The sequence below is a fragment of the Actinacidiphila sp. bgisy167 genome (assembly GCF_057707665.1).
In genome coordinates, this window is sequence record NZ_JBYIQP010000006.1 from 55,561 (window position 1) to 110,442 (window position 54,882).

At 73.3% G+C, this 54,882-nt stretch carries 54 protein-coding genes and 7 tRNA genes (2 of these 61 cut by a window edge); 42 read left to right on the plus strand and 19 right to left on the minus strand.

Translation table 11 applies throughout. The annotated features are described in order from the left end of the window. Together cobA and AC3ET4_RS03860 are read left to right on the plus strand one after the other, a co-directional pair. Positions 1–923, plus strand: the 3' portion of a protein-coding gene (gene cobA, locus AC3ET4_RS03855) for a uroporphyrinogen-III C-methyltransferase (protein ID WP_431945848.1). The gene continues 325 nt to the left of window position 1, outside the view; 923 of the gene's 1,248 nt are visible here — the last part of the coding sequence; its start codon lies beyond the left edge, outside the window; its stop codon occupies positions 921–923. A 45-nt stretch (positions 924–968) separates the two neighbouring features. Beyond that, positions 969–1,787: a TrmH family RNA methyltransferase gene (locus AC3ET4_RS03860; protein WP_431945850.1), complete on the plus strand. Its 819-nt coding sequence runs from the start codon at positions 969–971 to the stop codon at positions 1,785–1,787. 1 nt (position 1,788) lies between these two features. On the opposite strand, the gene AC3ET4_RS03865 is transcribed toward AC3ET4_RS03860, so the two are convergent. Together AC3ET4_RS03865 and AC3ET4_RS03870 are read right to left on the minus strand one after the other, a co-directional pair. Beyond that, positions 1,789–2,913 (minus strand): acyl-CoA dehydrogenase family protein, encoded by a 1,125-nt coding sequence (locus AC3ET4_RS03865; protein WP_431945852.1) that lies wholly within the window; start codon positions 2,911–2,913, stop codon positions 1,789–1,791. Further along, positions 2,910–4,100, minus strand: coding sequence for an acyl-CoA dehydrogenase family protein (locus tag AC3ET4_RS03870; RefSeq protein WP_431945854.1), 1,191 nt, complete (start codon positions 4,098–4,100; stop codon positions 2,910–2,912). The genes AC3ET4_RS03865 and AC3ET4_RS03870 overlap by 4 nt, the downstream gene beginning before the upstream one ends. 182 nt (positions 4,101–4,282) lie before the next feature. Here AC3ET4_RS03870 and AC3ET4_RS03875 point away from each other — a divergent pair, with 182 nt between their 5' ends. Both AC3ET4_RS03875 and AC3ET4_RS03880 read left to right on the plus strand, forming a co-directional pair. Continuing rightward, on the plus strand, positions 4,283–4,936 hold the full coding sequence (locus AC3ET4_RS03875) for an RNA polymerase sigma factor (protein ID WP_431945856.1): 654 nt from the start codon (positions 4,283–4,285) through the stop codon (positions 4,934–4,936). After that, the gene (locus AC3ET4_RS03880; protein WP_431945858.1) at positions 4,933–5,985 is read left to right on the plus strand and encodes a CU044_5270 family protein; all 1,053 of its coding nucleotides are present in this window, start codon (positions 4,933–4,935) and stop codon (positions 5,983–5,985) included. Before AC3ET4_RS03875 ends, AC3ET4_RS03880 begins: the two co-directional genes overlap by 4 nt. A 331-nt stretch (positions 5,986–6,316) precedes the next feature. Here the strand turns inward: AC3ET4_RS03880 and AC3ET4_RS03885 are convergent, their stop codons facing one another. Further along, positions 6,317–7,540 carry a serine/threonine-protein kinase gene (locus AC3ET4_RS03885; protein WP_431946036.1) on the minus strand — a complete coding sequence of 408 codons (1,224 nt, stop codon included), beginning with the start codon at positions 7,538–7,540 and terminating at the stop codon, positions 6,317–6,319. A gap of 209 nt (positions 7,541–7,749) precedes the next feature. Between AC3ET4_RS03885 and AC3ET4_RS03890 the strand changes: the two genes are divergently transcribed. The 4 genes from AC3ET4_RS03890 (at position 7,750) to AC3ET4_RS03905 (ending at position 9,927) form a co-directional block, all read left to right on the plus strand. Beyond that, entirely contained in the window at positions 7,750–7,992 is a 243-nt protein-coding gene (locus AC3ET4_RS03890) for a hypothetical protein (protein WP_431945860.1), read from the plus strand. A gap of 265 nt (positions 7,993–8,257) precedes the next feature. After that, positions 8,258–8,461 (plus strand): hypothetical protein, encoded by a 204-nt coding sequence (locus tag AC3ET4_RS03895; RefSeq protein ID WP_431945862.1) that lies wholly within the window; start codon positions 8,258–8,260, stop codon positions 8,459–8,461. Between the two features lie 202 nt (positions 8,462–8,663). Then, positions 8,664–9,644, plus strand: coding sequence for a phosphotransferase (locus AC3ET4_RS03900; RefSeq protein ID WP_431945864.1), 981 nt, complete (start codon positions 8,664–8,666; stop codon positions 9,642–9,644). Between the two features lie 7 nt (positions 9,645–9,651). Then, on the plus strand, positions 9,652–9,927 hold the full coding sequence (locus AC3ET4_RS03905) for a TFIIB-type zinc ribbon-containing protein (RefSeq protein WP_431945866.1): 276 nt from the start codon (positions 9,652–9,654) through the stop codon (positions 9,925–9,927). A 40-nt stretch (positions 9,928–9,967) separates the two neighbouring features. Here the strand turns inward: AC3ET4_RS03905 and AC3ET4_RS03910 are convergent. The 5 genes from AC3ET4_RS03910 to AC3ET4_RS03930 all read right to left on the minus strand — a co-directional run bounded on the left by AC3ET4_RS03910 (position 9,968) and on the right by AC3ET4_RS03930 (position 10,433). Further along, positions 9,968–10,042, minus strand: a tRNA-Val gene (locus tag AC3ET4_RS03910). A gap of 26 nt (positions 10,043–10,068) precedes the next feature. Further along, positions 10,069–10,140, minus strand: a tRNA-Val gene (locus AC3ET4_RS03915). A gap of 47 nt (positions 10,141–10,187) precedes the next feature. Then, positions 10,188–10,259 (minus strand) — tRNA-Val (locus AC3ET4_RS03920). A gap of 4 nt (positions 10,260–10,263) precedes the next feature. Continuing rightward, positions 10,264–10,334: transfer RNA gene (locus tag AC3ET4_RS03925), tRNA-Cys, on the minus strand. A 26-nt stretch (positions 10,335–10,360) separates the two neighbouring features. After that, positions 10,361–10,433: transfer RNA gene (locus tag AC3ET4_RS03930), tRNA-Gly, on the minus strand. Positions 10,434–10,635: 202 nt separating this feature from the next. On the opposite strand from AC3ET4_RS03930, the gene AC3ET4_RS03935 reads away from it, so the two are divergent. The 3 genes from AC3ET4_RS03935 to AC3ET4_RS03945 all read left to right on the plus strand — a co-directional run bounded on the left by AC3ET4_RS03935 (position 10,636) and on the right by AC3ET4_RS03945 (position 13,465). Further along, positions 10,636–11,703: a chorismate-binding protein gene (locus AC3ET4_RS03935; RefSeq protein ID WP_431945868.1), complete on the plus strand. Its 1,068-nt coding sequence runs from the start codon at positions 10,636–10,638 to the stop codon at positions 11,701–11,703. Next, positions 11,690–12,553: an aminotransferase class IV gene (locus AC3ET4_RS03940; RefSeq protein ID WP_431945870.1), complete on the plus strand. Its 864-nt coding sequence runs from the start codon at positions 11,690–11,692 to the stop codon at positions 12,551–12,553. Before AC3ET4_RS03935 ends, AC3ET4_RS03940 begins: the two co-directional genes overlap by 14 nt. 66 nt (positions 12,554–12,619) lie before the next feature. Beyond that, a complete protein-coding gene (locus tag AC3ET4_RS03945; RefSeq protein WP_431945872.1) occupies positions 12,620–13,465 on the plus strand; it encodes a GNAT family N-acetyltransferase in 846 nt (281 codons plus the stop codon). Between the two features lie 743 nt (positions 13,466–14,208). On the opposite strand, the gene AC3ET4_RS03950 is transcribed toward AC3ET4_RS03945, so the two are convergent. Next, entirely contained in the window at positions 14,209–14,715 is a 507-nt protein-coding gene (locus AC3ET4_RS03950) for a DsbA family protein (protein WP_431945874.1), read from the minus strand. Between the two features lie 126 nt (positions 14,716–14,841). On the opposite strand from AC3ET4_RS03950, the gene AC3ET4_RS03955 reads away from it, so the two are divergent. Further along, on the plus strand, positions 14,842–15,291 hold the full coding sequence (locus AC3ET4_RS03955) for a hypothetical protein (RefSeq protein ID WP_431945876.1): 450 nt from the start codon (positions 14,842–14,844) through the stop codon (positions 15,289–15,291). Positions 15,292–15,434: 143 nt separating this feature from the next. Next, entirely contained in the window at positions 15,435–15,569 is a 135-nt protein-coding gene (locus tag AC3ET4_RS03960; RefSeq protein WP_431945878.1) for a hypothetical protein, read from the plus strand. Here AC3ET4_RS03960 and AC3ET4_RS03965 read toward each other — a convergent pair. After that, positions 15,548–16,135 carry a CGNR zinc finger domain-containing protein gene (locus AC3ET4_RS03965; RefSeq protein ID WP_431945880.1) on the minus strand — a complete coding sequence of 196 codons (588 nt, stop codon included), beginning with the start codon at positions 16,133–16,135 and terminating at the stop codon, positions 15,548–15,550. The genes AC3ET4_RS03960 and AC3ET4_RS03965 overlap by 22 nt on opposite strands. Before the next feature lie 156 nt (positions 16,136–16,291). Beyond that, entirely contained in the window at positions 16,292–16,705 is a 414-nt protein-coding gene (locus tag AC3ET4_RS03970; RefSeq protein ID WP_003959770.1) for an SsgA family sporulation/cell division regulator, read from the minus strand. 190 nt (positions 16,706–16,895) lie between these two features. Here AC3ET4_RS03970 and AC3ET4_RS03975 point away from each other — a divergent pair, with 190 nt between their 5' ends. Next, positions 16,896–17,378, plus strand: a complete 483-nt coding sequence (locus AC3ET4_RS03975; RefSeq protein WP_431945913.1) for a TIGR02611 family protein — start codon at positions 16,896–16,898, stop codon at positions 17,376–17,378. Between the two features lie 168 nt (positions 17,379–17,546). Continuing rightward, positions 17,547–17,618: transfer RNA gene (locus AC3ET4_RS03980), tRNA-Val, on the plus strand. Between the two features lie 70 nt (positions 17,619–17,688). On the opposite strand, the gene AC3ET4_RS03985 is transcribed toward AC3ET4_RS03980, so the two are convergent. Further along, a complete protein-coding gene (locus AC3ET4_RS03985; protein WP_431945915.1) occupies positions 17,689–19,545 on the minus strand; it encodes an NAD-binding protein in 1,857 nt (618 codons plus the stop codon). A gap of 291 nt (positions 19,546–19,836) precedes the next feature. On the opposite strand from AC3ET4_RS03985, the gene AC3ET4_RS03990 reads away from it, so the two are divergent. The 3 genes from AC3ET4_RS03990 (at position 19,837) to AC3ET4_RS04000 (ending at position 22,832) form a co-directional block, all read left to right on the plus strand. Further along, positions 19,837–21,192: a molybdopterin-dependent oxidoreductase gene (locus tag AC3ET4_RS03990; protein WP_431945917.1), complete on the plus strand. Its 1,356-nt coding sequence runs from the start codon at positions 19,837–19,839 to the stop codon at positions 21,190–21,192. 2 nt (positions 21,193–21,194) lie between these two features. After that, entirely contained in the window at positions 21,195–21,695 is a 501-nt protein-coding gene (locus AC3ET4_RS03995; protein ID WP_431946038.1) for a hypothetical protein, read from the plus strand. 84 nt (positions 21,696–21,779) lie between these two features. Next, the gene (locus AC3ET4_RS04000) at positions 21,780–22,832 is read left to right on the plus strand and encodes an NAD-dependent epimerase/dehydratase family protein (protein WP_431945919.1); all 1,053 of its coding nucleotides are present in this window, start codon (positions 21,780–21,782) and stop codon (positions 22,830–22,832) included. Positions 22,833–22,903: 71 nt separating this feature from the next. On the opposite strand, the gene AC3ET4_RS04005 is transcribed toward AC3ET4_RS04000, so the two are convergent. Together AC3ET4_RS04005 and AC3ET4_RS04010 are read right to left on the minus strand one after the other, a co-directional pair. Then, complete coding sequence (locus tag AC3ET4_RS04005) at positions 22,904–24,016, minus strand: sensor histidine kinase (protein WP_431945921.1); 1,113 nt, start codon at positions 24,014–24,016, stop codon at positions 22,904–22,906. After that, on the minus strand, positions 24,006–24,725 hold the full coding sequence (locus tag AC3ET4_RS04010) for a response regulator transcription factor (RefSeq protein ID WP_431945923.1): 720 nt from the start codon (positions 24,723–24,725) through the stop codon (positions 24,006–24,008). The genes AC3ET4_RS04005 and AC3ET4_RS04010 overlap by 11 nt, the downstream gene beginning before the upstream one ends. A gap of 115 nt (positions 24,726–24,840) precedes the next feature. Between AC3ET4_RS04010 and AC3ET4_RS04015 the strand changes: the two genes are divergently transcribed. Genes AC3ET4_RS04015 through AC3ET4_RS04030 form a run of 4 tightly spaced genes read left to right on the plus strand, consistent with a single transcriptional unit; the run spans position 24,841 to position 28,590 of the window. Next, a complete protein-coding gene (locus AC3ET4_RS04015; RefSeq protein WP_431945925.1) occupies positions 24,841–25,590 on the plus strand; it encodes a glycosyltransferase family 2 protein in 750 nt (249 codons plus the stop codon). After that, the gene (locus tag AC3ET4_RS04020) at positions 25,587–26,243 is read left to right on the plus strand and encodes a TIGR04282 family arsenosugar biosynthesis glycosyltransferase (RefSeq protein WP_431945926.1); all 657 of its coding nucleotides are present in this window, start codon (positions 25,587–25,589) and stop codon (positions 26,241–26,243) included. The genes AC3ET4_RS04015 and AC3ET4_RS04020 overlap by 4 nt, the downstream gene beginning before the upstream one ends. Next, entirely contained in the window at positions 26,240–27,139 is a 900-nt protein-coding gene (locus AC3ET4_RS04025) for a class I SAM-dependent methyltransferase (RefSeq protein WP_431945928.1), read from the plus strand. Before AC3ET4_RS04020 ends, AC3ET4_RS04025 begins: the two co-directional genes overlap by 4 nt. Then, positions 27,136–28,590, plus strand: coding sequence for a glycosyltransferase 87 family protein (locus AC3ET4_RS04030; protein ID WP_431945930.1), 1,455 nt, complete (start codon positions 27,136–27,138; stop codon positions 28,588–28,590). Before AC3ET4_RS04025 ends, AC3ET4_RS04030 begins: the two co-directional genes overlap by 4 nt. 87 nt (positions 28,591–28,677) lie before the next feature. On the opposite strand, the gene AC3ET4_RS04035 is transcribed toward AC3ET4_RS04030, so the two are convergent. Next, positions 28,678–31,074 (minus strand): SCO7613 C-terminal domain-containing membrane protein, encoded by a 2,397-nt coding sequence (locus AC3ET4_RS04035; protein ID WP_431945932.1) that lies wholly within the window; start codon positions 31,072–31,074, stop codon positions 28,678–28,680. Between the two features lie 80 nt (positions 31,075–31,154). Here AC3ET4_RS04035 and AC3ET4_RS04040 point away from each other — a divergent pair, with 80 nt between their 5' ends. Both AC3ET4_RS04040 and AC3ET4_RS04045 read left to right on the plus strand, forming a co-directional pair. Continuing rightward, a complete protein-coding gene (locus AC3ET4_RS04040) occupies positions 31,155–31,631 on the plus strand; it encodes an SRPBCC family protein (RefSeq protein ID WP_431945934.1) in 477 nt (158 codons plus the stop codon). Positions 31,632–31,669: 38 nt separating this feature from the next. Then, positions 31,670–31,741: transfer RNA gene (locus AC3ET4_RS04045), tRNA-Val, on the plus strand. Positions 31,742–31,885: 144 nt separating this feature from the next. On the opposite strand, the gene AC3ET4_RS04050 is transcribed toward AC3ET4_RS04045, so the two are convergent. Further along, positions 31,886–32,626: an exonuclease domain-containing protein gene (locus tag AC3ET4_RS04050; RefSeq protein WP_431945936.1), complete on the minus strand. Its 741-nt coding sequence runs from the start codon at positions 32,624–32,626 to the stop codon at positions 31,886–31,888. A gap of 170 nt (positions 32,627–32,796) precedes the next feature. Here AC3ET4_RS04050 and AC3ET4_RS04055 point away from each other — a divergent pair, with 170 nt between their 5' ends. From AC3ET4_RS04055 to thrS, 3 genes are all read left to right on the plus strand, one after another. Further along, positions 32,797–33,363, plus strand: coding sequence for a DUF4365 domain-containing protein (locus AC3ET4_RS04055; protein WP_431945937.1), 567 nt, complete (start codon positions 32,797–32,799; stop codon positions 33,361–33,363). Beyond that, on the plus strand, positions 33,363–34,553 hold the full coding sequence (locus tag AC3ET4_RS04060) for a hypothetical protein (protein WP_431945939.1): 1,191 nt from the start codon (positions 33,363–33,365) through the stop codon (positions 34,551–34,553). Before AC3ET4_RS04055 ends, AC3ET4_RS04060 begins: the two co-directional genes overlap by 1 nt. Before the next feature lie 161 nt (positions 34,554–34,714). Next, positions 34,715–36,697 (plus strand): threonine--tRNA ligase, encoded by a 1,983-nt coding sequence (gene thrS, locus AC3ET4_RS04065; RefSeq protein ID WP_431945941.1) that lies wholly within the window; start codon positions 34,715–34,717, stop codon positions 36,695–36,697. 28 nt (positions 36,698–36,725) lie between these two features. On the opposite strand, the gene AC3ET4_RS04070 is transcribed toward thrS, so the two are convergent. Further along, a complete protein-coding gene (locus AC3ET4_RS04070; protein WP_431945943.1) occupies positions 36,726–37,403 on the minus strand; it encodes a potassium channel family protein in 678 nt (225 codons plus the stop codon). 65 nt (positions 37,404–37,468) lie between these two features. On the opposite strand from AC3ET4_RS04070, the gene AC3ET4_RS04075 reads away from it, so the two are divergent. Continuing rightward, the gene (locus tag AC3ET4_RS04075) at positions 37,469–38,029 is read left to right on the plus strand and encodes an HIT family protein (RefSeq protein WP_431945945.1); all 561 of its coding nucleotides are present in this window, start codon (positions 37,469–37,471) and stop codon (positions 38,027–38,029) included. A 141-nt stretch (positions 38,030–38,170) separates the two neighbouring features. Here AC3ET4_RS04075 and AC3ET4_RS04080 read toward each other — a convergent pair whose 3' ends face one another. Next, positions 38,171–39,814, minus strand: a complete 1,644-nt coding sequence (locus AC3ET4_RS04080; RefSeq protein WP_431945946.1) for a hypothetical protein — start codon at positions 39,812–39,814, stop codon at positions 38,171–38,173. A 190-nt stretch (positions 39,815–40,004) separates the two neighbouring features. After that, positions 40,005–42,209 carry an elongation factor G-like protein EF-G2 gene (locus tag AC3ET4_RS04085; protein WP_431945948.1) on the minus strand — a complete coding sequence of 735 codons (2,205 nt, stop codon included), beginning with the start codon at positions 42,207–42,209 and terminating at the stop codon, positions 40,005–40,007. A gap of 245 nt (positions 42,210–42,454) precedes the next feature. Here AC3ET4_RS04085 and pgsA point away from each other — a divergent pair, with 245 nt between their 5' ends. The 14 genes from pgsA to AC3ET4_RS04155 form a co-directional block, all read left to right on the plus strand. Continuing rightward, positions 42,455–43,114: a phosphatidylinositol phosphate synthase gene (pgsA, locus tag AC3ET4_RS04090; protein WP_431945950.1), complete on the plus strand. Its 660-nt coding sequence runs from the start codon at positions 42,455–42,457 to the stop codon at positions 43,112–43,114. Further along, on the plus strand, positions 43,111–44,094 hold the full coding sequence (locus tag AC3ET4_RS04095) for a phosphatidylinositol mannoside acyltransferase (RefSeq protein ID WP_431945952.1): 984 nt from the start codon (positions 43,111–43,113) through the stop codon (positions 44,092–44,094). The genes pgsA and AC3ET4_RS04095 overlap by 4 nt, the downstream gene beginning before the upstream one ends. After that, positions 44,091–45,269 (plus strand): glycosyltransferase family 4 protein, encoded by a 1,179-nt coding sequence (locus AC3ET4_RS04100; RefSeq protein ID WP_431945954.1) that lies wholly within the window; start codon positions 44,091–44,093, stop codon positions 45,267–45,269. Before AC3ET4_RS04095 ends, AC3ET4_RS04100 begins: the two co-directional genes overlap by 4 nt. 257 nt (positions 45,270–45,526) lie before the next feature. Further along, positions 45,527–46,075 carry a LemA family protein gene (locus tag AC3ET4_RS04105; RefSeq protein ID WP_431945956.1) on the plus strand — a complete coding sequence of 183 codons (549 nt, stop codon included), beginning with the start codon at positions 45,527–45,529 and terminating at the stop codon, positions 46,073–46,075. A 184-nt stretch (positions 46,076–46,259) separates the two neighbouring features. Further along, positions 46,260–47,174, plus strand: coding sequence for a pyridoxal 5'-phosphate synthase lyase subunit PdxS (pdxS, locus tag AC3ET4_RS04110; RefSeq protein WP_431945958.1), 915 nt, complete (start codon positions 46,260–46,262; stop codon positions 47,172–47,174). A gap of 92 nt (positions 47,175–47,266) precedes the next feature. Continuing rightward, the gene (pdxT, locus tag AC3ET4_RS04115) at positions 47,267–47,866 is read left to right on the plus strand and encodes a pyridoxal 5'-phosphate synthase glutaminase subunit PdxT (protein ID WP_431945960.1); all 600 of its coding nucleotides are present in this window, start codon (positions 47,267–47,269) and stop codon (positions 47,864–47,866) included. A 61-nt stretch (positions 47,867–47,927) separates the two neighbouring features. After that, positions 47,928–48,680: a YebC/PmpR family DNA-binding transcriptional regulator gene (locus AC3ET4_RS04120; RefSeq protein ID WP_431945962.1), complete on the plus strand. Its 753-nt coding sequence runs from the start codon at positions 47,928–47,930 to the stop codon at positions 48,678–48,680. Between the two features lie 136 nt (positions 48,681–48,816). Beyond that, a complete protein-coding gene (gene ruvC / locus AC3ET4_RS04125) occupies positions 48,817–49,347 on the plus strand; it encodes a crossover junction endodeoxyribonuclease RuvC (protein WP_431945964.1) in 531 nt (176 codons plus the stop codon). Further along, on the plus strand, positions 49,344–49,961 hold the full coding sequence (gene ruvA, locus AC3ET4_RS04130) for a Holliday junction branch migration protein RuvA (RefSeq protein WP_431945966.1): 618 nt from the start codon (positions 49,344–49,346) through the stop codon (positions 49,959–49,961). The genes ruvC and ruvA overlap by 4 nt, the downstream gene beginning before the upstream one ends. Before the next feature lie 31 nt (positions 49,962–49,992). Beyond that, on the plus strand, positions 49,993–51,057 hold the full coding sequence (gene ruvB / locus AC3ET4_RS04135; protein ID WP_431945968.1) for a Holliday junction branch migration DNA helicase RuvB: 1,065 nt from the start codon (positions 49,993–49,995) through the stop codon (positions 51,055–51,057). A 162-nt stretch (positions 51,058–51,219) separates the two neighbouring features. Beyond that, positions 51,220–51,642 (plus strand): preprotein translocase subunit YajC, encoded by a 423-nt coding sequence (gene yajC / locus AC3ET4_RS04140; RefSeq protein WP_431945970.1) that lies wholly within the window; start codon positions 51,220–51,222, stop codon positions 51,640–51,642. Positions 51,643–51,745: 103 nt separating this feature from the next. Then, complete coding sequence (gene secD / locus AC3ET4_RS04145) at positions 51,746–53,500, plus strand: protein translocase subunit SecD (protein WP_431945972.1); 1,755 nt, start codon at positions 51,746–51,748, stop codon at positions 53,498–53,500. Continuing rightward, positions 53,500–54,651, plus strand: coding sequence for a protein translocase subunit SecF (gene secF, locus AC3ET4_RS04150; protein WP_431945974.1), 1,152 nt, complete (start codon positions 53,500–53,502; stop codon positions 54,649–54,651). The genes secD and secF overlap by 1 nt, the downstream gene beginning before the upstream one ends. 52 nt (positions 54,652–54,703) lie before the next feature. Further along, positions 54,704–54,882, plus strand: the 5' end (the start) of a protein-coding gene (locus tag AC3ET4_RS04155) for an adenine phosphoribosyltransferase (RefSeq protein ID WP_431945976.1). 382 nt of this gene lie beyond the right edge of the window; only the first 179 of its 561 coding nucleotides appear in the window; the start codon lies at positions 54,704–54,706; its stop codon lies beyond the right edge, outside the window.

Genomic DNA, 54,882 nt, shown 5'->3' on the forward strand with positions numbered 1-54,882 from the left:
GCGTGCGCAGCGACGACGCCGACGCGGCGACCGCGTGGACCCCGGCGACCGGCCGTACCGAGGGTGTGACGGTCGCCGTCCTGACCGGCCGGGACCCTCGGCGTTCGGCGGCCGTGCGGGACGCGATCGTGGAGGGCCTGCGCGACGGCTCCCTCGCGGCGCCGCAGCACCGGGGCAGGACTGCGGGCGTGGCCCTGGTCGGCGGCGGGCCGGGCGACCCGGACCTGATCACCGTGCGCGGGCGCCGGCTCCTCGCGGAGGCGGACGTCGTCATCGCCGACCGCCTCGGCCCGCGCGACCTGCTCGACGAACTGCCCCCGCACGTCGAGGTGATCGACGCGGCGAAGATCCCCTACGGCCGGGCGATGGCGCAGGAGGCGATCAACGCGGCGCTGATCGAGCACGCGAAGGCCGGCAAGGCGGTCGTGCGGCTCAAGGGCGGGGACCCCTACGTCTTCGGACGCGGCATGGAGGAGGCGCAGGCGCTGGCGGAGGCGGGTATCGCGTGCACCGTCGTGCCGGGCATCTCCAGTTCCATCAGCGTCCCGGCCGCCGCCGGCATCCCGGTCACGCACCGGGGAGTGGCCCACGAGTTCACCGTCGTCAGCGGCCATGTGGCTCCGGACGACCCGCGGTCGCTGGTGGACTGGGCGGCGCTCGCCCGGCTGCGCGGCACCTTGGTGCTGCTGATGGCCGTGGAGCGGATCGGCCCGATCGCGACGGCGCTCGTGGAGCACGGCCGGGGCGGCGACACCCCCGTCGCGGTGATCCAGGAGGGTACGACCGCGGCGCAGCGCCGCGTCGACGCGACCCTCGCGACCGTGGGGGAGCGGGTGGTGGCGGAGGGAATCCGGCCGCCCGCGGTGATCGTCGTCGGCGAGGTCGTCGCCGTGGGCGACCGCGCGGCCGACGGGGAGCAGTGACAAAGGTGCCGGCGGCACCGCACTTCGGACAAGGCAGTATCACCTGTGGCTGAGCTCATCACCATCGAGGATCCCGACGACCCGCGCCTTCGGGACTACACCTCCCTCACCGACGTCGAACTGCGCCGGCGCCGCGAGCCCGCGGAAGGGCTGTTCATCGCGGAGGGCGAGAAGGTCATCCGGCGCGCCGGCCAGGCCGGTTACCGGATGCGCTCCATGCTGCTGTCGGCCAAGTGGGCCGACGTCATGCGGGACGTCATCGACGAGGCCGAGGCGCCCGTCTACGTGGTCGGCCCGCAACTCGCCGAGCGGGTCACCGGCTACCACGTGCACCGCGGCGCCCTCGCCTCGATGCAGCGCAAGCCGCTGCCCGACGCCGGGGACCTGTTGGGCGGGGCGCGGCGGATCGTCGTCATGGAGTCGGTCAACGACCACACCAACATCGGCGCCATCTTCCGCAGCGCCGCCGCCCTCGGCATGGACGCCGTCCTGCTCTCCCGGGACTGCGCCGACCCTCTGTACCGCAGGTCGGTCAAGGTCTCCATGGGCGCCGTCTTCTCCGTCCCCTACGCCCGGCTGGCCGCCTGGCCCCGCGACCTGGAGACAGTGCGTGAGGCGGGCTTCCGGCTGCTCGCGCTGACCCCTCACGAGCAGGCCACCGACATCGACGCGGCCGCCCCGCACCGGCTGGAGCGCGTGGCGCTGATGCTCGGCGCCGAGGGCGACGGCCTGTCGAAGCGGGCGCTGGCCGCGGCCGACGAGTGGGTCCGCATCCCCATGGCGCACGGGGTGGACTCCCTGAACGTGGGGGCGGCCGCCGCCGTCGCGTTCTACGCGGTGGCGTCCGGTCGCCCCCGGGACTGACTCAGCCCGCCGCGGCCGGCAGGTCCACCAGCGCGGCGAGGGCCGCCCGATGGCGACCGGGCGTGCCCAGGGCGATCTCGTCGGCCTTGGCCCGCTTCAGGCGCAGGTGGGCGGGGTGTTCCCAGGTCATGCCGATGCCTCCGTGCAGTTGGACGCACTCCTCGGCGGCCCGCACGGCGACCGGCGCGCAGTACGCCTGCGCCACGGCCACCGCGACCGGGGCGTCCGCTCTGTCGCCCGCGAGAGCGTCGGCGGCGTTGCGCGCGGCGGCTCGGGCCTGGACGACCTCCAGCCACAGGTCCGCGAGCCGGTGCCCCAGGGCCTGGAAGGAACCCACGGGGCGGCCGAACTGGCGGCGTTCCTTCAGGTAGGCCACCGTCTCGTCCAGGCACCACTGGGCCAGGCCCACCTGCTCCGACGCCAGCAGCCCCGCCCCCGTCAGCAGGGCCCGTTCCACGGCCGCCGCGGCAGTCCCCGGTCCGGCGAGCCGGCGGGCCGCCGCCCCGTCGAAGGAGACGTCCGCGATCGGCCGGGTCAGATCGAGCGGCACCGGAGCGGAGCGGGCCGTCCCGGGCGCGTCCGTACGGATCTCGTACAGCCCGGGCCCGTCCGGACCGGTCGCCGGCACGACCAGCACGTCCGCGGCGGTCGCGTCGGCGACGCTGGTCACACGCCCGACGAGGACGCCGTCCGCGTCGGCCCGCACCCCCCGGAAGACGTCCGCCCCCGGCGCCGAGGACAGGGGCACGGCGAGGGCGGCGGTCTGCTCGCCCTCAGCGAGCCGTGCCACGAGGGCCTCGGACGCAGCGCCGCCGGCCACCGGCAGGGCGGCCGTGGCCAGCACGGTGCTGCCCAGGAAGGGCACGGGCGCCACGAACGTCCCCAGCTCCTCCAGCACGACCGCGGCCTCCCGCGCGGAGCCGCCCTGGCCGCCGAGCTTCTCCGGCACCAGCAGCCCGGCGACCCCCACCTCCCGGGCCAGCGTCCGCCACAGTGCGGTGTCGTACGGCGCGGCGCCCTCGCAGCGCGCCAGGACCTCCGCCGGGTCGCACCGGTCGAGGAGGAGCGCGCGCACAGCGGCACGCAGGTCGTCCTCGACGTCGGAGTAGAGCAGGTCGGCGCTCATCGCGGCAGGTCCTTCCAGGGGACGTCCTTGTCCGTACGGGGTTCGGCGGGCAGGCCGAGGACACGCTCGGAGATGATGTTGCGGAGGATCTCGGAGGTGCCGCCCTCGATCGAGTTGCCCTTGGCCCGCAGATAGCGGTAGCCGGCGTCGCGGCCGTAGAAGTCGACGCTCTCCGGACGGGTCATCGTCCAGTCGCCGTAGCGCAGTCCGTCCTCGCCGAGCAGTTCCACCTCCAGGCCGCTGACGCGCTGGTTCAGCGAGGCGAACGCCAGCTTCATGCCCGAGCCCTCGGGGCCGGGCGCGCCCACCGCGAGCTGCTGGCGCAGCCGTTCTCCGGTGAGCCGGGTGACCTCGGCGTCCACCCACAGCCGAAGCAGCCGGTCGTGCAGATCGGGGGTGCGCAGCTCGGGCCGCTCCCGCCAGGTCGCGGCGACGGTGCCGATCATCCCGCCCTCGCGGGGGAGCGCGCTGCCGCCGATGGCCACCCGTTCGTTCACCAGCGTCGTCCGCGCCACGCTCCAGCCGTCGCCGACCTCGCCGAGGCGATGGGCGTCGGGGATCCGCACGTCCGTCAGGAAGACCTCGTTGAACTCGGCCTCACCCGTGATCTGCCGCAGCGGCCGCACCTCCACGCCCGGGGCCGTCATGTCGCACACGAAGTAGGTGATGCCTTGATGCTTCGGGACGTCCGGGTCGGTGCGCGCGATGAGGATCGCCCAGCGCGCGCTGTGGGCGTTGGACGTCCACACCTTCTGGCCCGTCACCAGCCAGTCGTCCCCGTCCCGCACGGCCCTGGTACGCAGGCCGGCGAGGTCCGAGCCCGCTCCGGGCTCGCTGAACAGCTGGCACCAGACCTCCTCCCCGGTCCACAGGGGGCGCAGAAAGCGGGCCTTCTGCTCCTCGGTGCCGTACCGGAGCACGGTGGGGGCGGCCATCCCGAGGCCGATGCCGATCCGGCGCGGTTCGTTGTGCGGCGCCCCGGCGGCCGCGAGTTCGGCGTCCACGACTCCCTGCAGCGGGCGCGGTGCGCCCAGGCCGCCGAGGCCCTCCGGGTAGTGCACCCACGCCAGACCGGCGTCGAAGCGGGCCCGCAGGAAGTCCAGGCGGTCCGTCGCCGCCGGATGGTGGGAGGCCAGCAGCGCGCGCACGCGCTCGCGCAGCTCCTCCGGTGTGACCGTGATGCGCATGCGTCCCTCCGCGTGTGCGTAGCGCTAAGCAAGCGCTTAGAAATTAACCCGCGGAGTGGCCTCCCGTCACCCCCTGGTGGGTTGTCGAAGGCGTCAGCCGGCGTGTGCTTCCATGGCCCTGACGCCTTCCTGACGGCTGTGTGACAGCGGACACAGGAACTCGGCCGGGGCGGCGGAGGGTAATGAATGTGACGCAAAGAGAACCATCAGAGCCGTCGCGTGGGCGCATCCGAGCAGGAGACCGCGCCGCGTTCGCCGATCTGTACGAACGGAACGCGCGAGCGGTCTACAGTCACGCGCTGCGGTTGACCGGTAGCTGGCCGGAGGCCGAGGATGTCATGTCCGAGACGTTCCTCGCCGCCTGGCGCGCGCGGGAGACCGTGGATCCCGAGGGCGGCTCCCTCACCCCGTGGCTGCTGGGCATCGCCACGTACAAGGCTCACAACGCCAACCGCGGACTGCGGCGGAAGCTCGCCTTCCTGGCACGCAGCCCGGAGCCCCGCCCCGTCGAGGACTTCGCGGAGGAGACGGCCGGCCGGATCGACGACGCCCGCCGCCTGGCGGCCGTGTACGACACGCTGCGCCGGCTGCGCCGCCAGGACAGGGAGGTGATCGCCCTGTGCGTGGCGGCCGGGTTGGATTACCGGGAAGCCGCCGAGGCCCTGGACATCCCGGTCGGCACCGTGCGCTCGAGGCTCTCGCGCGCCCGGAACCGACTGGCCAGGCTGAGTGCCGCACCAGCGCCGGGCGCGAGGGTGGAACCGGACGGCGCCCGCGGAGGGATAGAGAGCGAGGCCGCGTTCGCGGCGCTCTTTCTGCAGGAGGAAACCCCATGAACGCCGATGATCCGCACGGCCCCGGCTCCCCCCGGAGCGCCGCGGAAGAACTGCTGGCGGCCTCGGCCGCCTGGGACCTCTCGCCGAACCGCCACCTCCACCACAAGGAAGTTCTGATGCAACAGATCGACCGGGACGCCATCTCCGACGCCCGGACGCCGATGGCACGGCTCAGCCGTCGGCTCCGTCCGGCGATGGTCCTGCCCGTGGCAGCCGTACTGACCGGCGTGCTGGTCGTCACCGGGTCCGGCGGTGACCACACCTCGGCCCCGCGCCGGTCCTCCGTCGCCGGGCCGGCGAAGGGCAATGGCGCGGCCGTCACCCTCGACCGGATCGCCGCCGCCGCCATGACGCGGGACGTGACGCCGGTGGAGGACGGCCAGTTCGTGTACGTCGCGTTCCTGAGCCGCGAGAACAAGGGCGCCTTGAACAGCCCGGTCCGGCTCGGTGCGCCGGGCAGGCACGAGGTGTGGACCGCCCAGGGCTCCGGCCCCACCACCAGGACCGGCTGGATCCGCGACACGGGCAAGGACGCGGTCATGCCCGGCGAACTGGTCCCCATCGTCAGCACCTCGCCCGTGGGCCCGGGCCTGGACCACGCCACATACAAGTGGCTGGCCTCGCTGCCCACGGACCCCGAGGCCCTGCGCACCCTGCTCTACGCCCAGACCGAGCCCTGGGGCGACCTGTCCAAGGACGAGACCGTCTTCCGGAACATCGGTGAGCTGCTGCGCTCGACGATCATGCCGCCCGCTACCGCCTCCGCGCTGTACAAGGTCGTCGAGAAGATCCCCGGAGTCACCATGGTGCCCGACGCCGCCGATGCGGCAGGACGCCGCGGCATCGGCATCACGCGCGAGGACCCCGGGTCCGCCACGCGCGACGAATGGATCTTCCACAGGAAGACCTTCGCCTACCTCGGCTCGCGGTCCTACATGACCGCGGCCAAGGGCACCGGCGGAACCGATACGTTGTACGGCATCGACGCCGTCATGGCGAGCGGTGTCGTCGACAGCCCTGGCGAGGTGTCCGCCGACACCGCGGGTTGACTTGCCGCCACCGCAAGGACTCCCCGCTCCCTGGAGCGGGGAGTCCTTGCGGCGCGTCGGCCGGGAGCCGGCGGTCGGTCCGCCCGGCCGGCCGGCGCTCCGGTGACGACTCGGCCGGTGACGACCTGGGGCGCACTCGCGTGACGCGGGCCGCCGGAAGCCTCACCCGCGGCCTCGCCCACCGCCCCCAGCGCCACATCGACGAGCACGTCGACCCTTCAGTCCACGACAAAGGCGGCGACCGAGGTCACGCTCGTGGGCAGGGGTGCGCACCGCGCCGTGGTGTGGACGACGTCGGTGGAGGCGTGGGTGTTCGTGCCGGCCGGGGCGCTTACGGCGTGTGGGGTGCCGTCACGCCCGGCAGCAGGCCGAGCCCCCGGCTCGGCCCCTGGCAGCCCTGGGCGGCCGCGATGCCGAGCGCGACGAGGAGGGTCACGGTGACGAAGACGATGAGCCGCTGCCGCAGCAGCCTGCGGTCGGCGCCCAGCGGTCGGCGGCCGGCGGGTGTGCGCGGCACCGGCGTGCGCCCGGACGGGGTCCGGGCCGGGGTGCGCGGTGTGGCGGGCGTACGGGGGGAGACCGGGGTGCGCGGCGGCACGGGTGTGCCCGGCGCCGTCCGCCGCTCTGTCTGCTGCTCCGCGTACGCCTGCGCCCGCGGGCCCGTGGGCCGCTCCGGGCGCGGAGCGGACGCCTTGGGCACGATGTCCCGCCACCCCGGTGCGGCGCCGAGGCCGCGTGCCTCGCGGGCCGCGATCTCGGTGAGCCGCTCGGAGAGCTGGACCGTGCTCGGCCGCTGCTCCGGGTCCTTGGCCAGGCACGCCTGGACCAGCGGGGCCAACGAGTCCGGCACACCGGTGAGGTCCGGCTCCTCGTGCACGACCCGGTAGAGCATGACCTCCGAACTGCCCTGTCCGAAGGGCGAGTCGCCCGTCGCCGCGTAGGCCAGCGTCGCGCCGAAGGCAAAGACGTCGGTGGCCGGGGTCACCGCCGCTCCGCGCACCTGCTCCGGCGCGAGGAAGCCGGGGGAGCCGACGGCCGTTCCCACGTGGGTGAGGGTGCTCGCGCCGGTCGACCAGGCGATGCCGAAGTCGATGATCCGGGGCCCCTTGGGCGACAGCAGGATGTTGGAGGGCTTCAGGTCGCGGTGGACGACCCCGGCCTCGTGGACGGCGACCAGCCCCTCCGCCAGAGCGGCGCCGATGGACGCGGTCTCGGCTGCGGAGAGCGTGCCGTCCCGGACGACCTTGTCGTGCAGCGAGGGCCCGGGAACGTACTGCGTGGCGAACCACGGCCGGTCCGCCTCCAAGTCGGCGGCGACCAGCCGCGCCGTGCAGCCGCCGCGGATGCGTCTCGCCGCCGACACCTCGCGGGCGAAGCGCGAGCGAAACTCCTGGTCCTCGGCGAGTTCGGGGCGGATCACCTTCAGCGCGACCCGCTGGCCGCGCTTGTCGGCACCCAGGTAGACGACGCCCATGCCGCCCGCGCCGAGCCGCCGGTGCAGGCGGAACGAGCCGACGACACGCGGGTCCTCGCGCCGGAGCCGCATCATCGCCATGTCGTCCATCCCCGCTGCCTGCCTGGCCAGTCTGACCCCGACAGCTTACGGACTGACCGCCCGTCGCGGCGCGAGGCCGCGCCCGCGCGAAGCAGCCGATTGTCAGTGCCGGATGGGATCCTGGTAAGCGTGGGGAAGGTTCCGGCCGCTGACGGGGCCGGAAATTCGTCATGCCGTCAACAGTCCATCGGGCAAGGGGGATTGACGCCATGAAGGGTGATCGAGTCGAGATAGTCGTCGACGCCGGCGACACGACGAGGACGTATGAAGTGGTCGCCACCAGGGCCGGCCGCAGGGTCGAGACGGCGGTCCGCCGAGGGGTGGTGGAAGTGAGCGAAGTCACCCGGTCCGGCTCCGTGGTGCGCACCGCGCGCTTCATGGCCACCCGGGTCCTGGCCCTGGTCGAACAGCCTGTGCCCGCGGGCGACGGCGAGGACGAAGAGCGGGCCTGACGGCCGGAGTCCGTGCCCGCCCGGGAGATCCCCTCGGGGATCTCCCGGGCGGGGCGGCCGGGTTCCTCCACCCAGGGGAGTACACGGCGGGTTCGGGAGTCATCCTCGGGGAGGCCAGGGAAGCGGTACGAAGGCATGACGACCGCTGCCCGCGCCGCGCCTAGGCTTGTGGTCAAGCGGCGGGTGGAGCACTCGTCCCCCGAGGTCGATCACCCGCCGCGTCGACCACTGTGCTTGATCACGGACCACGACCCGGGAGGGGGCCATGGCGAACACGGCGAGCCGTACGGTGCGGCCGGCACGCGGCAGCAGGATGGCCGCCTTCGGCATACGCCCTTCGGGCACCCGGCATCCGCTGGTGGCGGTGGCGATGGTGCTGCCGCTCGCGGTGCTGCTCGCGGTGGCCTTCGGAGGCTGGGACGCGGTGGTCACACAGGCGTCGTCCGTAGCCGGTCTGATGGGGCGCTGACAGAGGCCCCGCGGTCCCGGAAGAGCGGTCCGGGTCCGCAGGAACGGTGAACCAACCCCGTGGGGACGGGGGTCCACGGACGGCATGAGTGCCCGGGTACCTTTGGCGGTACCCGGGCATCACACCGTGGCGCCGACGTGGCGCCCGCGGGCAGGCGGCGGGTGCCGCACAGGGGGCCGGTACACGGGCAGTGGGGGAGTGAGTGAGCAGCAGCGGAGCACCGCTGGCGCACGCCCTGGGGGCGGTCGCGGCAGCGGCTTCACGTGTGCCCGGCCAGGCACGGCCCGCCGTGCTCGCCGACCGCCCCGACGCCACCGTCGTCCGCGGGGGCCGTCTCGTCGCCAAGGCGCACGCCCCGGGGACCGACCCCGCCGAACTCGCCCTGCGGCTGCGTGTGGCCGTCCATCCGCTGCTCGACGGCATCCTGCTGCCCCCGGCGCCGCTGCCCGACCACGGCGGAGCGCTGAGCACGGTGCTCCTCGGCCGCACCGTGAGCCTGTGGCCCGTCGGCCGGCCCGTCGACCGCGACGATCCGGACTCCGCGCCCTGGGCGGAGGCCGGTGCTCTCCTGGCCCGGCTGCACACCGTGCCGCCGTCCCGGCTGCCCGGCCCGCCGCCGCGGATGCGCGGCCCGGCCAGGGCGGCCGGCGCGGTCGCCAGGATGCTCGCCGCCGGCCCCGGCGACCCGGCGGTGCTCGCCGCCTGGCACGGCCTGCCGCCCTGGGCGCGCGGCGAGGCGCCGCAGCCGCGGCAGTCGCTGTGCCACGGCGACCTGCACATGGGCCAACTGGTGCGCCACCCGGCGCCCGACGGCCCCTGGCGCCTCATCGACGTCGACGACCTCGGGCTCGGTGAGCCCACCTGGGATCTGGCTCGGCCGGCGATGTGGTTCGCCGCCGGGCTGCTCGACCCCGTCGACTGGGGTCGCTTCCTCGGCGCGTACCGCGCCGGTGGCGGCCCCGCCGTCCCCGCGGACGGCGACCCGTGGCCGCATCTGGACGCGGCGGCGCGGGCGTTGGCGGTCCAGACCGCGGCGACAGCCGTCGCCAAGGCCGCGCAGGAGGGCCGTGCGCTCGACGGGACGGAACAGTCCGTCCTCGAGACGTGCCGCCGAATCGCGGAAGTAGAGTGCAGTTCCACGCCGGGGGACGACGCCCCCCGGCCGGCGCGAGCGAGGAGATGAGCCGACGATGCTCTGTCCCAAGTGTCATGGCCCCATGCAGACGTTCACCCGCAGCGGTGTCCAGATCGAGCAGTGCGGCAACTGCCGGGGGATCTTCCTGGACTACGGGGAGCTCGAGGCGCTGACCCGCATGGAGTCGCAGTACGCCCAGCCCGCCCCGCCGCCCGCCTACCCGCAGGCGTACCCGCAGCAGCACGCCGCTCCGGCCTGGGGAGCCCCGCATGGCGGGCACCACGGCCACCGCAAGCCGCAGAGCTGGGCGCACATGCTCTTCTCGTCGTGACACGACCGAGGGCCGGAGCGAACGCTCCGGCCCTCGGTTCTGGTGGACGATACTGGGATTGAACCAGTGACCTCTTCCGTGTCAGGGAAGCGCTCTCCCGCTGAGCTAATCGTCCTCGGTACTGCTACGGGTGGTGCAGCGTGCGCGATACTGGGATTGAACCAGTGACCTCTTCCGTGTCAGGGAAGCGCTCTCCCGCTGAGCTAATCGCGCTCGGGTCCCCATGACGACGTGCCGGGGAAGGGCCCTCCCGGGCCCAGTGGACGATACTGGGATTGAACCAGTGACCTCTTCCGTGTCAGGGAAGCGCTCTCCCGCTGAGCTAATCGTCCTCAGAGGTGGAGACGGGATTTGAACCCGTGTAGACGGCTTTGCAGGCCGTTGCCTCGCCTCTCGGCCACTCCACCACGCAGGGGCGGTGACCCCCACTTCGAGCGGACGACGAGATTCGAACTCGCGACCCTCACCTTGGCAAGGTGATGCTCTACCAACTGAGCCACGTCCGCAGTGCCTCCCCCGGAGTTCGCGTCCGGGCGGGACCTCCGCCGGGGCGCTTCCGCGTCCCGGCGACGAGTTGAACTCTAGCGGATTACGGCTCAGCGACCAAAACGCGTTTCCGCAGCGTGCCGGGTCGGTGACCAGCACATCTCGCCCGTCGCCACCGACCTAGACTCGCACTCGCCCCTCCGGACCGACCTGGGAAGCCCCGTGCCCGACCTCGAGCCCCTCGCCAGATTCGGCGGCCTCGTCGCCTCCGACCTGCGGGATGTCACCACCGACCCCGCTGCCCTGGACTCCTCCGGCTTCTGGGCGGTGGTCGCCGGCTTCGACGGCGGCACGGTCTGCGCGCGCTTCGGGAACGTACGGCCGGCGCCGGCCGAGCCGGCCCCGCGCCGTCCGTGGAAGGGACCGGCCCGCGGCGACTGGACGTCCTCACTGGACCGCGTCGGCTACACCGCGGGAGTGCGTCGCGTCCGCGAGTACATCGCGGCCGGCGAGGTCTACCAGGCCAACCTGTGCCGGGTGCTCACCGCTGTGCTGCCCGACCCGGAGGCCGACATCGACGCCCTCGCCGCCGTCCTCGCCCGTGGCAACCCCGCCCCGTACGCGGGAATGGTCCGGCTGCCTGCCCACGGCACAGAGGTGGCCAGCGCCTCCCCCGAACTGTTCCTGAGCCGCCGCGGTGCGGTGGTCGAGTCCGGGCCGATCAAGGGCACCGGCCGCACCGAGGCGGACCTGCTGCCCAAGGACCACGCCGAGAACGTCATGATCGTCGACCTGGTACGCAACGACCTCGGGCAGGTCTGCGCCACCGGCACGGTCACGGTCCCCGACCTCTGCGTCGTGGAGAAGCACCCCGGACTCGTCCACCTCGTCTCCACCGTGCGCGGCGAACTGCGCGAGGGCGCCGGCTGGGCCGCGCTCCTGGACGCCGCGTTCCCGCCGGGCTCCGTCACCGGAGCGCCCAAGTCCAGCGCCCTGCGCATCATCGCCGAACTGGAGACGGCCCAGCGCGGCCCGTACTGCGGCGGCATCGGTTGGGTCGACGCCGACCGCGGCACCGGCGAGCTCGCGGTGGGCATCCGCACCTTCTGGATCGACCGCACCGCGCCCGGCGGCCCCGTACTGCGGTTCGGCACCGGCGCCGGGATCACCTGGGGCTCCGATCCGGAGCGGGAGTGGGACGAGACGGAACTGAAGGCCTCCCGGCTGCTGGCGGTAGCGTCGGGTACGTACGACTCGAACGAAGGCGAACGGAACCATGGGGCGAAGTGACACCGTGAGCACGAACACCGCGGGCGCGATCTGGGTCAACGGCGCGCTATGCGAGACCGACGAGGCATCCGTGTCCGTCCTGGACCACGGCCTGACCGTGGGGGACGGCGTCTTCGAGACGCTCAAGGCCGCCGGCGGCACCGCCTTCGCGCTGGACCGCCACCTGCGCCGCCTGGCCCGCTCCGCGCGCGGCCTCGGACTGCCCGAGCCCGACCTGGACGAGGTGCGCCACGCATGCGAGGCCGTCCTCGCCGCCAACCCGGTGCCCCACGGCAGGCTCCGCGTCACCTACACCGGCGGCACCTCCCCGCTCGGCTCCGAGCGCGGCACCACCGGCCCCACCCTGGTGGTCGCCCTCGGCTCCGCGAGCGTCCGCCCCGACACGACGGCCGTCGTCACCGTTCCCTGGACCCGCAACGAGAAGGGCGCCCTCGCGGGACTGAAGACCACCTCGTACGGGGAGAACGTCGTGGCCCTGGCCCGCGCCCACGAGCACGGCGCCTCCGAGGCGCTTTTCGCCAACACGCGGGGACGTCTCTGCGAGGGCACCGGCTCCAACGTCTTCGTCGTCCTCGGGGGCAAGCTGCTCACCCCGCCGCTTGACTCCGGCTGCCTCGCCGGGATCACCCGGGAGCTGGTGATCGAGTGGGCGGGCGCCGAGGAGGCCGATCTCCCGTTCGAGGTGCTCGGGGAGGCGGAGGAGGTCTTCGTGACCTCCTCGCTCCGCGACGTCCAGGGCGTCCACCGGGTCGACGACCGCGAGCTGCCCACGGGGACCCGTCCCGGCCCGGTGACGGCCAAGGCGATGCGGGTCTTCGCGGAGCGCTCAGCGGCACACCCCAACCCCTGAGCCGGGGCGTCGCGCCTCCGTACCCCGCGACCCACGCAGAGCGGCGACTTGGTAGAACTCGACACCATGACGACCACCCTGCGCCCGGCCGAGCCCGAGCAGCGCCGACCCGACGGAGTGCGCGCCCGCCGCTTCCACGTCTGTGTCAACGGACGAGTGGTGGGCGAGACCACCGTGTCCACCGACCCTCGGTTCGGGCCGGAGGTGGGCGGCATCGTCGCGCTGCGGATCGACCAGGCCGAGCAGCGCCGCGGCCGCGGTACGGTCGCGGCCCTCGCCGCCGAGGAGGTGCTGCGGGGCTGGGGCTGCCGTCGCGTCGAGGTCTCGGTGCGGGCGGAGGACTCGGCGGCGCTCCGCCTCATGGACGCGCTGGGGTACGTCGTCCGCAACCGGTCCATGTCCAAGACGCTGCCCGACGTGCCGCCGGCCCTGCCGCCGGACAGTGCCGTGCGGCCGATGACGGAGGCGGAGTACCCGGTGTGGGCGGCCCAGGCGCGGGACGAGTACGCGCTGTCCCACATCCGGCGCGGCGTGCCCGAGGCGCAGGCCCGCGCCAAGGCCGAGGCGGACTTCAGCGCCCTCCTCCCCGAGGGGCCGGCGACGCCGGGCGCGGTGCTGAGGGTGCTGGAGGCCGGCGGGGCGACGGCGGAGGAACGGGAGGCCGTGGGGAACCTGTGGCTGGGGCGCAGGGACGAGTCCACCGGGTACGTCTACAACGTCCGCGTCGCCGAGGCGCACCGCGGGCGGGGCCATGGGCGCACGCTCATGCTCGCGGCGGAGCGGGAGTGCCTGGCGGCGGGATTCGAGCGGCTGGGGCTGAACGTCTTCGCCGGGAACGAGCCGGCGGAAAGGCTCTACGCGGCCCTCGGGTACGAGGTGACACAGGTGCACGCGGCGAAGCCGCTGGTCTGAGTCCCTGGTCGGCCAGGGGGACGTTGTGTGTGGGGCGGCGTCCACACGGAGCGTACGGAGGCTGCCCACGTACCGGTGGCCGGCTGTCCCGCCGTCTCGCGTCCTGGGGGCGCGAGGATGCCGGCTGCGGAGGGGGAGGGTGTGGGGCTGCCCTTCTCTGCGGTGCGGGTGGGTTCGGAGCGGGGGCTCAGGCTCCGGAGCGGATTCCCGCACCCATGGCGTGAGTCTCGTTGCCCCGCGAGGAGAGACGGCCGCTTCCACGCCCACTCGTGGTGGTGGGGGCGTTCGCCGTGACCGGCGTCTGCGGCCGATACGGGGTGCTGTCGGGCGATTGAGGGGGACGGCGGGCCCGCTTTCGCCGACATGGGTGGCGACACAGAGCCCGATGTCACCAGGCGCATCGGGGGCACCCGCAGACGCGGTTCACGGCGGGCACGGCACCCACGCACAGGGGGCGTGGCAACCGGCCATCCGCACCCGCGGACGGCAAAAGAGACCCCGGCCGCCGCAAAGGTCACCCGCGACGGTGCCGGAGCCCCGCCACGCACCACCCGCACACCCCCGGCGAGGGCAGGCCCCACCCCTCCCCTCCGTAGCCCTCGTCTGTGCGCGCCCGGAGGGCGCGAGGGTGGGACAGCCGCGGTACCCGGAGTCGGACGCGCTCCGACGCGATGGGAACGCCGCCCTTCGGCCTTCAGGCGTCGTGCGTCCGGGGCCGCGTCGCCGTACGGCGGCGGCACAGCTCAGCGGCCCAGAGCGCTGTCCGCATAGGTTTCGATGCGGGCGCGCAGGTCCTCCTGAGAGGTGCCGCCGTCCAGGCGTTCGCCGGAGATGACGTAGGTGGGGGTGCCGGTGACGCCGATGGCCTTGCCCTCGGCGTGATCGGCGTCGACGACGAGAAGGTGCCGCCCGTCGACGAGCGCTGTGTCGACCTCTTCCGCGTCGAGGCCCAGCTCGGCCGCGATCTCGACCAGCACTGCCTCGCCCCGCTCGCCCAGTTCCTTCGTGCGGGCGAGGACCGCCTCCGTGTACTCCCAGCCGCGGCCCTGGACGAAGGCCTCCTCCGCGGCCTGGGCGGCGGCGTAGGAGTGCTTGTGCTTCTCCAGGGGGAAGTGCCGCAGTTGGATCTCCAGGGCGTCGCCGTAGCGCTCGCGCAGGGCGCGCAGGTCGGTGAGGGCGGTGGCGCAGTCGGGGCACTGGAGCTCGCACCAGTACTCGAGGACGACGGTGCGGGGAGTCGCTTCGTTCATGGGGTCAGTCTCCCACTGGGGGAGGAGCCGCCCCGGAGATCACCCTGAGGTCGCGTCGGGGTCGTGGCCCGCGGGCGGGGGCCGGGTGCAGGATGGAGCCAGCAGACGATTTCGGAGGAGCTCCGCATGCTGACTTCGACCGTATGTGTCGCGCTGTCCGCGGCGGGCCTGGCGATCGCCCTGCTCGCCGCTTTCCGGCGCAGGTTCCGCAAGGCGACGGTGATCGCGGCGGCAGCCCTGCTGCCCGTCGGCCTGTACATGACGGGCCTGCTGTCGCTGGCCGGCACCGTCGTCCGGGCCGTCGTGGACTGGGCGGCGGACCTGGTGTTCAAGCCGTCCGTGTGGGCGGGGTTCGCGGTGCTGGCCCTGTCCGTGGTGCTGTACGCCCTGGCGCGGGTCTTCGGACGCCGCGGGCGCGTCACGGAGGGCGGCGGCGGGGGCCGGGCGGTCGCTCCGGAGGCGGAGAAGCCGGCGCTGGGGCGGGGGCGGAAACCGGCCTCGAAGACGGCGAAAAACGATCCCGATCTGGCTGAATTCGGTGAGATCGAGGAGATCCTCAAGCGCAGGGGCATCTGAGCGGCGTGTTGCTCGCGGGGGGTGGCGGCGTTGCGTCATCATCGCCCTGGCGGCCTTCAACTACCGCCCCCTGAGCGGTGTTTGGCACGGCCGGGGGCGTACGGTTGTACGGGTTCGCCCCCCTCCTAGCGCACCGTAAGGCCATGCAAGCCGACGCAGACGACGACGAGCCACGCGGTTGCCTGTTCGCGCTCTCCCAGCCGCCGCTGATGCTCTTCCTGACCGTCATCGGCGGTCTGCTCGCCCTCGGCGGGCTCTACGACCTCTGGCCGTTCTGAGCCGGCACGGCGGCGACGGCCTCCCGGCGGCGCGCCCGGTAGGCGGCGACATGGAGCCGGTTGCCGCAGGTGCGGCTGTCGCAGTAGCGACGCGAACGGTTCCGTGAGAGGTCGACGAAGGCGCGCCGGCAGTCCGGGGCGTCGCAGCGGCGCAGCCGCTCCCGCTCCCCGGCGACGAGGAGGAACGCCAGGGCCATGCCGCAGTCGGCGGCCAGGTGGTCGGCGAGGGAGGCGCCCGGGGCGAAGTAGTGGACGTGCCAGTCGTAGCCGTCGTGATCGGTCAGCCGGGGCGTGGTGCCGGCCTCGGCGACGAGGGAGTTGACCAGCGCGGCGGCCTCGCGGGTGGCGGGCGCGGAAAAGACCTGGGCGAAGCGCTGCCGGAGGGCGCGAACCGCGGCAAGGTCCTTTTCGTCCAGCGAGTCGACGTCGCTGATCGCGTTGCGTTCCACGAAGGCGCTCAGTCCCGCGAGGTCGGCCAGATCCTCGCGGCCGTCACTCTCCGGAGTGGTGTTGAGGAGATCCACCACGCAGTCGAGTGCGCACCTGGTGTCATGGTTGATCAGCACGGGATCGCTCTCTCCCTGGCCTGATGGGTCGGGCGTTCCGGTGACTGTAGCGCGAGAGCCGTCGTCGTGGAGCGCGCTGCTCTGCGACGACGGCCCCGGCAGGTCGGGTCCGCGCCGTACCCCCGAGATGCGTACGGCGACGGACGGTCGGTGGACTCAGCTCTCGGCGAGGATGTGCGAGAGCTCGGTGTCCAGGTCGAAATGGCGGTGTTCGGTGCCGGGGGGCACCGCGGCGTCGGTCCGCTTCAGGAACGACTCCAGGGCCCGCGCCGGGGCCTCGAGCAGCGCCTCCCCCTCCGGAGAGCTGAGGGCGATGCACACGACGCCCTGGCCGTGACTGCGGGACGGCCAGACCCGGACGTCGCCGGTGCCGGTGGGCCGGTGCAGACCTTCGGCGAGCAGGTCGCGGGCGAACACCCATTCGACTGTCTCCTCGGCACCGGTGTGGAAGGTGGCGTGCACGGCGTAGGGATCGGCCGTGTCGTACCGCAAGCCCGCGGGTACGGGCAGTGACGATTCGCTCGACACAACGAGGCGCAGGTGCAGCTCGCAGCTGACCGTGGTGTTCATAAGCGCCAGGGCCTTTCGCTCAGTGTGCGCTCGGGGATTCGCACGTCGGCGAAATCGACATGCCACCTGCGGGGACGTTGTAAACCCCTCTGACGGGTTTGTGAGGGTTCCGGTACCTCGTCCGGCCGAGTTCTTTTCCTCCCCGGCGAGCCATTACGGTGACGGAGTCGGGTCGGGTAGGTTTGGCGGCATGACTGCGGAGAGTGACGAGCGGGAGGTGGCCGTGGCCATGGATCCCGCGACACGCGACATGGGGGACGGCGGGGAGGCCGGCGACGGGCGGGCCGGGGGCTCCGAGCCCCCGCTGGGGTCGAGGGCGCCGCAGTTCATCCGCCGTTCCCGAGCGCTGCACATGAGCTGGCAGGTCGGGGTCTTCCTGGTGGGTCTGGCGGTCGTGGGCACAGGTGTGATCCTGCTTCCGCTGCCGGGGCCCGGCTGGGTGGTGATCTTCGCCGGCATGGCGGTCTGGGCGACCGAGTTCGTCTGGGCCCAGCTCGTGCTCCGCTGGGCGAAGCGGAAGGTGACCGAGGCGGCGCACAAGGCGCTCGACCCGAGGGTGCGGCGCCGGAACGTGACGCTGACGGCCGTCGGGCTGGTGATCATCGGCGTGCTGCTGGGATACTACGTGTGGAGGTTCGGCTTCGTGATGCCGTGGAAGGCCGACCTGGGCTGACGCGCCCTGCCGAGGCGCCCTGCCGAGGCGCCCCTGACACATGTCTCGTCGGCGGTCCCGTTCGGTCCTGTTCATGGTTGCGGTCTTGGTCGCGCCGACGTCTGGGCCTCGGGCCTGCGTGATGGTCGGGGGCACCCGCTGACATGCGGTAATGTTGGTCCCGCACCCGGGCGATTAGCTCAGCGGGAGAGCACTTCGTTCACACCGAAGGGGTCACTGGTTCGATCCCAGTATCGCCCACCCGGACCGAGGGCCCGGAAGCCGTAGCGGCTTCCGGGCCCTCGGCGTCGTGTGCGGGCGCGCGCCGGGCTCACAGCTCCGGGGCCGCGTCACGGGCCGGGTCCTGTGCCTGGGGGCCGCGGTGCTGCAGCAGGCGGGCGAGGCCGTGGCGGGTGGCCGCGAGGACGACGCGGTCGTCGGGCCGCAGGACGTAGCCGGGGTGCAGGTCCCAGGCCAGTTCGGGCTCACGGGGACGGAGATCGTGGTCCATCGCCGCGGCCAGGTCCGGCCGCCGGTCGGAGGGCGCGGCCAGGTCGAGGGCGAGCACCCGCCACTCGCCCGGGCGGAAGGCGTCGCTGATGGTGCGTCCCTGCAGTTCCGCGTGATCGCGTACCTCGATCGCCGCGAAGACCAGCACCTGGCGTTCCACCGGAATGGCGCCGAGGACCTGGCGGCCCATCATCGCGCCGGCGAACGCGGGCGCCGCCAGGGTGGAGACGCTGCGGCTGCGGGTCGTGGCCTCGGGATAGGAGTCCCGCATCGCCCGGTAGACGGTGGTGGCGAAGTCGTCGTCGAAGATCCGCATCACCACGCGCAGGCCGGGGGCGGCCTCGCGGGCGCTCAGCGCGGCTTCCAGATTGGTGGTGTCGTCGCTGGTGAGAGCCATCAGTGCCCGGCTGGAGCCGATCCGGGCGTCGTCCAGGACCCCTTCCTCGGTGGCGTCGCCGATGACGACCGGTACGCGCCGAGCGCGGGCATGGGCCACGCCGCGCGCCTCGGGGTCCCGTTCGACGCACACCACGTCGATGTCGAGCGCGCACAGCCTGTCCAGGACCCGGCTGCCCACTTTGCCCAGGCCGATCAGGACGATGTGCCCGGACAGACCCCGGGGCGGCGACCGCAGCGCGGAGGCGGTGCGGAAGCTGCCCAGCGTCTCCAGCACGATCGCGAAGAGCACCGGCAGCAGCGCCGCGCCGGAGAGTCCGGACAGCAACTGGAGGATCTGCCGTCCGGGGCGGTCGTCCACCGCCGGATCGTTGATGTTGAGCAGGTCAAGCAGCGACAGGTACGCGGCGTGCAGGGGCGAGCCCCCGACGGCACGCCAGGTCAGGGCGGCGAAGAGCACCTGAAGGACGATGAGCCCGGCGAAGGCGTACCCCAGCCGCCGGGAGAAGAGCTCCCGCAGGGGTGGCGCGCCCCTGCGCCGCCGGCCCGCGGGCCTGCCCTGGTCCCGGGTGACCGTCTCCAGGACGACACGGCCGTGCGCCCCGGCAGCGGCCCGCACGGTGCTGTCGTCGGGCAGCAGCCGCGCGCCGCCCGGGCCGGCGGCGTCGGCCTCGCCACCCGGATCGGCGGGGGAGTCGGACAGCACGGCCAGGGTGCACAGCGCCGGCGGATGGCGCGGCCCGTCGTCCTCGCTGTTGAGCGGACGCTCGGCGGCGCCCAGGATCAGTCCGCCGGCCTGGACGACCTTGCTGCTCCCGACCACGGCCGCCGCCACCAGGGCCGGGGCGGCGGTGTCCGCGTCGGACAGGACGGTGGTGGACGCGTCGAGCTCGTAGGGCCGCAGCTGCGGAGAGCGGGCCGCGGCGGCCCGTTCGAGCATCTCCTCCAGATGCCGGCCCAGCTTGCGGTTGTACATGCGGATGACGAGCCGGATGTCGGGGTTCAGGCGCCGGGCCCGTAAGGCGGCGTGGATGTTGGTCTGGTCGTCGCCGTACGCGAGCGCCAGCGCCACCGCGTCCCGCACACCCGCCTCGAGCAGGGTGGTGTCGCTCGGCTCCACCGCTTCGAGCACGCGCACGCCGTGCCGCCGCGCCAGTTCGGCGATCCGGGGTCCGCGGTCGTGGCGCAGCGAGGGCAGGACCACCGTGACGTGCTGGCGGTAGCTGGCGGCCAGTTCGTGGGCGAGCCGGTGGACGAGCGCGTCCTCTCCGCAGATGACCATGTGTCCGAGCAGCGGTGCACTGCGCCTCTGGCTCGGCACACCCGGCATGCCCGCGGCTTCCCCGATCCCCGGCACGTGCCCCCCGTTTCCGCTTCCGGGCGGGCTCTCCGCCCCCGGCGGCAGCGCCGGACCGATCGGGCGCGGCCGGCCCTGCGGCAGGGTATCCGCTCTGCCGCCGAGGGTGTGCCCCGGTCGCCCGTCCACCGCGGCACGCGCCTGTTCGGTCGACATTCAGCGGTTCCCGGTGGCGGCGCGACGGACCCCGGCCGCGGCCGGGATATGTCATGGACCATGAGCGGCAGCGGAGAACCATCGCCGAACAGGGGGCCGGGACAGCCGGGGAAAGCACAGGCATCGCCACGATGGCGCCGTGCCTTCACCGCCGGCGCCCCCGCGGGTCCCTTCCGTCCCGAGTTCTGGCGCAGCCCCATCCGCGGGCCGTGGCTGACGTCGGTCTTCGGCCTGGTGCTGCTGTTCGGCATCCCGGTGATGTTCGTGACCGGCGCGCTCTCCTACGCCGCCTACAACCCGGACCTGGGTCCGACCAACGACCAGACGCCGGACAAGGGACTGTTCGGCTTCTACCTCTTCGACTGGCCCACCGATCCCGCCTGGCTGTACCGGCTGACCCAGGGCGTGCATGTGACGCTCGGAGTGGTCCTCGTGCCGGTGGTGCTGGCGAAGCTCTGGTCGGTGATCCCGAAGCTCTTCGTGTGGCCGCCGCTGCGGTCGCCGGCTCACGCGCTCGAACGCTTCTCGCTGCTCCTGCTGGTGGGCGGTGTCATCTTCGAGTTCGTGACCGGGATCTTCAACATCCAGCTCCTCTACGTCTTCCCCGGCTCCTTCTACACGCTGCACTTCTATGGCGCCTGGGTGTTCATCGCCGCCTTCGTCGTCCATGTGAGCCTCAGACTCGGCCGGATGCGGCGCGCCCTGCGCAGCCGCGATCCGATCCGGGAACTGCGCACCGGGGTCGCCGGCACCCGCCCCGAACCGCCCGATCAGGACGGCCTGGTGCCCGTCGCGCCGGCGTCCCCCACCATCAGCCGGCGCGGCGCGGTGGGGATGGTCGGCGCCGGATCGCTGCTCGCGCTGGTGGTCACCGCGGGGCAGAGCATCGGCGGCCGGCTGCGCGACACGGCGCTGCTCGCGCCGCACAACCGCGAGCCGGGCAGCGGCCCGAACGGCTTCCAGATCAACAAGACGGCCACGTCCGTCGGTGTCACCCCGCGACTCGTCGGCCCCTCATGGCGGCTCGAGGTGCGCGGCAGCGGACGGACAGTGGTCCTCACCCGCGAACAGCTGCTGGCCATGCCGCTGCACACCGCGGCCCTGCCGATCGCCTGCGTGGAGGGCTGGTCGACCACCGACCAGCAGTGGGAGGGCCTGCGGCTCGCCGACCTCGCGGCGCTCAGCGGGCTGCGTGACGCCGGCAGCGTGCTGGTGGAGTCCGTCCAGCCCCCGGGCCCCTACAGCTCGGTGATGCTGCGGGGAAACCAGATCCACGACCCGCGGGCCCTGCTGGCGCTGCGGGTCAACGGAGCGGACCTGTCCTTGGACCACGGCTATCCGGCACGTGTCATCGTCCCGGCCAACCCCGGGGTCAACAACACCAAGTGGGTCCACCGCCTCACCTTCCGGACGTGATCATGCTCCGAAGCCTGCGCTGGTACGGTGCCAGTCCCCTCCACCTCCTCGTCCTCCTGTGCTCCCTCGCCGTCACCGGGTACGCCTGCGTCCGCCTGTTCGCGCAGCGGCCCGTGGAGGTGGCGATCTGGCTGGTGGGCGCGGCGATCCTGCACGACCTCATCCTGCTGCCGCTGTACTCGCTCGCCGACCTGTCGGCCCGTTCCGTCCTCCGCCACCGGGTCCAGGACACGCCCGCGCTGCCCTGGATCAACCATGTGCGCGTACCCGCCTTCCTGTCCGGCGTCCTGCTCCTGACCTGGTTCCCCCTGATCCTGCGGCTGTCCGGCCCCTACGAGGCGGCCACGGGGCTCTCCGACGACGTCTACCTCGGCCGCTGGCTGGCCGTCACCGCCGTGCTGTTCGGCCTGTCCGCCGTGGTCCTCGCCGCCAGGCTGGGCCGGGCCCGCCGACGGGCGCGGGGCGGCGGGAAGCGGCCCCCTGCGGGCAGCGGTCGAGGATGACCTCCTTCGTGCGAAGGCTTACGAACCGCTGACGTGACGGCGTCGTGCGGCCGCGGGCGGGGCGGGCGGCCGTACGGTCGTCGCATGTTGATCCTCGTCACCGGAGGTGCGGGCTTCATCGGCTCGCACGTCGTCACCGCCCTCAGCAGCGCCGGGCACGAGGTGCGCGTGCTCGACGCACTGCTGCCCGCCGCGCACCGCACGCCCCCGCCGGTCCCCGACGGGGTGGACTGGAGGCACGCCGACGTCCGCGACGCCTCGGCTGTCGCCGAGGCCCTGCACGGTGTGGACGCCGTCTGCCATCAGGCGGCGATGGTCGGACTCGGCAAGGACTTCGGCGACGCACCCGCCTATGTGGGGTGCAACGACCTGGGCACCGCGGTGCTCCTGGCCGGCATGGCGGAGGCGGCGGTGGGCGCCCTGCTGCTGGCCAGTTCGATGGTGGTCTACGGCGAGGGACGCTATGAGTGCCCGGCGCACGGCGTCGTGGAGCCGGGGCCGCGCGCGGAGTCCGACCTGAGGGCGGGACGCTTCGAACCGCCGTGTCCGAGGTGCGGCGAACCGCTGGCGCCCGGACTGGTGGCCGAGGACGCCCCGCTGGACCCGCGCAACGTCTACGCCGCCACCAAACTGACGCAGGAGCACCTCGCCTCCGCATGGGCTCGCGCGGTGGGCGGACGGGTGATCGCGTTGCGGTACCACAACGTGTACGGGCCGGGGATGCCGCGCGACACCCCGTACGCCGGGGTCGCCTCGCTGTTCCGGTCCGCGCTGGAGCGCGGTGAGGCGCCCCGGGTGTTCGAGGACGGCGGCCAGCGGCGCGACTTCGTCCACGTACGGGACGTGGCCGGGGCCAACCTGGCCGCGCTGGACGGTCTGCCCGGGCTGCCGGAGGGGACCGCGCGGGCGTACAACGTGGGCAGCGGCGAGCCGCACACGGTGGGGGAGATGGCCGCCGCCCTGGCGAAGGCGCACGGCACGAGGACGCCGGTGGTCACGGGCGAGTACCGGCTCGGCGACGTCCGCCACATCACCGCCTCCTCCCGCAGGCTGCGGGACGAACTGGGCTGGAAACCGCACGTCGGCTTCGCCGAGGGGATGGCGCGGCTCGCGACGGCTCCGCTGCGTGACGGCTGATCCGCCCGCCCGTCCGCCCGCCGCCCGCCCGGGCCCGGACGGTGCGGGCGCGCCCGGCACCGGTGGGGACGTCAGGCGGCGGCGGGCAGACGGACCTCGAAGCGGCAGCCGCCGGGGACGTTGCGCACCGCCGCCCGCCCCTGGTGGGCCTCGACGATGCCCCGCACGATCGCCAGCCCCAGACCCGCACCGGCGGGCGGGGTCCGCGCATCGGTGCCGCGCCACCCCGTGTCGAAGACGCGGGGCAGATCCTCCGCAGGAATGCCGCCGCAGCCGTCCGTGACGGACACGACGACGCTGTCCGACTCCCGGTGGGCCGAGACCGCGACGGTGCCGTCGGCCGGCGTCCGGTGGATGGCGTTGACGAGGAGGTTGGCCAGGGCGCGGGTCATCTCACGGCCGTCCACCTCCACCGGGACGGGTTCGACGCCGTCCCCGACGATCCGCACGCCGTGCGCCTCGGCCGTGGCGGCGGCTCCCGCCAGCGCGTCGCCGACGAGGTCGTAGACCGACATGCGGGTGGTGCTGAGGGCGAGGACACCGGCCTGGATGCGGGAGAGCTCGAAGAGGTCGCCGACCATGCCGGTCATGCGCGCGACTTCCCTGCGGATGCGGGCGTGGTAGACGGCGGGGTCCGCGGCGATGCCGTCCTCCAGGGCCTCGGCCATGGCCTGCAGCCCGGCGAGCGGGGTGCGCAGGTCATGGGAGATCCAGGCGACCAGTTCGCGGCGGGATTCCTCCAGGGCCCTCTCCCGCTCCCTGGAGGCGGCGAGCTTCGCGCTGGTGGCGGCCAGCTCCCGGCCGAGCTCGGCGAGTTCGGCGGTGGGCGCGGCGGCGGGCGGGGTGAAGCCGCCGTCCTCGCCGAGGGCGCGGGTGGCCTCGGCCAGGGCCCGGCTGCCGCGGACCACGCCGCGGCCCAGCGTGAGCGCCACCGCGAGCGACACGACCGCCGCGACGGAGCAGACCGTGGTGACGACCCACATGTCGTGGTCGGAGAGGAACATGGCCCAGGCCACGAGCATGGTTCCGGCGAGCATCGCCGCGACCGCGACCGCGGCCACCACCGCCAGCGACAGCGCGACCGAGCGGTGGCGCAGCAGCCGCAGGGCACCCGTGCCGAGCAGGCCGGCGCCGGCCGCGCCGACGGCCGCATAGGCCACGATGAGGACGGCGTCACGCACCATCGCCGGCCTCCTTCTCCGCGGCCGGAGGGTCGAACCGGTAGCCCACACCCCACACGGTGCTGATCAGGCGGGGGCGCGCGGGATCCTCCTCGATCTTCTCGCGCAGGCGGCGGACGTGGACGGTGACGGTCGACAGGTCGCCGAACTCCCAGCCCCACACCCGGTGCATCAGCTCCTCGCGGCTCATGGCCCTTCCGGGATGCCGCAGCAAGAAGCGCAGCAGGTCGAACTCACGTGCCGTCAGGGAGAGGTCGGTCCCGTGGCGGGTGACCCGGCGGGCGTCCGGGTACAGAGCGAGCGGGCCGGCCCGCAGCGCCGCCGCGGCCGGGGCGGTCCGGCCCGCCGGCTCTCCCGCGCGGCGCAGCACCGACTCCACCCTGAGCACGAGTTCGCGGGGGCTGAAGGGCTTGGTGACGTAGTCGTCCGCCCCGACCTCCAGGCCGAGGACGCGGTCCGCCTCGTCGCCGCGTGCGGTCAGCATGATCACGGGGAGCGGGCCGCCGGCGCGCAGGCGGCGGCAGACCTCGAGGCCGTCCATGCCGGGGAGCATCAGGTCCAGGACCACCAGGTCGGGCGCCCGGGCAGCGGCCAGGGCCACGGCGGTCGGGCCGTCGCAGGCCACGTCGACGGCGAAACCGGCCCGGTTCAGGTAGCCGACGACGACCTCGGCGACGGTGGCGTCGTCGTCCACGACGAGTACGTGCTTCACGCCACCGAGTCTCGCACCCGCGTTTCGGCCGGAGGTGGGAGCGCTGGCGGGACGTCAGCGATCCGTAAGACGCCCAAGTCCCTTTTGCCGCTTTTGTGCCCGTAGGGTGAGTGGGGTGATCGAGTCCTCCTCCTCTCCTTCCGCCGCCGTGGACGTGGTGCTGCCCTGCCTCGACGAGGCCGAGGCCCTGCCGTGGGTGCTGGACCGCATCCCGCCGGGATGGCGCGCGATCGTCGTCGACAACGGCTCCACCGACGGTTCGGCGGACATCGCCCGCGCCCTCGGGGCGCATGTCGTCCATGAACCCCGGCGCGGTTTCGGCGCCGCCTGCCACGCGGGCGTCACCGCCGCGACGGCCGACGTCGTCTGCGTCTGCGACTGCGACGCCTCCCTCGACCCCGCTCTGCTCCCCGCCGTCGCCGGTCCCGTCCTCGACGGCGCGGCCGACCTCGTCCTCGGACGCCGCAGGCCCGTGACACGGCGCGCCTGGCCCTTGCACGCCCGGCTGGCCAACGTGGAACTCGCCCGTATGGTCCGCCGGCGCACCGGCCTGCGCCTGCACGACCTCGGACCGATGCGCGCCGCCCGCCGCGAACCTCTGCTCGCCCTCGGCCTGACGGACCGTCGGTCGGGATATCCGCTGCAGATGGTCGTCCGCGCCGCCGACGCCGGCTGGCGGGTGCGGGAGACGGACGTGCCCTACCGGCCGCGCACGGGCCGCTCCAAAGTGACGGGTACCTGGCGCGGCACCTGGCAGGCGGTACGCGACATGCGCTCCGTCCTCGCCGAACCGGTCGCGGTCGGCGCCGGAGCGGGCACCGACGCACCCGAGCCGGCGGCCCCCTCCCGGGGCGCCGGGCGGTGACCGCCCGTCACCCGGCCCCGCCGCGGGCCACGCTGCTGGTGATCGCCAAGGAACCCGTCCCGGGACGGGTCAAGACACGGCTCACCCCGCCCTACACGCCCCGGGAAGCGGCCACCCTCGCGGAAGCCGCGCTCGCCGACACCCTGCACACCGTGCTCGAGGCACCCGCGCGGCGGCGCGTGCTCGTCCTGGACGGCGCCCCCGGTCGCTGGCTGCCGCCCGGTTTCGATGTCGTGCCCCAGGAGGACGGCGGCCTCGACGAGCGGATCGCGGCCGCCTTCGGCCACTGCGACCGCGGACCGGCCCTCCTCATCGGCATGGACACCCCGCAGCTGACGGCGCGGCTCCTCGCCGAGACCGCAGGCGCAGGCCACGACGCCTGGTTCGGTCCGGCCGAGGACGGCGGTTTCTGGGCGCTGGGGCTCGCCGATCCCGGACTCGCCGCGGCCCTGGTGCGGGGCGTGCCGATGTCCACCGAGCGCACCGGGGCGGCACTAAGGCGCCGGCTCGTCGAGGCGGGTCTCACGGTCCGCGACCTGCCGGTGCTGCGGGACGTGGACACCGCCGCCGACGCCGCCGCGGTCGCCGCCTGCTGCGCACCCGGCTCGCGCTTCGCCACCGCGCTGCACTCGCTGAGCGGAGAGCGCCGGTGAGCGCCGCGCCCGGCGGTCCGGACCCCGCCCTCGCCGGAAGGACGGCGCGGACGGCGGCGCCGTGGACCGGCCGGACCGTGCCGGCGCGGCCGGCGGACCTCGGCGTACCGCCGCATCCGGACACCCGGCCGGACCCGTGCCTGCCGGGCGAGCCATGGACGGACGACCCCTATGCGCACGCCATACGCACCGGTCGCGGCCCGCTCTTCCTGCGGCGTCTGTCGCCGGTCTCGCCACCGCCCGGCGACGGGGGCTCCGAGAACTCCGGGGATTTTGGGGCGGACGGGGAACTGCTGCCGCTGGACATCGAGCGCTGGTGCGCCGCGGCCGACACCGCCGACACCGCCGTCCTGGACCGCTGCACCGGTGCCGTCCTCGACGTGGGCTGCGGGCCCGGACGCCTGGTCGCGGCCCTCGCCGCCGGGGGTGTCCGGGCTCTCGGAGTGGACGTCAGCCCGGCCGCGGTGGCCCGCACCAGGCAGCGCGGAGGTTCCGCCGTGCGCCGCTCCGTCTTCGACCGCCTGCCGGGGGAGGGCCGCTGGGACAGCGTCCTGCTGATGGACGGCAACGTCGGCATCGGCGGCGACCCGTTCGCCCTCCTCACCCGCCTGCGCGCCCTGACCGCGCCCGGTGGCCGCCTCCTGGCGGAGGCCGCGCCGTACGACGCGGACGAGCGCCTCGTCGTCCGGGTCGAGGACGGCCACGGCCGGCACGGCCGCCCCTTTCCCTGGGCCCGACTCGGCGTCACCGTCCTGCTGCGCACCGCGGAAGGCGCGGGGTGGGTCGCGGCGGGGCGCTGGACCGCCGAGGGCCGCTCCTTCGTGGAACTGCGCCGCCCCCGGACAGGACGGCGCGACAACTCTCCCACGGCCACCGGAAGGCGGCAGCGGCCATGAGCGACACCGCCCCCGCACCGCCCCGCATGCCGCAGCCGCCGCCCGTGCGTCCCGGGACGTCTGCGCACCGCGTACCGGCCCGTGTCCGCGTCATCGCCGTCGTCCTCCTCCTGGCCGCACTGACCGCCGTCGTCGTCTGCACCCTGCGAGCGGACGACGGGCAGGGCGGCCCGGGCCGCCTGCTGCCGGCCGGATACGCCGTCGCCTGGGCGCTGTTCGCCGCCTCCGCGTGGGCCGTCCGCACCGTCCCGGCGCGCGCCGCGACGGGGCTGGTCCTGGCGGGAGCGGCCGCCGTGGCGCTGGCCGGCCTCGCCGGACCGCCGCGCACCAGCACCGACATGTACCGCTACGTCTGGGACGGCCGCGTCCAGGCAGCCGGGATCTCCCCGTACGCCCGTCCGCCCGCCGCTCCCGAACTGGCCAGGCTGCGCGACGGCTGGCTGTTCCCCGCCGAGGACTCCTGCCGGGGCTGGGGACTGACCCGGACGGACAGCGGCCTGTGCTCCCGGATCAACCGCCCCACCGTCCCGACCATCTATCCACCGGTCGCCGAAGGGTGGTTCCTCGCCGTCGACCTCCTCTCCTCGCCCGGCGACCGGCACAAGCCGCTCCAGGCGGGCGGAGCCCTGCTGGCGTTCGGGACCACCGCCGCCCTGCTGGCGGTGCTGCGCCGGCGCGGCGACCCGGACCGGGCCCCTGCGCGTGCCGCCCTGTGGGCCTGGTGCCCCGCCGTCCCCTTCGAGGCGGTCGACAACGCGCACATCGACACCCTCGGTGTCCTGCTGGCCGTGCTGGCCCTCGGCACCGCCACCGCCGGGGCCCGGCGGGGCGCGTTGCTCGGTGCGGCCGCCGCCGTGAAACTGCTGCCCCTTCTGGCGCTTCCCGGCGCTCTCTCGGGGGAGCGCGGGGCGGGCCGCGTCCTGCGCACGGTGTCGGCGGCGGCGGCCGTCATCGCGCTCGCCTATCTGCCGTACGCCTTCGCCTCGGGCGCGGGCGTCCTGGGCTACCTGCCCGGCTACCTCGCGGAGGAGGGCTACCAGCCCGACGCGGTGCGCCGCTTCGCCCTGCTGCGTCTGCTGCTCCCGGACGCCGCCGCGGGGGCGGCCGCCGGCGTACTGATCGTCCTCGCGGCCCTGTACGTGTGGCGACGGGGCGACCCGGCCAGGCCGTGGCGCGGCGCCCTGATGCTGACCGGTACCGCGCTGCTGCTGGTCTCGCCCAACTACCCCTGGTACTCCCTGCTGCTCGTCGGGCTTGTCGCGCTCGACGGGCGCTGGGAGTGGCTGACCGTCACCTTCGCGGGCACCGCGCTCTACCTCGGCGGTCCGCTCCTGCCGGGCTTCCCCCTCCAGGCGGTGACGTACGGCACGGCGGCCGTGTGCGTCGCGAGCGGCGCCTGGCTGCGCACCGCCGCCGCACGACGACTCCTGCGGAGGAGCCCGCGCTCCTGAGAGAGGCCGCGCCGGGCCTGCGCGGCGCCGGGGCGGGGCGCGGGCGGGAACCCCGGCGGCGGGCGGACCTCCCACCCGCACGTACCGTCACCTGAGGCGGCCCAGCGCCTCCCGCACGCGGCGCACGTCGCGCAGACGCCGCTCGTACGTCGCCCCGATCCCCAGCAGGAGGACGCCCGCCAGGGCGAGCGGCACCCAGCGGGGTACCGCGCCGAGGGCCTGGGCGAGGTACGGAGCCAGTTCGTGCAGCGCGTCGAGCGCGAGCACCGCCGAACCCAGCAGCAGCGGCGCGGCCAACCGGTGGCGGGCACCGAGGAGCAGTACCGTGAGCGAGGCCGCGCCCAGGCAGAGGGGGCGGCCCCAGCCGGGGTCGCCCCAGGCGGCGGCGAGGCTCGGCAGGAGGGTCGCGGCGAGCCCCGGGGCGTAGGCCGCCCAGGACGAGAACGCGGGGTCGCGGCGCCGCCGCAGGGCGCCGAGGGCCAGGGCGGCGACCGTGACGGGGAGGGTGTACGCCTCCGGGGCGCCGACCCCGGACGCCGCCAGGCGCACCCAACTCGCCGCTGTCAGCAGGCAGGTCGCCACGTATCCGAGCCACCGCCGGTCGGCCCGCAGCGCCGCGACGGCCGCTGTGAGGACGCCCGTGAGGGCGAGCGCGAGGGCGAGCAGCGCGGGGTCGTCGGCGACGAGGACGACCCCGAGGAGGGCGGCCGCGTGACCGGGGTCCTCGAAGGGGCGACCGGGGGCGCGCAGGGCGGCGCTCTGGGCGGCCGCGGCGATGGCCAGGAGGGTGAATGCCGCCGCGTGGGCGGGCAGTCCGATCCAGGCGAGGCCGGCCGCGCAGACGACCGTGGCGGCGGCGGTCACCGCGCGGGTGCGTGCCGCCGCGGCGTACAGCGCGCCGAAGCAGGCCAGCAGCACGGCGAGCACGGTGAGCGTCGCCGTGCGCTCGGGGTGGACCCAGGCGACGGCCGTCGCGGCGAGCCCGCACGCAGCCGCCAGGGCGGTCCAGGCGAGGGCTCTGGCGAGGGCTCTGGCCGACAGCGCGAGCAGGGCGGCCACGACGACAAGCCGCAAGGGCAGCGGGCCGGGCACGCACACGGCGAGCGCCGCCGACACCAGGGCGCCGCAGGCGGCGACCGGGCCGTACGCGGTGCCGCGGTGCAGCCGCGCCGCAGCGGCCAGTTCGGCGGCGAACACCCCGGCCACCACGACCGCGCCGTACCGGCCCTCCCACGCGTCGGGCCTGAGCACGCCCACGGCCAGCGAGGGCAGCGCCCACAGCAGTGCCAGGGCGTGTACGGCGGCGGCTCCCGCCCCCAGCCCCGCGGCCACCGGGCGGAGGCGGACCGGGACGGCGAAGGCCGCGAAGCCGAGGACGAGCGCCGCGCACACCAGGTACCCCGGCACGACCCAGCCACCGGGCACAGCGGTCCGGGCGAGCCCGCCCACCGCGCCGACGACCGTGAGCGCCACGCCCCCCGAGAGCGTTCCGGCCACCGCGGCGGGCACGGTGCGCCGCAGCGCGACGGCGAGCGCCACCGCCGCGGCGCCCAGCAGCAGCGCGCCGGCGCGCAGGGCCGCACCAGCGTCGGCGGCCGAGAAGGAGAGTCCGCCCGCGGTGAGCAGCCCTGCCGCCCCGACGGCCGTGCCGGCGCAGGCGGCGGTGATCCGCGTGCCGCGTCCGCCGGAACGGAGGGCGGCCACCGCGTCCAGCGCGGCCGTGACGAGCAGGGCGGAGGTGACACCGTAGGCCGACTCCGTGGCCGACGCCCACAGCGGCAGGGGGAGTTGGCCGATGAGCACGGCGAAGGGCGCGGGCAGCGCGAGCCGCCCGAGCGCCTTCCCGTACCCGGCCCAGAGGGCGGTGACGACGGCCAGGGACACCGCCGCGTAGCGCAGCCCGTCCGTGCCGGACAGGGCCACGCGGTGCAGCGCGTACGCGTCGAGCAGCAGCAGGACGAGGCCCAGGCAGGCGACGACCTCGGCCGTCGCGGTCAGCCCGCGGCGCAGCAGCAGCGCCGGCGCGCCCGTCGCGGCGAGTGTCAGCGCGGCAAGGACGGCGGCGCGGCCGCCGATGCCGAGGTGGCCCCAGCTGATGACGGTGAACGCGGTCGCGGCGACGGCCAGCAGCACTCCGCCCAGGGCGAGCAGCAGGTTCTGCACCGCGTGCGGCGAGGCCTCCCGCCGCGGCGCGGCACCCCCGGGCGCGCCCGGACCGCGGCCCCAGGCCGCGCCCGGCCGCCCGCCCCGCGGTGCGGGCGGCTGCGGCGGCCGCAGCAGCGCCAGCAACTCCCCGCGCCGCACGAGCAGGCGGCCGCGTTCGGAGTCGAGCCGCAGCAGTGCCCGGTCGGTGGCCCGCAGTTCCTCGGCGACCGGGCCGGTCAGGGGCAGCGCGCAGCGCGGGCACGCGGGCGGTGGCGCCGTCGCGGGCAGCCAGGTTCCACACGCGGGGCAGCGGTCGTGCGGCGGGGGCGTCGTCTCCATGGCTCGGAGTGTGACGCGGCCCACGCACCCGGGCATGCGCGCCGGTACTCATCTCCGGCTTGAGTACGCACACTGACCCCATGGACTGGAGCCGTTACCGCTTCCGCAGCCTGTGGCGGATCGCCGCCGCACCCGAGGCCGTGTACGCCCTCCTGGAGCGCCCGCACGAGTACCCGGCCTGGTGGCCCCAGGTCCGCGAGGCGCGGCGGACCGGTGCGAGCTCCGGCGCCCTGCGCTTCCGCTCGCTGCTGCCGTACGACCTGTCCGTCACCGCGCACGAGACGCGCCGGGACCCGCAGGAGCGGGTCCTGGAGGCGGCGCTGTACGGGGACCTGGAGGGGTGGGTGCGGTGGACGGCGGCCGCCGACCACACGGGCGGCGGCACCCGGCTGCTCTTCGAGGAGGACGTGGTCGTCAACAAGCCGCTGCTGCGGCGGCTGGCCGTGCCGTGCCGCCCGCTGCTGCGGGCCAACCACGCCCTGATGATGCGGCAGGGGCGGCGCGGCATGGCCGCCGCCCTGCGCGCGCAGGGCGCACCCGGCGCGGAAGCCGTTTGAACGCAGCCGCCCGCGCCCTGTATTGTTCAGGTCGTCCCGGGCGATTAGCTCAGCGGGAGAGCACTTCGTTCACACCGAAGGGGTCACTGGTTCGATCCCAGTATCGCCCACCCTCACGAAGGGCCGGTCCATCACGGACCGGCCCTTCGCCGTGTGACCGGGCCGCACGACGCGGTGCCGTACGACGCGGTGTCGCACGACGCGGTGCCGCACGGCACCGGGCGGCAACTCCCCGGGCGTGACGCGGGGGAGTCCTACGCCGCGGGCTCCTCGGGGGCCCGTGCCGGCGACGGTCGCAGCGGCCAGGCCGGGTCGACCCGCTCCTCGGTGCCGCTGCGGGCGAACCACGCCTGCAGCCCGCGGGCCTGGCCCGCGTGCCAGAGCGCCTGCCGGGCGTGCAGTTCGGCGGGCAGCACCTCGCCGATCCGCGCGGAGAAGCGGTGCCCCAGCACCCGTACGAGGGCGAGCGCGGCGAGGGCGTCCGCCGCGGCGTCGTGGGCGTCGGTCAGGGCCACACCGTAGTGGGCGCACAGGTCGGTCAAGGTGCGGCGGCCCTTGCGGTAGCGGTCGAGGTGCTTGTCCAGGACCCGGGGGTCGAGGACGCGCAACGGGCCGCGGACCAGGTAGGCGTCGAGCGCCCTGCCGCGATGGCGCCTCAACTCCCGGTCGAGCAGCGTCAGGTCGAAGGGTGCGTTCATCACCACCAGCGGCACCCCGGCCGCGGCCAGTTCGCCGAGCGCCCGGGCCACTTCCTCCACCACCGGGCCCGGACGGCGTCCGTTCGCGCGGAGGTAGTCGTCGTCCAGCCCGTGCACCGCCCGGGCCCCTTCGGGTACCGGGACGCCCGGGTCCACCAGCCAGCGGGTCGTCCGGACGGGTGTGCCAGGGGCGTCCTCGACCGCCAACGCCGCCGAGACGACCCGGTCGTGCTCCACGTCGACCCCCGTGGTCTCCGTGTCGAAGGCGGCCAGCGGGCCGTCGTACCAGTGCGGCATGGCGCACCTCCCGTGCGGTCGGGGGATCGGGCGGCCGACGGACGCCCTTACGGTACGTACCCGTGACCGCACGTCACCGAACCGCAACGGTTTGCGACTTGTCACTGGTGGGGATGAACTCCGCAGCGGGGATCGTCAGGATTCCCGGGCCCGGAAAGGCACGGAGAGCGATGGCGCTCGAGCAGCCAGGCCCGGGTGGGCTGCTGTCCGAGCGGAACACACCGCTGCGCGGCGGACTCGCCACCACCAGCTGCATGGAAACCCTCCAAGTGGGATATCTGCACGCGGTGGCGGCCGCCGCCGGCTGCTCGCTCGCCCAGCCCTTCCCGGACAACGGCATCGACTGGCACATAAGCCACAGTTCGCACGGCCACGGAGTGGACGACGAGGTCACGATCAAGGTGCAGCTCAAATGCACCTACCAGGTCGCCCCGCGGCCTGCCGGTCCGAGCTTCGCCTTCACTCTCGACAACGAGCACCTGGTGAAACTGGCCCGGACCCCGGTCTCGGTGCACAAGATCCTCGTCGTGATGCTCGTGCCGCGTACTCAAGAGGAGTGGCTGCGCGCCGGCCACGACCGCCTGGAGCTGCGCCACTGCTGCTACTGGACGAACCTGGCCGGCCACGCGGTGACCGGCAGGCGCAAGACCACCGTGCGGATCCCCACCGCGCGGATCTTCGACGACCGGGCCCTGTGCGAGATCATGACGCGGGTCGGGGCGGGAGGGAGGCCCTGATGAGCCGGACGTCCGACGACGCAATCGTCCCGCCCGACCCCGAGCAGGTCGACCCGGGCGTTCTCGTCGCCCTGCTCGCCCGGCACGGCTGGCGGCGGCGCGGGGGCGCCCCGGGCCGCTACACCCGCTGGACGCCGCCGGGCGATGGGGAGTCCATGGCGCGGACCAGCCTCCTGGTGCCCGAGCGGAGCGTCCCGGGCGCCGCCCGCTACGCCGACCACTCCGAGCTGCTGGGTGAGGCCCTGCACGCGCTCGCCCGCTGCGGCGAGCCCTCGGCACGCGAGGTGCTGACGGCGCTGGCCGTCCCGGGCGACGAGATCCGCTGGCACCGCGAGCCGCCACCGGCCGCGGGCGCGGCCGTGCCGTGGACGGCGGCGGAGCAGCTGCGCGCCGCCGCGCGGGCCATGCTGATGTCCGCCGCCCGCGCCGAGCAGGACCGCTTCGGCTACTTCGGCGCGCGCCACACCGGGCACGCCGCGGCCCTGCTGGAGCGGGTACTGGTCGGTGACGCCCCGGGCCACCGGCTCACCGCCTATGTGCCGGTCACCGAGGGGCGCGGCACCGTGGCCACGATGCTGCGGGCCCTGCAGGCCACCCGGGACGCCGTGGACTACCAGCGGGCCACCGGCCGCATGGAGGCTTTCGACGCGGCCGTCGGCCTCGGCGTCTGCCACGAACTGGCCGATTCCCTGGTTCGGATGGTGCGCGGCACCGAGGGCGTGCTGGTCAGCCTCGCCTGGGCCCCCGCGGCCGGCCCGCCCACGGGGTTCACGACCGTGCCCGAACCGGTCGAGTTCTCCCCCGGCGACCTCCCGGCGCTGGTCGCCGCCAGTGAGCGGTACGTGCGCGCCGAACCCCCGGTCGACGTACGCGTCACCGGCACCGTCACCAGGCTGCGCCGTCCGCGACCGACCGGGGGCGGCACCATCCGGCTGCGCGTCCTGGCGGGCGCCGACGTCCGGCACATACGTGTCGTCCTTCCCGAGGAGGGGTACCGCATCGCGGCCCAGGCGCACCTGGTCGGGCTGCCCGTCCGGCTCTCCGGGCGGTTGGAGCGCCGTACCGGCTTCCGCCACCTCACCCACCCCTCCGCGCCGGTTCCCGTCCACGTCGACGAGGCCGACCGCGACCGGCTGCTGAAGGCGCTGCACGGCGGAGTCGACACCTTCGAGGACTCCTTCGGCGGCTGACGGTGCCCGACGGCGGCTGACGGCGCCCGCCGTGCAGGCGGCGTCGCCCCCGCGGAGGGACCGGCGCCAATCGCTTCGCGGTACACCCGCGCGGCTCGGTAGGATTCAGCGGTGCAGCATTCCGCTGCCGGATTCTGTGGGACATACGTCAGGAGCAACCGGTGTCAGACGTCCGTGTGATCATCAAACGCGATTCCGAGGAGCAGGAAGAGCGGCTGGTCACCACGGGCACGACGGCGGCCGAGCTCTTCGACGGCGACCGCACCGTCGTGGCCGCGCGTGTGGGCGGCCTGCTCAAGGACCTCGCGTACGAGGTAGCCGACGGCGACGTGGTCGAACCCGTGGGGATCGCCAGCCCGGACGGCCTCGACATCCTGCGCCACTCCACCGCCCATGTGATGGCCCAGGCCGTGCAGGAGCTCTTCCCGGAGGCCAAGCTCGGCATCGGCCCGCCGATCAAGGACGGCTTCTACTACGACTTCGACGTCGAGAAGCCCTTCCACCCCGACGACCTCAAGCGCATCGAGAAGAAGATGCAGGAGATCGTCAAGCGCGGGCAGCGCTTCTCCCGCCGTGCCGTCAGCGACGACGCGGCCCGCGAGGAACTCGCGAAGGAGCCCTACAAGCTGGAGCTGATCGGACTCAAGGGCTCCGCCGCCGAGGCCGCCGAGGGCGCCTCGGCGGAGGTCGGCGCCGGCGAGCTGACGATCTACGACAACCTGGACGCCAAGACCGGCGAGCTGTGCTGGAAGGATCTCTGCCGCGGTCCCCACCTGCCCACCACCCGGCTCATCCCGGCGTTCAAGCTGATGCGCTCGGCCGCCGCCTACTGGCGCGGCAGCGAGAAGAACAAGCAGCTGCAGCGGATCTACGGCACCGCCTGGCCGTCCAAGGACGAGCTCAAGGAGTATCTGGACTTCCTCGTCGAGGCCGAGAAGCGCGACCACCGCAAGCTCGGCGCCGAGCTCGACCTGTTCTCCATCCCGGAGCAGATCGGCTCGGGCCTGGCGGTCTTCCACCCCAAGGGCGGCATCATCCGCCGGGTCATGGAAGACTACTCGCGCCGCCGCCACGAGGAGGAGGGCTACGAGTTCGTCTACACCCCGCACGCCACCAAGGGGAAGCTCTTCGAGACCTCCGGCCACCTGGACTGGTACGCCGACGGCATGTACCCGCCCATGCAGCTCGACGAGGGCGTGGACTACTACCTCAAGCCCATGAACTGCCCGATGCACAACCTGGTCTTCGACGCGCGCGGCCGCTCCTACCGCGAACTGCCGCTGCGCCTGTTCGAGTTCGGCACCGTGTACCGGTACGAGAAGTCGGGTGTCGTGCACGGCCTCACCCGCGCCCGCGGGTTCACCCAGGACGACGCGCACATCTACTGCACCAAGGAGCAGATGGCGGACGAGCTCGACAAGACGCTCACCTTCGTCCTCAACCTGCTGCGCGACTACGGTCTGACCGACTTCTACCTGGAGCTGTCCACCAAGGACCCGGAGAAGTTCGTCGGCTCCGACGAGATCTGGGAGGAGGCCACGGAGACGCTGCGGAAGGTGGCGGAGAAGCAGGGCCTCCCGCTCGTCCCCGACCCGGGTGGCGCCGCGTTCTACGGTCCCAAGATCTCCGTCCAGGCCAAGGACGCCATCGGCCGCACCTGGCAGATGTCGACCGTGCAGCTCGACTTCAACCTGCCCGAGCGCTTCGATCTGGAGTACACGGCGGCCGACGGTTCCAAGCAGCGCCCGGTCATGATCCACCGCGCGCTCTTCGGATCCATCGAGCGCTTCTTCGCCGTGCTGCTGGAGCACTACGCGGGCGCGTTCCCGGCCTGGCTGGCCCCCGTCCAGGCGGTCGGCATCCCGATCGGCGACGCGCACGTGTCCTACCTGCAGGACTTCGCCGCCGAGGCGAAGAAGAAGGGTCTGCGGGTCGAGGTGGACGCCTCCGCCGACCGGATGCAGAAGAAGATCCGCAACGCGCAGCGCAGCAAGGTGCCGTTCATGGTCATCGTCGGTGACGAGGACATGGCGGCGGGGTCGGTCTCCTTCCGCTACCGGGACGGCTCGCAGAAGAACGGCATCCCGCGCGACGAGGCGATCGCCGAGATCGCCAAGGCCGTGGAGGACCGCGTCCAGGTCTGAGCGACCGGACGCACCGGGGCCCCGGAGGCTATTCGCCCTCCGGGGGCCCCGGTGCGTCGGGCCGCTCCTCGGGTCGGCGGAAGCTTTTGATCAGCCAGGACGAGAAGGACCCGACGACCGCGCCGATCAGGATCACGCCCAGGAACATCACGCCCACGGCGATCACCCGCCCGCGCACCGTCACGGGGACCAGGTCGCCGTACCCGGTCGTGGTGATCGTGGAGCAGAGCCACCACACCGACTGGCCGTAGGTGCGGATCTCCGCGCCGGAGGCGTACCGCTCGTCCGCGTAGACCTGCAGGCTCGCCGCGAAGCCGAGCAGCAGGGCGCTGAGCCCTGCGTAGGCCATGACCCGAACCTCCAGGGAGAGCCGCGGCCGCTGGTAGCGGTTCTGCATCTGTCCGTAGAACTGCAGCATGCGCAGCGGGCGCAGCAGCGGCATGAACACCACCACCAGGTCGAGCCAGCGCCGGCGGACGTACGTCCAGCGGTCCGGCGCGACGGCCACTCGGACCACGTAGTCCAGCACGAAGAGTCCCCAGGTCGCGAGGGTGATCAGGAGCAGTAGGTCCGACCAGCCGGGCGGCAGGTCCGGGACGAGCACGCGCACCGCGTACGTGACGAGGAACACCAGGGACGCGAGGGACAGCGGCACGCTGCCCCAACGCTCCCATTCACGCAGCCGCCGCTCGTCATCCATGGGCATGGGGCCAGCATCGGCCCCGCCGCCCGGAGTGCCCCCGGCGACACGCAGGGCGGGGACGACGCCATATGCTGCAAGGCATGACGAGTGAGCCGGAACTGCAGAACGGAGTGGGGACGCAGGACGCGTTCCAGCGCCTGTGGACACCACACCGCATGGCGTACATCCAGGGCGAGAACAAGCCGACCGGCCCCGGGGCCGGGGACGGCTGCCCCTTCTGTGTGATTCCGGAGATGAGCGACGAGGACGGGCTCGTCATCGCGCGCGGAGACGCCGTCTACGCGGTCCTGAACCTCTACCCCTACAACGGCGGCCATCTGATGGTGGTGCCCTACCGCCATGTCGCGGACTACACCGACCTCGACGGGCCGGAGACCGCTGAGCTCGCGGAGTTCACCAAGCGCGCCATGGTCGCGCTGCGCTCCGCCTCTGGCGCGCACGGCTTCAACATCGGCATGAACCAGGGCGCATCGGCGGGCGCGGGGATCGCCGCGCACCTGCACCAGCACGTGGTACCGCGCTGGGGCGGGGACACCAACTTCATGCCGGTGGTCGGGCACACCAAGGTGCTGCCGCAGCTCCTCGCCGACACGCGCAAGATGCTCGCCGACGCCTGGCCGGCCGGCTGACCGCCGCGCCGCGGCGTCCACCGCCTACGCGGCGGCGCCCGCGGTCGGTCCGGAAGCCGGGGGCGGGGCCGGTTCCGCCCCCCCGGCTCCGCCCCGTCCCTGACTGCCCTCAGCCCTGACGTCCCACCCCGCCGGGCCTCGTCAGTAGACGTCGACGTCGTCGGGCGAGGCGTCCTGCACCGTGTTGCTCAGGATGCCCGAGCGGTTGTCGAACTTCGAGACGTCGACGCCGTTCTCCGCCATGACGGAGATGGCCGCGGAGTGCACCGCGCGGAGCACCGGGGTGGCGGCGCGCAGCGCGTCGTCGGCCATGAAGCGGTGCGTCCACGGCGTCGAGGCCCAGCTGTGCCGCAGACCGAAGGGCTCGGGCAGGGTGATCTTGCCACCGAGGTGGTCGAGTATCTGGGGGAAGCGCGTCAAAGGGGCGCGGGCAGCGAGCCGGACCACCTCGTCGCTCCCTACGAGGGGCAGCTGCACCTTCTTCTTCTCCCAGAACTTGAGCGGGTGGGCCACCTCCTTCTCCTTGGCCTCCGGCGCCGTGGTGAACAGGGAGAGCACGGGGCCGAGGGCGTGCCCGGTCACCTCGACCCGCAGGGTGCTCGCCAGCACGGTCACGGTGACCATCATGGTGATCACCAACTGGCCGTCCCAGACCACGAACTGCACGCCCAGATAGTGCCGGTTGCCCTTGTCGAACTGCTGCTCGTTGCAGATCCGCTGGATCTCGAAGTCCCGGACGACGTAGCCGTCGACATCCGTTCCGGTGGGCCGGGTGATCTTCTTCGCGTCCGCACCGACATGGGAGACGATCCAGTGCTGCACGTGCGGCTTGGGGAAGCCGCCGGTGTGCAGGGGGCCGAGCTCCAGTGAGCGCAGCCTGCCGTGGATCGCCTTGATCACGTCCCAGCTGCGGAACGGGTGGATCTCGCTCAGGCCCTCGCGCGGGGTGAGTTCCTCGGCCATGCGCCAGGCGCCCCAGCGGGCGCCCATGCCGAGTATGCCCTTGTGGCCGGCGTAGAAGACCACGTTGCTCTGCTGCTCGGCGGAGAGCTTGGCCAGGTTCTGGCGCAGGGTCTCGGCGCGTGTCTGGTGGGGGTTGCGCGGCACGGCCTCGGGGATCTTGGCGCCGACACCGCTGCCGGAGACCAGGCCCGCCCAGCGTTCGCGCAGATCCTTGGCGGTCTGCTCGCAGATGCGCTGCGCCCAGAACCAGCCGAGCACCGGGGCCACCAGCATCACCCGCAGGTACTGCGACCAGAAGCCGGCGAGCGGCGGGTTGACGATGAACAGGAGGGTGAGGAAGCCGACCACGACGAACACCACCGAGCCGAGCAGCCCCGCCCGGGAGTTCTCGGGCTTCCGTATGGCGGCCCGCAGTTGGAAGGCGCCCAGCCAGATCAGCGTCCCCGGAAGGAAGAGCAGGCCGAACACGGCCATGACGGCCGTCAGCTTGGTGTCGCGTTCCTGGCGGATCCGGTTGGCGGCGAGGCAGTGCTCGACGACGGTCTGCGGCTCGGCGCCGAAGGACTGCACCAACTCGTTGCGTCCGGCGCCGAGCATCCGGTTCTGCACGGCGCGGGCGAAGGCCTCGCCCAGATTCGCCCGCAGCAGCTGGATCTTCGGCTCCGTGGCCGACGACACACCGTTGTCGGCCTCCGACAGGGCCTTCAGGGGGGTGTCGCGGTACGCGGCCGAAGCGAGCGCCTGGGTGGCTCCCGTCTGCCCGTCGGAACCGCTCAGCGGTATCTGCGCGCCCGGGCTCAGGAAGTCGAAACCGTCGGTCACTGCCGCCCCCTTCTGGTCCCCGCCCGCGCGGAAGTGAACCCGTCCCGGCCCTTTCCCCTGCCGCGGCGCCGCCACACCTGCGACACCGCCCACCCAGCGTATACGGGGCATGTGACATGCGTCATCGGCCCGGCGGAAGAAGATCGTCCGCCGGGCCGTCGACCTCCCGCTCGCAGCAGCTGCTCGGGGGCTACTTGCCGGAGTCCTTCCCGTGCTGCTCCCTCAGCCTCTGCGCCAGCTGAGGCGGCATCGGCTCATGCCGCGCGTAGCTGCGGCCGTACCGTCCGGTGCCGTGCGACAGCGACCTCAGATCGACCGCGTAGCGCCCGATCTCGATCTCCGGTACCTCGGCCCGCACCAATGTGCGCCCCTGGCCCACCGGTTCGGTGCCCAGCACCCGGCCGCGGCGGCCGCACAGGTCGCTCATGACCGGCCCGACGTATTCGTCGGGCACCATCACCCGGATCTCGCTGACGGGTTCGAGCAGGTGGATGCGGCACTGCGAGGCCGCCTCGCGCAGGGCGAGCGCGCCCGCCGTCTGGAAGGCGGCGTCGGAGGAGTCCACGGAGTGCGCCTTGCCGTCGACCAGGGTGATGCGGATGTCCTCGACCGGGAAGCCCAGGGCCACGCCCTTGGCGGCCTGGGCACGTACGCCCTTCTCCACCGAGGGGATGAACTGCCGGGGGACGGCGCCGCCGACGACCTTGTCGACGAAGTCGATGCCGGAGCCGACAGGCAGCGGTTCGACCTCGATGTCGCAGATGGCGTACTGGCCGTGCCCGCCGGACTGCTTGACGTGCCGTCCGCGCGCCGCCGTCCTCTCGCCGAAGGTCTCGCGCAGCGCCACCTTGTGCGGCACGGCGTCGACCTGCACGCCGTAGCGCGTGCGCAGCCGCTCCAGCGCCACGTCCATATGCGCCTCCCCGAGGCACCACAGCACGACCTGCCGGGTGTCCGGGTTCTGCTCCAGCCGCATCGTGGGGTCCTCGGCGACGAGCCGGGACAGGCCGACGGACAGCTTGTCCTCGTCGGCCTTGCTGTGCGCCCGGATCGCGACCGGCAGCAGCGGGTCCGGCATCAGCCAGGGCTCCATCAGCAGGGGGTCGTCCTTGGCGGAGAGCGTGTCGCCGGTCTCCGCGCGGCTCAGCTTGGCGACGCAGACGAGGTCTCCCGCCACGCAGTGCGGCACCGTGCGCTGGTGCTTGCCGAAGGGCGAGGACAGGGCGCCGACGCGCTCGTCGACGTCGTGGTCCTCGTGGCCGCGGTCCTCCAGGCCGTGACCCGAGACGTGGACCGTCTCGTCGGGGCGCAGGGTTCCGGAGAAGACCCGCACGAGGCTGATCCGCCCCACATAGGGGTCGGAGGAGGTCTTCACGACCTCGGCGGCCAGCGGCCCTTCCGGGTCGCAGGCCAGCTGCGGGTGCGCGGTGCCCTGCGGCGTCGTGACGTGCGGGATCCCGCGCTCCAGCGGCGTCGGGAAGCCGCCGGTGATCAGATCCAGCAGCTCCACGGTGCCGATGCCCTGCCGGCAGCCCTCGGCGGCGGGCGCGGCGGCCAGCACGGGATGGAAGGAGCCGCGTGCCACGGCCCGCTCCAAGTCCTGGACCAGCGTCTTGAGGTCGAGTTCCTCGCCGCCGAGATAGCGGTCCATCAGGGTCTCGTCCTCGCTCTCGGCGATGATCCCCTCGATGAGCCGGGCCCGCGCCTCCCGCATCCGCGGCAGCTGCCCCTCGTCCGGGGGGCGCTCCTCGCGTCTGCCGGAGGAGTAGTCGTAGACCCGCTGCGACAGCAGGCCGACGAGCCCGGTCACGGGCGCGTGGCCCTCCGCGGTCTGCTCTCCGTGCAGCGGGAGGTACAGCGGCAGCACCGCGTCGGGGGAGTCGCCCCCGAAGGCCTCGCGGCAGGTCTCGGTCATCTCGTCGAAGTCGGCCCGGGCCGACTCCAGGTGCGTGACGACGACCGCGCGCGGCATGCCGACCGCCGCGCACTCCTCCCAGACCATGCGGGTCGCCCCGTCGACGCCGTCGGCCGCCGAGACGACGAAGAGGGCCGCGTCCGCGGCGCGCAGACCGGCCCTGAGCTCCCCCACGAAGTCGGCGTACCCGGGGGAGTCCAGCAGATTGATCTTGATTCCGTCCCACTCCACCGGTACGAGCGAGAGCTGTACCGAGCGCTGCTGACGGTGTTCGATCTCGTCGTGGTCGGAGACGGTCGCCCCGTCGGCCACCTGCCCGGCGCGGTTCACCGCCCCTGTCGCCAGGGCGAGCGCCTCGACCAGTGTCGTCTTCCCGGAGCCACTGTGGCCGACCAGCACCACGTTGCGTACGTCCTCGGGCCGGTCGGCCGCCCGTGCCCTTCCGGCGGCTCCCGGACCTGCCTCTCTCCTGTCACCCATGTGCCTCGCCTCCCGGTCCGTCACGGCATGGGGACTGGCGCCACGGGAGACCACCCGCCCAGGCGGTCTGCAATGGCGCCCGCGGTAATTCGACCTTCCCACGCGCCTCACGGCGCGTCCATACGTCGTACGGGCCGCGACGGGACGGGAGCCAGCGAGATGTGCCGGAACGCGCCTGGCTACGATGGGCCAGCCGGGCGGCCGACGGGGCCGCGCCGGGGGACCCACGAACCACCGGGAAGGCCATGCTGAACAAGTACGCGCGTGCTTTCTTCACGCGTGTTCTCACACCGTTCGCCGCGTTCCTGCTGCGCCGGGGCGTCAGCCCGGACACGGTCACGCTCATCGGTACGGGAGGCGTGGTCGCGGGAGCGCTGGTCTTCTACCCCAGGGGCGAGTTCTTCTGGGGCACGGTTGTCATCACGCTCTTCGTCTTCTCCGACCTGGTCGACGGCAACATGGCCCGCCAGGCGGGCGTCTCAAGCCGCTGGGGAGCCTTCCTGGACTCCACCCTGGACCGGGTCGCCGACGCGGCGATCTTCGGGGGGCTGGCGATGTGGTACGCCGGCGGCGGCGACAACCTCGTGCTGTGCGCAGTGACGATCTTCTGCCTCGCCAGCGGCCAGGTGGTCTCGTACACCAAGGCGCGCGGTGAGAGCATCGGACTGCCGGTCGCGGTGAACGGCCTGGTCGAACGGGCCGAGCGACTGGTGATCTCACTGGTCGCCTGCGGTTTCGCCGGGCTCCACACGTTCGGTGTGCCCGGCATCCAGTGGCTGCTGCCGATCGCCCTGTGGATCGTGGCCGTCGGCAGCCTGGTGACGTTGGTGCAGCGGGTGATCACCGTGCGCCGCGAGGCCTTCGAGGCGGACGCGGCAGCGCGCGAAGGGAGCGGGACGGCGTGAAGGACGGGCTGGCCGACGCGCTGTACGGGCTGGGCTGGGGCGCGGTCAAACGACTGCCGGAACCCGCTGCGGCGCGGCTCGGCCGGTCCATCGCCGACCTGGCCTGGAGCCGCCGCGGCCAGGGCGTCCAGCGCCTGGAGTCCAACCTGGCCAAGGTGGTGCCCGACGCCGACGAGACCCGGCTGCGCGAGCTGTCGAAGGCCGGCATGCGCTCGTACCTGCGCTACTGGATGGAGTCCTTCCGACTGCCGGCCTGGGGCGAGGAGCGCATCCGCTCCTCCTTCGAGCCGGAGGGCCTGCACCACCTGAAGGAGGGCCTGGCAGCGGGCCGCGGCGTCGTCCTCGCCCTGCCCCACATGGCCAACTGGGACCTGGCGGGCGCGTGGGTCACCACCGGGCTCGGGGTGCCCTTCACCACCGTCGCCGAGCGCCTGAAGCCGGAGAGCCTCTACGACCGCTTCGTCGCCTACCGCGAGGGCCTGGGCATGGAGGTGCTGCCGCACACCGGCGGCGCCGCCTTCGGGGCGCTGGCCCGGCGACTGCGCGCCGGCGGCCTGGTGTGCCTGGTGGCCGACCGCGACCTGTCCGCCTCCGGCGTCGAGGTGGACTTCTTCGGCGAGGCCACCCGTATGCCGGCGGGCCCCGCCCTGCTCGCCCAGCAGACCGGTGCGCTGCTGCTGCCGGTCACCCTCTGGTACGACGACTCGCCCCGCCTCAAGGGCCGCGTGCACACGGCGATCGAGGTGCCGGAGGGCGGCACGCGGGCGCAGCGGACCGCCGTCATGACGCAGCGCCTGGCGGACGTCTTCGCCGCCGGCATCGCCGAGCACCCCGAGGACTGGCACATGCTGCAGCGGCTGTGGCTCGCCGACCTCGAACCGCGGCCGGACGCGCCGGCCGGGCAACCCGGGGGCCGCGGCGCGGCGTCCTCCCCGGTGTCCGGCGACCCCTTCGACCGCTCCGGAACGGAGACACCTTGAGGATCGGGATCGTCAGCCCGTACTCGTGGGACGTCCCCGGCGGCGTCCAGTTCCACATCCGCGACCTCGCCGAGCACCTCATCGCGCTCGGCCACGAGGTCTCCGTTCTGGCACCGGCCGACGAGGACACCCCGCTGCCGCCGTACGTCGTCTCCTCCGGCCGCGCCGTGCCCGTGCCCTACAACGGCTCGGTCGCACGGCTCAACTTCGGGTTCCTGTCGGCCGCGCGGGTGCGCCGCTGGCTGCACGAGGGCGCCTTTGACGTCATCCACGTCCACGAGCCCTCCTCGCCCTCCCTCGGCCTGCTGACCTGCTGGGCCGCCCAGGGGCCGATCGTGGCCACCTTCCACACCTCCAACCCGCGCTCCCGGGCGATGATCGCCGCCTACCCGATCCTGCAGGCCGCGCTGGAGAAGATCAGCGCCCGCATCGCGGTCAGCGAGTACGCCCGGCGCACCCTGGTCGAGCACCTGGGCGGCGACGCCGTGGTCATCCCGAACGGCGTCGACGTGGGTTTCTTCGCCGACGCCGAGCCCAAGGCGGAGTGGCAGGGCGGGGGCGCGGAGGACGAGCGGACCATCGGGTTCATCGGACGGATCGACGAGCCGCGCAAGGGCCTGCCCGTGCTGATGAAGGCCCTGCCGAGGATCCTCGCCGAGCGGCCGCGCACCCGGCTGCTGGTCGCCGGGCGCGGCGACGAGGCCGAGGCCGTGGCGGGCCTGCCCGAGCAGATGCGCGACCGGGTCGAGTTCCTCGGCATGGTCAGCGACGAGGACAAGGCGCGGCTGCTGCGCAGCGTCGACCTGTATGTGGCGCCCAACACCGGGGGCGAGAGCTTCGGGATCATCCTCGTCGAGGCCATGTCGGCCGGGGCGCCCGTGCTCGCCAGCGACCTGGACGCCTTCCGACAGGTGCTCGACGGCGGCGCGGCCGGCGACCTCTTCCCCAACGAGGACCCGGAGGCGCTGGCGGCCTCGGCCGTGCGGCTGCTGGGCGACGCGGACCGCCGCGGGCGGCTGCGCGAGCTGGGCTCCCGGCACGTGCGGCGCTTCGACTGGTCGGTGGTGGCCGCGGACATCCTCGACGTCTACGAGACGGTCACCGCGGGCGCCGCGTCGGTCGCCGCCGACGAGCGGGTGGGCCGGCGCGGCCGCTTCGGTTTCGCCCGCGACTGACCGGGGACGGCTCTACTCGCGCCGAGCCGCCCCGGGGCGGGCCTGCTACGCGTCTCGGCGACGCTGCGGCTGTCCCGTGGCCGCGTCGCCGCCCTCGCGGCGATCCCGGCCTCGCAGCGGACCCCGGGCGGGGCCGGCGCCGGTGAGGACGTGACAGGCCGGAGCGCGCCGCCGTGGCCCCGTGTCCCGGCCCGCCACCGCGGGCCCCGTCGTCCGCACGGCGGGCCGCACCAGGCGCACCGGTAGCCTTGCGGTCCGTGACCACCTTCATCTGGGTCGCCGTGGCGCTGATCGCCGTCGGCCTCTACCTGAGCTGGACCGCGGGGCGGCTGGACCGTCTGCACGCCCGGATCGACGCCGCGCGGGCCGCGCTGGACGCGCAACTGCTGCGCAGGGCCTCCGTGGCGCAGGAGCTGGCCACCGCCGGGGTGCTGGACCCCGCGGCGAGCATCGTGCTCTACGAGGCGGCCCACTCCGCCCGGCAGGCGCAGGACGAGCAGCGAGAGGTGGCCGAGAGCGAACTGAGCCAGGCGCTGCGGGCCGTCTTCGCCGAGCCCGACGCGGTCGACGCCGTCCGGGCGGCCCCCGGCGGCGACGAGGCCGCCCACGAGCTCACCCAGGCGGTGCGCCGGGTGCCGATGGCCCGGCGCTTCCACAACGACGCCGTGCGCGCCGCCAGGGCGCTGCGTGAGCACCGCAAGGTGCGCTGGTTCCGGCTCGCCGGGCACGCGCCGCAGCCGGTGACCTTCGAGATGGACGACGAGCCCCCGGCCGTCCTGACCGCCGAGGGCCTGGCAGGCCACTGAGGAGCGATTGGCCCTTTTGTGGTCCGGTTCGTGCGGTCCACCATGAAAGGCAGAGCAGCCATCGGTGTCCCCCGGTCGGCTGCGCGGGCAGGGCAGGCAGGCGAGGCAGGCCGGTCCGGCGGGCAGGGCCGGGGGACGCCGGGGTCGCCGCCACCCCGCAGTTGAGTCTCCGAGTGAGGTTTCCGTGTCCACCACGCTTCCCAGCACCCCCGAGTCCCCCCAGACCGGCACCGCGCGCGTCAAGCGCGGCATGGCCGAGCAGCTCAAGGGCGGCGTGATCATGGACGTCGTCACCCCTGAGCAGGCCAAGATCGCCGAGGACGCGGGCGCCGTCGCCGTCATGGCGCTGGAGCGGGTCCCGGCCGACATCCGCAAGGACGGCGGCGTCGCCCGCATGTCCGACCCGGACATGATCGAGGGCATCATCGACGCCGTCTCGATCCCGGTCATGGCCAAGTCCCGCATCGGGCACTTCGTCGAGGCCCAGGTCCTGCAGTCGCTCGGCGTCGACTACATCGACGAGTCCGAGGTCCTCACCCCGGCCGATGAGGTCAACCACTCCGACAAGTGGGCCTTCACCACCCCCTTCGTCTGCGGCGCCACCAACCTGGGCGAGGCCCTGCGCCGCATCGCGGAGGGCGCGGCCATGATCCGCTCCAAGGGCGAGGCCGGCACCGGCAACGTCGTCGAGGCCGTCCGCCACCTGCGCCAGATCAAGAACGAGATCGCCCGCCTGCGCGGCTTCGACAACCACGAGCTGTACGCCGCCGCCAAGGAGCTGCGCGCCCCGTACGAGCTCGTCAAGGAGGTCGCCGAGCTCGGCAAGCTGCCCGTGGTGCTGTTCTCCGCCGGTGGTGTCGCCACCCCGGCCGACGCCGCCCTGATGCGTCAGCTCGGCGCCGAGGGCGTGTTCGTCGGCTCCGGCATCTTCAAGTCCGGCGACCCGGCCAAGCGCGCCGCCGCCATCGTGAAGGCCACCACCTTCTACGACGACCCCAAGATCATCGCGGACGCCTCCCGCAATCTGGGCGAGGCCATGGTCGGCATCAACTGCGACACCCTCCCCGAGGCCGAGCGCTACGCCAACCGCGGCTGGTAGGCGTCCCGCGCCCCAGTGCCGCTGATGGGCAGGCCGGCCGCGGCCTGCCCATCCTCCGTTGCCCCACCCGACGTCCGGAAGGCCCCGCACCCGTGTCCAGCAGCACCGCCACCATCGGAGTCCTCGCCCTGCAGGGCGACGTACGCGAGCACCTGGTCGCGCTCGCCGAGGCCGACGCCCTGGCCCGCCCCGTGCGGCGGCCCGAGGAACTGGCCGAGGTGGACGGTCTGGTGGTCCCGGGCGGCGAGTCGACCACGATGTCCAAACTCGCCGCGTTGTTCGGCCTGATGGAGCCGCTGCGCGACCGCATCCGGGAGGGGCTGCCGGTCTACGGAACCTGTGCGGGCATGATCATGCTCGCGGACAAGATCCTGGACGGCAGGGACGACCAGGAGACCTTCGGCGGGATCGACATGATCGTGCGCCGCAACGCCTTCGGTCGGCAGAACGAGTCCTTCGAGACCGCGGTCGAGATCGAGGGAGTGGAAGGCGGCCCGGTCGAGGGCGTCTTCATCCGTGCTCCCTGGGTCGAGTCAACCGGCGACGCGGTCGCCACGCTGGCCCGTCTCGATGACGGAACGATCGTCGCCGTGCGCCAGGGCAACCTGCTGGCCACCTCGTTCCACCCCGAACTGACCGGAGACCACCGGGTGCACCGGTACTTCGTCGACATGGTGCGCGCAGCCCGGTGATGTGATCCCGGTAGGATCGCAGTGTTCGTGAAGCAATCGGTGACGTGAAGGAGACAGGCTGATGTCCGGCCACTCTAAATGGGCTACGACGAAGCACAAGAAGGCCGTGATTGACGCCAAGCGCGGCAAGCTCTTCGCGAAGCTGATCAAGAACATCGAGGTCGCCGCGCGTGCCGGCGGCGCCGACGTCAGCGGCAACCCCACCCTCTTCGACGCCATCCAGAAGGCCAAGAAGAGCTCGGTTCCCAACAAGAACATCGACAGCGCGGTCAAGCGCGGCGCCGGTCTCGAGGCGGGCGGCGCCGACTACGAGACGATCATGTACGAAGGCTACGGCCCCAACGGCGTCGCGGTGCTCATCGAGTGCCTCACCGACAACCGCAACCGCGCCGCCTCCGACGTGCGCGTCGCCATGACCCGCAACGGCGGCTCCATGGCCGACCCTGGTTCGGTGTCCTACCTGTTCAACCGCAAGGGCGTCGTGATCGTCCCCAAGGGCGAGCTCACGGAGGACGACGTGCTCGGCGCCGTCCTGGACGCCGGCGCGGAGGAGGTCAACGACCTCGGCGAGTCCTTCGAGGTGCTCAGCGAGGCCACCGACCTGGTCGCGGTGCGCTCGGCGCTGCAGGAGGCCGGCATCGACTACGACTCCGCGGAGGCCAACTTCGTCCCCACCATGCAGGTGGAGCTCGACGAGGAGGGCGCCCGCAAGATCTTCAAGCTCGTCGACGCGCTCGAGGACAGCGACGACGTGCAGAACGTCTTCGCCAACTTCGACGTCTCCGACGAGGTCATGGAGAAGGTCGAGGCCTGATCCGGCCGCCAGGACGCACGGCGGGACGGCGGTCCGTGGAGATGACACACCTCCACCGGGCCGCCGTCGTTGTCGGTGGCACCCGATAGCCTCCCCGGAACAGGCGAGACGGCTGTTCGAGCAAGGGAGGGGTGCGGTGCGAGTGCTGGGCGTGGACCCGGGACTGACCCGCTGCGGCATCGGCGTGGTGGACGGGGCTCCGGGCAAGCCGCTGCGTATGGCGGGGGTCGGCGTCGTCCGCACCCCGGCGGAGGCCGCCATCGGCCACCGCCTCGTGCTGGTCGAACGCGGCATAGAGGGCTGGCTGGACGAGTACGCGCCCGAGGCGGTCGCCGTGGAGCGGGTCTTCAGCCAGCACAACGTGCGCACCGTGATGGGCACCGCCCAGGCCAGCGCGGTCGCCATCCTCTGCGCGTCCCGCCGCGGGCTGCCGGTGCACCTGCACACCCCCAGTGAGGTCAAGGCCGCCGTCACCGGCAGCGGCAGGGCCGACAAGGCCCAGGTCGGGGCCATGGTCACCCGCTTGCTGCGGCTCGACGCCCCGCCCAAGCCCGCCGACGCCGCCGACGCACTGGCGCTCGCCATCTGCCACATCTGGCGCGGCACCGCGAGCAACCGCCTCCAGCAGGCCGTCGCCCGAGCACGAATCCAGGAGCCCAGCACATGATCGCCTTCGTCAGCGGGCCGGTGGCCGCCCTCGCCCCCGACACAGCCGTGATCGAGGTCGGCGGCATCGGGATGGCCGTCCAGTGCTCCCCGGGCACCCTCGCCGGGCTGCGCGTGGGAGAGCAGGCCCGGCTCGCCACCTCCCTCGTCGTCCGCGAGGACTCCCTGACCCTGTACGGCTTCGCCGACGACGACGAGCGCCAGGTCTTCGAACTGCTCCAGACCGCCAGCGGAGTCGGCCCCCGGCTCGCCCAGGCCATGCTCGCCGTGCACAGCCCGGACGCGCTGCGCACGGCCGTCGCCGGCGGTGACGAGAAGGCCCTCACCGCCGTCCCGGGCATCGGCAAGAAGGGCGCCCAGCGGCTGCTGCTGGAGCTCAAGGACCGCCTCGGCGCGCCCGTGGGCGGCGCGGCGGGCGCCTCGGCGACCGCGAGGGCCGCCGGACCCGCCTCGTGGCGGGAGCAGCTGCACGCCGCGCTGATCGGCCTCGGCTACCAGCCGCGCGAGGCGGAGGAGGCCGTCGCCGCCGTCGCCCCGCAGGCCGAGGCGAGCGCCGACCCGCAGGTCGGAGCCCTCCTGCGGGCCGCCCTGCAGACCCTGAACCGAGCCCGCTGACCCTGGCCCGCCGAGCGTAAGGCGCACCGAAGTGAACTGGGACGACGAGTCCGTACCGACCACCGACGACCGTCTCGTCGGCGCCGCCGCCGACGGCGAGGACCAGGCCGTCGAGGCGGCGCTGCGCCCCAAGGCGCTGGAGGAGTTCGTCGGGCAGGAGCGGGTCAGGGAGCAGCTCGATCTGGTGCTGCAGGCCGCGCGCCGGCGCGGCGGCACCGCGGACCACGTGCTGCTCTCCGGCGCCCCGGGGCTCGGCAAGACGACCCTGTCGATGATCATCGCGGCCGAGATGGGCGCCCCGATCCGCATCACCTCCGGCCCCGCCATCCAGCACGCCGGGGACCTCGCCGCCATCCTCTCCTCCCTCGCCGAGGGCGAGGTGCTCTTCCTCGACGAGATCCACCGGATGTCCCGGCCCGCCGAGGAGATGCTCTACATGGCGATGGAGGACTTCCGGGTGGACGTCATCGTGGGCAAGGGCCCCGGCGCCACCGCCATCCCCCTCGAACTGCCGCCGTTCACCCTGGTCGGCGCCACCACCCGGGCCGGTCTGCTGCCGCCGCCGCTGCGCGACCGCTTCGGCTTCACCGGGCACATGGAGTTCTACGCCCCGGCCGAACTGGAGCGGGTCATCCGCCGTTCCGCGCTCCTGCTGGACGTCGAGATCGAGTCCGAGGGAGCCGCCGAGATCGCCGGCCGCTCCCGGGGCACCCCGCGTATCGCCAACCGACTCCTGCGCCGGGTAAGGGACTTCGCGCAGGTGAAGGCCGACGGCGTGATCACACGCGAGGTCGCCGCACAGGCCCTCGAGGTGTACGAGGTCGACGGCCGCGGCCTGGACCGGCTGGACCGCGCCGTACTGCGGGCGCTGCTGGGGCTCTTCGGCGGCGGACCGGTGGGGCTGTCGACACTGGCGGTGGCCGTGGGGGAGGAGCGGGAGACGGTGGAGGAGGTGGCGGAGCCGTTCCTGGTCCGGGAGGGGCTCCTGGCGCGCACACCCCGTGGCCGCGTCGCCACTCCGGCCGCGTGGGCACACCTCGGACTCGTCCCGCCACAGGGCGGCGGACCCGGGCAAGACGGGCTCTTCGGCCCTTGACGGCGGGGAGACTCGCCGCCGCAGGAACCTCGGTGTAATGCTTGGCATTGTTCCACCGGCGAACGAACGCTTAGACTCCGCCGACGTCGTCCCTCCGGGACCGACAGCCCCAACCCCCGTAGACCAGGCCCGAGCGGCCGTGCGAAGGATCGTCAAGACACCATGAATCCGGTTCAAATCCTGCCTTTCGTCCTGATCATCGGTGTCATGCTGCTGATGACCCGCTCCGCGAAGAACCGGCAGCGCCAGGCCACCCAGATGCGTGACCAGATGGCCTCCGGCTCGGGCGTCCGGACGATCGGCGGCATGTACGCCGTCGTCAAGGAGGTCCACGAGGACACGGTCCTGCTGGAGCTGGCCGACGGCGTCCACGCGCACTTCGCCAAGAACGCCATCGCCGCGGTCCTCGACCAGGCCGAGTACGACCGCATCGTCCACGGCATCGAGCCCGCGCCCGAGCTCGAGGCGCAGGGCGCTGACGACAGCGAGGACGCCAAGCCGGGCGAGGCCGTCGACCTGAGCAAGTCCGCCGGCGAGGCCGCGACCGCGGACGCCCCCGAGACGGACGGCACCGACAAGAAGTAACGGCCCGCCCGGTACTTTTCCTGGGTCGGCAAGTCCGTACTACTCATCGTGCCGCCCTGCTGCGCGCAGGTCGCAGGGCGGTTGGACAGGGAGAATCGAGAAGGTGGCAGCACCGAAGAGGGGCCGTAGGCCCTCGGGGAGCCAGGGGTACCCCGGGCGGGCGCTGGCAGTGATCCTGCTGGCCATCGTGGCGCTCACCGGAGGGATGTTCCTTTCCGGCCACACCACCCCCCGGCTGGGCATCGACCTCGCCGGCGGTACGAGCATCACGCTGACGGCCAAGAGCGACCAGGCCGGCGCGATCAACAAGACCAACATGGAGACCGCCAAGTCGATCATCGACCGGCGGGTCAACGGTCTGGGTGTCTCGGAAGCCGAAAGCCAGATCCAGGGCGACAGGAACATCATCGTCAACATCCCCAAGGGCACCAACGCCGCGCAGGCCGAGCAGCAGGTCGGCACGACCGCCCAGCTCTACTTCCGGCCCGTGCTCGCCGAGGTGGCCAACACCCCGCCCGCCTCGCCCTCGCCGAGCGGCAGCCCCTCGGGATCGGCCTCGCCCTCGGCCACGCCGTCCGCGACCGGCGACAAGGCGTCCGCGCCCCCGTCCGCCACCGCCTCGACGCAGGGCCGCGCCGTCACCGACGCGCTGAAGGCCACGTCGACGCCGTCCGCCTCCGCCTCCACCGGAGCGCCCTCGACGGACCCGTCGCCCCCGGCGGGCACCGAGGCCCCGGGCAGCGCGCTGGACACCTCCATCCCGGAGGACCTGCAGGCGAAGCTCGCCGCGCTGGACTGCTCCGACGCGAAGACGCGCGCCAACCTCAACCTCAAGGCCAAGCCGACCGACAAGATCGTGGCGTGCAGCCAGGACGGCAACGCCAAGTACGCCCTCGGCCCCGCCGCGGTCGACGGCAAGAACGTCAGCAAGGCCGCCGCGCAGTTCGACACCCAGGGCGGCAACGGCTGGGTCGTCACCCTGGACTTCGACGGCACCGGCTCCAAGGCCTTCTCGAAGATCACCTCGCAGCTGTCCCAGCAGCAGCCGCCGAACAACCAGTTCGCGATCGTGCTGGACAACGAGGTCGTCTCCGCCCCCTCGGTGAACCAGACCCTGAGCGGCAGCGCCGAGATCTACGGCAGCTTCACCCAGGAGAGCTCCGAGGAGCTGGCCAACGTCCTGTCCTACGGCTCCCTGCCCCTCACCTTCGACAAGTCGGACGTCACCAAGGTGTCGGCGGCGGTCGGCGGCGAGCAGCTGCACGGCGGTCTCATCGCCGGCGGCGTGGGCCTCGCCCTGGTCGTGCTCTACCTGGTCGCCTACTACCGCGGCCTGAGCTTCGTGGCGATCGTCAGCCTCGTCGTCTCGGCGATCCTCACCTACGCCATCATGACGCTGCTCGGCCCGGCCATCGGCTTCGCGCTGAACCTGCCGGCGGTCTGCGGCGCCATCGTGGCCATCGGCATCACCGCCGACTCCTTCATCGTCTTCTTCGAACGCATCCGTGACGAACTGCGCGAGGGCCGCTCCCTGCAGCCGGCCGTCGCCCGCGGCTGGCCGCGCGCCCGCCGCACGATCCTCGTCTCGGACTTCGTGTCGTTCCTGTCCGCCGCCGTGCTCTTCATCGTCTCGGTCGGCAAGGTGCAGGGCTTCGCGTTCACCCTGGGCCTGACGACGCTGCTCGACGTCGCGGTGGTGTTCCTCTTCACCAAGCCGCTGATGACGATCCTGGCCCGCAAGAAGTTCTACGCCGGCGGACACCCCTGGTCCGGGCTCGACCCGCGTGCCCTGGGCGTCAACCCCCCGCTGCGCCGCACCCGCCGCCCCGCGGCCCGTACCGACGTCAAGGAGGCCTGATGTCCCGGCTCGGTAATCTCGGGCACCGCCTGCACCGAGGCGAGATCGCCTACGACTTCGTCGGCAAGCGCAAGCTCTGGTACGGCGTCTCGGTCCTGATCACGGTCGCGGCGATCATCGGTCTCGCCGTGAACGGCCTCAAGCTCGGCATCGAGTTCTCCGGCGGAGCGGTCTTCACCACCCCCAAGACCGAGATGTCGGTCAGCCAGGTGCAGGACAAGATCGCCGACAACACCGGCGGGCACCAGGCCATCGTGCAGAAGCTCGGATCGGGCGCCGTCCGCATCCAGATCAGCGACATCTCGCTCAACGAGGCCAAGGCCATCCAGGGCGAGATCGCGACGGACCTGAACGTCAAGGCCAACGACATCGACCCCCAGATCATCGGTCCGAGCTGGGGCGACGAGATCTCCAAGAAGGCCTTCCAGGGCCTGGTGATCTTCATGGTCCTGGTGACGATCTACCTGGCGATCGCCTTCGAGTGGCGCATGGCCGTCGCCGCCCTGATCGCCCTCATCCACGACCTCACGATCACCATCGGCGTCTACGCGATCGTGGGCTTCGAGGTCACCCCGGGCACGGTGATCGGTCTGCTGACCGTCCTCGGCTACTCCCTCTACGACACCGTCGTCGTCTTCGACGGTCTGAAGGAGTCCACCAAGGACATCACCAAGCAGAACCGCAACACCTACAGCGACGTCGCCAACCGCAGCCTCAACCAGACCCTGGTGCGCTCGATCAACACCACGGTCGTGGCGCTGCTCCCGGTGGGAGGCCTGCTCTTCGTCGGTGGCGGTCTGCTCGGCGCGGGCATGCTCAACGACATCGCGCTGTCGCTCTTCGTCGGTCTCACCGCCGGTGCGTACTCCTCGATCTTCATCGCGACCCCGCTGGTCGCGGACCTCAAGGAGCGCGACCCGGAGATGAAGGCGCTGCGCAAGCGCGTGCTCGCCAAGCGCGCAGCCGACGCCCGCCGTGGCGAGGACGCCGCGGACGAGTCGCAGGACCCGTCTCCGGCGGGCGCCGACGCGGACGCGGACGCGGGCGACGAGCCGGCGGAGGAGGCCCACGCGGCCGTCGTCGGCGGCCAGCGCAGCCAGCCGGTCCGCAACAACCGCGGCCGCAACCGTCCCTCCGGCAAGCGCCGCTGAGGACGGGCGGAGTCCCACGGCACACGGTGACCAGGCCCGAGGAACGGACGCGATGACCACGACGGACACCACGCCGGAGGGGCTGCGCAGCCTGCTGCTCAGCCGCATCCGGGATGTGCGCGACCACCCGAGGCCGGGCGTGATGTTCAAGGACATCACGCCGCTGCTGGCCGACCCCGCGGCGTTCAACGCGCTGATCGACGCCCTGTCCGGGCTCTGCGCCCGGCACGG

Coding starts and splice junctions, on each gene's coding strand:
- AC3ET4_RS03995 (WP_431946038.1), top strand. CDS start 21,195: ATGCTCCGAAGCCTGCGCTGGTACGGTGCCAGTCCCCTCCACCTCCTC.
- AC3ET4_RS03875 (WP_431945856.1), top strand. CDS start 4,283: ATGAATGTGACGCAAAGAGAACCATCAGAGCCGTCGCGTGGGCGCATC.
- AC3ET4_RS03985 (WP_431945915.1), bottom strand. CDS start 19,545: ATGGTCATCTGCGGAGAGGACGCGCTCGTCCACCGGCTCGCCCACGAA.
- AC3ET4_RS04030 (WP_431945930.1), top strand. CDS start 27,136: ATGAGCGACACCGCCCCCGCACCGCCCCGCATGCCGCAGCCGCCGCCC.
- AC3ET4_RS04000 (WP_431945919.1), top strand. CDS start 21,780: ATGTTGATCCTCGTCACCGGAGGTGCGGGCTTCATCGGCTCGCACGTC.
- ruvA (WP_431945966.1), top strand. CDS start 49,344: ATGATCGCCTTCGTCAGCGGGCCGGTGGCCGCCCTCGCCCCCGACACA.
- AC3ET4_RS03960 (WP_431945878.1), top strand. CDS start 15,435: ATGCAAGCCGACGCAGACGACGACGAGCCACGCGGTTGCCTGTTCGCG.
- pgsA (WP_431945950.1), top strand. CDS start 42,455: ATGCTGAACAAGTACGCGCGTGCTTTCTTCACGCGTGTTCTCACACCG.
- AC3ET4_RS04085 (WP_431945948.1), bottom strand. CDS start 42,209: ATGGGTGACAGGAGAGAGGCAGGTCCGGGAGCCGCCGGAAGGGCACGG.
- AC3ET4_RS03945 (WP_431945872.1), top strand. CDS start 12,620: ATGACGACCACCCTGCGCCCGGCCGAGCCCGAGCAGCGCCGACCCGAC.
- AC3ET4_RS03955 (WP_431945876.1), top strand. CDS start 14,842: ATGCTGACTTCGACCGTATGTGTCGCGCTGTCCGCGGCGGGCCTGGCG.
- AC3ET4_RS03865 (WP_431945852.1), bottom strand. CDS start 2,913: ATGAGCGCCGACCTGCTCTACTCCGACGTCGAGGACGACCTGCGTGCC.
- AC3ET4_RS04040 (WP_431945934.1), top strand. CDS start 31,155: ATGGACTGGAGCCGTTACCGCTTCCGCAGCCTGTGGCGGATCGCCGCC.
- AC3ET4_RS03970 (WP_003959770.1), bottom strand. CDS start 16,705: ATGAACACCACGGTCAGCTGCGAGCTGCACCTGCGCCTCGTTGTGTCG.
- AC3ET4_RS04060 (WP_431945939.1), top strand. CDS start 33,363: ATGAGCCGGACGTCCGACGACGCAATCGTCCCGCCCGACCCCGAGCAG.
- AC3ET4_RS03975 (WP_431945913.1), top strand. CDS start 16,896: ATGACTGCGGAGAGTGACGAGCGGGAGGTGGCCGTGGCCATGGATCCC.
- AC3ET4_RS03940 (WP_431945870.1), top strand. CDS start 11,690: ATGGGGCGAAGTGACACCGTGAGCACGAACACCGCGGGCGCGATCTGG.
- secF (WP_431945974.1), top strand. CDS start 53,500: ATGTCCCGGCTCGGTAATCTCGGGCACCGCCTGCACCGAGGCGAGATC.
- AC3ET4_RS04055 (WP_431945937.1), top strand. CDS start 32,797: ATGGCGCTCGAGCAGCCAGGCCCGGGTGGGCTGCTGTCCGAGCGGAAC.
- AC3ET4_RS04075 (WP_431945945.1), top strand. CDS start 37,469: ATGCTGCAAGGCATGACGAGTGAGCCGGAACTGCAGAACGGAGTGGGG.
- AC3ET4_RS04005 (WP_431945921.1), bottom strand. CDS start 24,016: ATGGTGCGTGACGCCGTCCTCATCGTGGCCTATGCGGCCGTCGGCGCG.
- AC3ET4_RS03905 (WP_431945866.1), top strand. CDS start 9,652: ATGCTCTGTCCCAAGTGTCATGGCCCCATGCAGACGTTCACCCGCAGC.
- AC3ET4_RS04050 (WP_431945936.1), bottom strand. CDS start 32,626: ATGCCGCACTGGTACGACGGCCCGCTGGCCGCCTTCGACACGGAGACC.
- AC3ET4_RS04035 (WP_431945932.1), bottom strand. CDS start 31,074: ATGGAGACGACGCCCCCGCCGCACGACCGCTGCCCCGCGTGTGGAACC.
- AC3ET4_RS03885 (WP_431946036.1), bottom strand. CDS start 7,540: ATGGCGATGATGCGGCTCCGGCGCGAGGACCCGCGTGTCGTCGGCTCG.
- AC3ET4_RS04070 (WP_431945943.1), bottom strand. CDS start 37,403: ATGCCCATGGATGACGAGCGGCGGCTGCGTGAATGGGAGCGTTGGGGC.
- AC3ET4_RS03870 (WP_431945854.1), bottom strand. CDS start 4,100: ATGCGCATCACGGTCACACCGGAGGAGCTGCGCGAGCGCGTGCGCGCG.
- AC3ET4_RS03890 (WP_431945860.1), top strand. CDS start 7,750: ATGAAGGGTGATCGAGTCGAGATAGTCGTCGACGCCGGCGACACGACG.
- AC3ET4_RS04120 (WP_431945962.1), top strand. CDS start 47,928: ATGTCCGGCCACTCTAAATGGGCTACGACGAAGCACAAGAAGGCCGTG.
- AC3ET4_RS03895 (WP_431945862.1), top strand. CDS start 8,258: ATGGCGAACACGGCGAGCCGTACGGTGCGGCCGGCACGCGGCAGCAGG.
- AC3ET4_RS03880 (WP_431945858.1), top strand. CDS start 4,933: ATGAACGCCGATGATCCGCACGGCCCCGGCTCCCCCCGGAGCGCCGCG.
- AC3ET4_RS03950 (WP_431945874.1), bottom strand. CDS start 14,715: ATGAACGAAGCGACTCCCCGCACCGTCGTCCTCGAGTACTGGTGCGAG.
- yajC (WP_431945970.1), top strand. CDS start 51,220: ATGAATCCGGTTCAAATCCTGCCTTTCGTCCTGATCATCGGTGTCATG.
- AC3ET4_RS03990 (WP_431945917.1), top strand. CDS start 19,837: ATGAGCGGCAGCGGAGAACCATCGCCGAACAGGGGGCCGGGACAGCCG.